Raw genomic sequence first — 42,189 nt, 5'->3', positions numbered from 1 at the left:
CACCACGCGCCATGCCCATGGCTTATCAAGGCCAGACCACACCGCGCAGACGAATCCACAACCCTCTCGTGATCGGAACCCCGAACAGGCCCTAGTCGAGTAACTCACTAGTACGTGCATGGGGAGGCGCAGGGCGGATATCAGGGGTACGGCGCCGCGAACGCCCCCATCCGCCTCGCCGTTCAGCACGCCGGAGATCACTGAGGTGTGCGCGACGGCAGGCGGAAGAGGGTGTGCAGCGCGCGCAGGGCGTCACGGTCGCCGGTCGCCGAGGCGGCGTGGCTGTCGAGCGCCCCGGCGAGCGTGACCACGCCTGCGGCGATGTCGCGGAAGGTCTGATCGTCCGTGGTGATGGTCACGTCGGGGTACTGGGCCGGCCCGTGGACCGTCTCCAGGGTGCCGTCATGGACGCGGGCGTGGAAGGTCTCGTCGCCCACGCGGAACTCGTAGATCGCGCGTAGTCCGGCGGCGGCCTCGGCCTGGAAACACGCCCGCAGGCCGAGCACGGCCCAGCCGGGATGGAAGGACTCCTCGTCGCGGGGCTCCTCCATCGCCCACTTCAGGCCCCAGCGGGCCAGGTCCAGCACCACCGGGGCGAGGTCCTCGCCGGCCTGGGTCAGCGCGTAGGCCGGCGTGCGGGCCGGCGGCGGAAGCGTGACCTTGCGCACCAGCCCGTGGCGTTCCAGGCTCTTCATCCTGGCCGACAGCAGACCGGTGCCGAGGCCGCGCAGGTTGTTCTGCAGGTCGCCGAAGCGTTTGGGGCCGGTGAGCAGCTCGCGGATCAGGAGCAGCGTCCAGCGCTCGCCGACGATGTCGAGGGTACGCGCGGTCGCGCAATACTGGTTGTAGCTCCGCTCCACCTCAATATTCTAATGCTCGGGCTTCTTGTTTCCGTAGTCCCGCTGGTCGGCGAGCTGGAGGAGGAGCCGGGCGACCGCCTCGGGATCGGTGAGCATCACGTTGTGCGGCCCGTCCAGAGGGATCGACCGGTAGCCCAGCTCGTCCGCGAACCGGTCGAAGGGGTACGTCAGGGGCCGGCAGTAGATGCCGGTCCCGGGGATCTTGTCGACCGCCCCCGTCAACCGGGTCGGCTCCGTGAAGCTCCGCAACGACTGGGGCGTCAGCCGGTCGGCCAGCCAGGCGGCATCCGCCGGGTCGGTGATGCCGAACGCGCCCGGCGGAGGAGCCGGCACCGTAGCACCGCCTCCGTGAGCCTCGGCGGCGGTACGGATCGCCGTCACGAAGGAATCGGGCGCCAGGTCGAACAGGCTGGTTCCGTCGCCACCCACCCATCCGTCCATCAGGACGATCTGGCTGACCAGATGCGGCCGGAGGTCGGCGGCCTCCCGGACCACCAGGCCGGCGTAACTGTGCCCGACCAGGACCACGTCGGTCAGGGCCTCGAGAGCCGCGACGACCTCGTCGGCGTGCCGGTGCAGCCCGGCGTCGCCGTCGGGGGTGAGGGCGGGCGTGACGGTGTGCGCGCCGGCTTGACGCAGCAGGGGAGTGACGCGGTCCCAGGCCCATGCGCCATGCCAGGCGCCATGGACGAGCACGAAAACGGTCATGAGTATGTCTCCGTCACATTTCCTGAAAAAGTGCTTATTACTTCTTCTTTTTGAAGTGTAACGTGCGACATCGAGAAGCCGAAGGGGTGCGCCGGCTTCTCGGCCGGGTCAGCGGCCGGCGAGTTCGGCGAAGATGTCCACCACTTCAGGCCGGTCGAACGGGCCGACGTGGGGCGCCGCGACGCTCCGCACGTCGGTCAGGTTGTGCGGAGTGAGGCGGTCGGCCTCGTAGATGAAGCGGTCCTGCAGCGCCACGGGAATCAGCCGGTCGCGGGTGAAGCGCACGTACGTCCGGGGAATCCGGCCCCAGGTATGCGCTTCGCCTCGGGCCTCGGCCAGGGGAATCGTGGCGGACTCGTCCGGTTCGAGCAGGTTGAGCAGCCGGTTCACCTCCTCGTTGGTGAAGTCGCCGGCCAGGCACTGCTTGACGGCGTGGAACACCGACGGGTCGGCCGAGCGCCAGTTGAGCCGGCTCACCCCCAGGACCGCCGGATCGCCGACCTTCACCGCCTCCACCAGGGGGAGCAGGCTCTCGCTGTTCTCCGGCGTGGAGAGGTAGGCGACCATGTTCGGCAGGTCCACACAGCAGTACGCCGCGACATAGACCACCCGTTCAAGCAGGTCGGGGATGGCGTTGCCGACCCTGCTCACGGTGACGCCGCCCTGACTGATGCCGGCGAGGATGACCGGCCCGTGGCGGCGGGCGCGCCGCACCACCTCCACGACGCGCTCGACGTAGTCGTCGATGGTGATCTTGGCGAGCGGCGACGGCTCGGTCGCCAGCGCCTCGAGGTCCTGCGGGGCCTGGTACGCGCGGGGGATGAACGCTTCGTTGCCGTGTCCCGGGAGGTCGACGGCCACGCTGCGGTGCCCGCGCAGGGTGAGCTCCCTGATCAGCCCCGAGGCCCAGGCCGACGAGGAGTTGGTGCCGTGCACGAACACCAGGGTCGGCGGCCGCCGATCGGCGACGGTGCTCGCTGCTTCGTGGCTGGTCGTCATAGACGTTCTCTCCTTGTTTCTGTGTGCTGGTCGAGCTCTGGGATGGCGGCGGTCAACCGCCCGGTGGGCGCCACATCGGCCACAGGAGCGGGCTGTCGTCCACCCGGACGGGTTCGCCGAGATCCTCGAATCCGTGCCGCAAATAGAGGGCCCGGCTCCGGGCCGAACTCGCCTCCAGGTACGCGCCGAGCCCGTCGGCGTCCGCTCGCGCCAGCCGGTGCCGCAGCATCGCCGAGCCGAGCCCGCCGCCCTGCCGTCCGCTCACCACTCCCATGCACGGGAGGTAGAGGTGCGGTTGGTGATCGGGGTGCCGTGGGGCCAGCGCCTCCCCGAGCGTCCGCAAGCGCCCGCCGTGCTCACCGAAGACCGAGGCCGGGCCCGCTTCGGGTGCGCCCGGAGGCTCCTCGTGGGGCGACTGGCCCGCGGCCAACGTCAGCCACACCGACGCGCCCTCGCGACGGCCGGCCAGGTATGCCTCGCCCTGCGGGTGGGTGAGAAGGGGGCGGTAGAAGTGCGATTGGAGACGGCCTCGTGCACCCGCCTCGGGGAAGAGCCAGCAGGCGAGGGGATCGTTCATGAACGCCTCGGTGAGGACGTCCAGCACCGCCTGCCGATCTTCGGCATCCGCCCGCCGAACGGATGCGTACGTCGTATCGACTGTCATGCGTACAGTGTATCGGCACACTCGTCGATATACATGTTTCTGGGGAAAATAGCGGCACAAAGTGGACTAGTGCGATACAAGGTGAACTAGTACACTGCCGAATTCCGAACGACGGTCTTGAGGTGTCCGTGCGGCCTCGTTATACTCGTTTTCGAATATACGGAAACGAGGATCGATGGCAAAGCGGCGGAAGGTCGGGAATCTGATGGCGCTCGCCGTGCTCGCAGCGCTGACGCAGCGGCCGATGCATCCCTACGAGATGGCCTCGGTCCTGCGTGCCCACGGCAAGGACCAGGACATGAAGATCAAATGGGGGTCGTTCTACTCGGTCGTGCAGAGCTTGGCCAGGCATGAACTGATCGAGGCCGTCGAGAGCGGGCGGCAGGGCGGCCGGCCGGAACGGACGATCTACCGGATCACCGCGGCCGGCCGCACGGAACTGCAGGACTGGGAGCGTGAGCTGGTCTCCACACCGGAGCGTGAGCACTCCAGGTTCAAGGCCGCCCTGTCGGTGCTGGGCGTTCTCACCCCCGAGGAGGCGGTCAACCTGCTCCGGCGACGGCTGGAACTGCTGCAGGAGCAGATCGCCGATCAGCGTGAGACGCTCTCAGATCATCTCCAGAAAGCTCCGCGCCTGTTCCTGATCGAGGACGAGTACGAGCTGGCCCTGCGCGAGACGGAGCTGGCCTGGGTCCGTGATCTGCTCGGCGAGCTCACCACCGGTACGTTCCCCGACCTGGCCGCCTGGCGTGCATACCACGCCGACGCCACTCCATGAAACCCCTGGCGGGCTGCGCCAACAGCCCGCCAGGGACCTTCCCACCGAGACCTGCGGTCCCTTTGCGAGAAGGCAGCAACTCAAAGGATACGCGGGTCTCCCGTCCCAAGGAGAACCCCTTGAGCAACAAGATCAACGAGTTGACCGTGACGTCCGCCGACGGCACCACCATCGGCTACTACCAGGTGGGCCGCGGTCCCGGCCTGGTCATCTCCCACGGCGGCATGGGATCGGCCTACGGCCACATCCAGCTGGCCCAGGCTCTGGCCGACACGTGCACCGTCTACCTGCCCGACCGCCGCGGGCGAGGCATGAGCGGGCCCTACCGTCCCGGCCACGGCATCCAGCAGGATGTGGCGGACCTGGAGGCGGTCATCGCCGAGACCGGCGCCCGCTACCTGTTCGGCCTCAGCGTCGGCGGCACCATCGCCCTGCAGGCCGCGCTGACGATGCCCGATGTCATCGACAAGCTCGCCGTCTACGACCCCGGCGCGTTCGCCGCACCCACCGCCTGGCTGGCCAGGTTCGAGCGCGAACTCGCCGCAGGCAGGACGGCCGCCGCCCTGGTCACCGCCCTCAAGGGCGCCCAGATGGGGCCTGCCTTCATACGGGCCATGCCGCGCTGGCTGCTGACGTGGGGAAGCGAGCAGGGGATGCGAAGGGAGGAGCGCAACGGATCCGGCCGGTACGTGCCGATGCGCACCCTGGCGCCGACCCTCTTGCAGGATGTCGGGGCACTCATCGAGATGGAGGAACGGCTGGAAGACTTCCGCGCCATGCGCGCCGAGGTCCTCCTGCTCGGCGGCTCCAGGAGCGTCCCGTACCAGAAAGCGTCTCTGGCAGCGCTGGAGCGCGTGCTGCCACGAGTCAGGCGGGTGGAGTTCGCCGGCCTGGGCCACGGGGCGCCCTGGAATGCCGACCGCGGCGGCCGGCCCGAGCGGCTGGTGCAAGAGTTGCGGCGTTTCTTCGCCCCTTGACCGGCGGCCAGGGTCCGCTTCCACCGCAAGGGGCGTCTACAGGGTCCCGCCGACCAGCAGGGCGAGGTCGATGAGGCGGTTGGAGTAACCCCACTCGTTGTCGTACCAGCCGACGACCTTGACCTGCGAGCCGAGCACCCGGGTGAGCTGGGCGTCGAAGACGCAGGAGGCGGGGTCGGTGACGATGTCGGTGCTGACGATGGGCGCCTCGGTGTAGGTCAGCAGGCCCTTGTACGGGCCGGCGGCGGCCTCGGCGTACGCCTCCTTGACCTCCTGCACGGTGGTCGGGCGGCGCGTGGTGACGGTCAGGTCGGTGACCGAGCCGGTCGGGACGGGCACCCGCAGGGCGAAGGCGTCGAGCCGGCCCTGGAGCTCGGGCAGGACCAGGCCGATGGCCTTGGCGGCGCCACTGGAGGTGGGGACGATGTTGAGCGCCGCCGCGCGGGCACGGCGCAGGTCCTTGTGCGGGGCGTCCTGGAGGTTCTGGTCCTGGGTGTACGCGTGGACGGTCGTCATCATGCCGGAGTCGATGCCGACGGCGTCGTGCAGCACCTTGGCCAGCACTCCCAGGCAGTTGGTGGTGCAGGAGGCGTTGGAGATGATCGTGTGGCGCTCCGGGTCGTAGGCGTCGTCGTTCACGCCGAGCACGATCGTGACGTCCTCGCCGCTCGCGGGGGCGGCGATGATCACCTTCTTCGCGCCGCCGTCCACGTGGGCGCGGGCCTTGGCGGCGCTGGTGAAGATGCCGGTGGACTCGATCACCACGTCCACGCCCAGATCGCCCCACGGCAGGTCGGCGGGGTCGCGTTCGGCCAGCACCTTGACGGTGGCGTCGCCGGCGCGGATCGCTCCCGGCTCGGCGACGACCTCGCCGGGGAAGCGGCCCAGGATCGAGTCGTAGGCCAGCAGGTGGGCCATGGTCGCCACGTCGCCGAGGTCGTTGACCGCGACGATCTCCAGGTCGGCGCCCCGGGCGGCGGCAGCGCGGAAGACGTTGCGCCCGATGCGCCCGAACCCATTGATACCAACACGGACAGTCATATGAATCTCTCCTCTCGCCGGCCTACATCATAAGCATCTTATATAAATTTGCGATGTATATTTGGAGGGTGAACGACCTCCCCGATGACGACGACCTGGACGTGGACGCCTTCGCCACGGCCATCGAGAGCTTCAACCGCTTCTACATCCGGCTCCCCACGCTGGAGAAGCTGTCGTTCACGACGCTGTCGGTGCTGGACACCCTCGCCTTCGGCGGCGGCCCGATGCGGCTGACCGACCTGACCAGGACCGAGCAGGTCAGCCAGCCGGCCATCACGCAGCTGATCACCCGGCTCGAGCGCGACGGGCTGGTGGAGCGCGGCCCCGACCCGAGTGACGGGCGAGCGGTCCTCATCCACATCACCGAGGCGGGCCGCCGGATCGGCCGCTCCCGCCACGACGACCGGATGCGCCACCTGGCCCCGCTGGTCGCCCAGCTGACCCCTGAGCAGCGCCGGGCGATCGCCGGCGCGCTGCCCGCCCTCACCCGCCTGGCCGAGCTCGGGCGCGGCTCCGCCAAGAAGGCGGAGTCATAGGCCGGCCTCGGCGTACTGCGCGACGCCGTCGCCGAACGACCAGTCGATCGGCTGGTTCTCGCTGATCGTGACGAACACGTTCCGCGGCTCGGTGCCCGCGTACTCCTCGGCGAGCTCGGCGATCCTGCGGTAAAGGGCCTGCTTCTGCTCCGCCGTGCGGCCCGAGCGCATCGTGATGGCCACGAACACCAGGTCGTCGTCCCGGTGCACGCCGAGGTAGCCGGCGTCGTAGCGGATCATGCGGTGCGTGCCGTCGTGGCCGGTGAGCACCTGGAACCTGTCGTCCGGCGGGATGCCGATGGCGTCGACCAGGGCATCGTGCACGGCCCGGCCCAGGGCGTCCAACCGCTTCTCGTCCGCACGGAGCGCATCAATACGTACAAAGGGCATGATCTCGTCCTTTCTCGGGATTGTTTATTCACTCCCGGCCCTCAGCGGGCGTGGCCGGCGAGCAGGCCGAGCGCGCCGTCAACGGCCTGCGCGTACACCTCCGCGTCACCGGCGGCGCGGGCCAGCACGTAACCGCCCTGCAGTACGGCGACGAGTGCGGTGGCGGTGGCCGCCGGGTCGAGCGAGGCGTCCAGCTCGCCCTGCGACCGCGCGTCCGCGATGACGCCGGCCAGCCGGGTGCGCAGCCAGGCGAACGTCTCCTCCACCGGGCGGCGCAGCTCGGGGTCGGCCATCACGTCCGGGTCCTGCGTGAGGCGGCCCACCGGGCAGCCCCGCAGGGCCTCCCGCTCCCGGCGCAGGTAGGCGGTGATCCGCTGGAGCGGGCTCGCGGAGCCGGAGAACTCCGCCTCCGCGCGGGCGCGCAGGTCGTCGGCGCTGCGGGCGATCGCCGCCAGCGCCAGGTCGGGCTTGCCGCTGAAGTGGTGGTACATGCTGCCCTGGCCTGCCCCGGACCGCTGCTGGATGGCCTTCGGCGAGGTGCCCACGTATCCGCGCTCCCACAGCAGCTCTCGGGTGCTCTCGATCAGCCGTTCTCTCATGTCCACGGTCAAGAGCGTACATACTAGTAGGTACAGAAGCAAGCCGCTGACCTCCTCCCGCTCGGGCGGCAGGAGGTCAGCGCGCCCTGGTGAGGGCGTCGAGCAGTCCTGGGAAGGCCTCTTCCATGTCGGCGCGGCGCAGGGTGTTCATCCGCGAGGTCCCGACGTAGTACTGCCGGATGAGGCCCGCCTCGCGCAGCACGTTGAAGTGGTGGGTGGCGGTGGACTTGCTGACCGGTATGTCGAAATCGCCGCACTTGATGTCCTCGGCGGCGGCGTCGAGCTGCGTGACGATGCTCCGGCGCACCGGATCGACGAGGGCCTCCAGTACCTGCTGGAGGTCGAACTGTGACACCTCGGGGTGTGGCGGCGTGCGTCCCATGGGCCCAATAGTACGACAGTCGTCGAAGTTTGACATTCATCGTACTTATGCGCTTGAGTGAGTCGCGTTCAGAGCGAGCGAAGGATGGTTGGCATGGCGAGGACCGTGCGGTTCCACGAGATCGGTGGGCCCGAGGTGATGCGGCTGGAGGACGTGGAGACAGGCGAGCCGGGACCGGGGGAGGTGCGGCTCAGGGTGGACGCGATCGGGATCAACCGGGCAGAGGCCCTGTTCCGCAGCGGCCGGTACATCGAGCCGGTCAAGCAGCTGCCCGCGGGGCTCGGCTCGGAGGCCGCCGGTGTGATCGAGGCGGTCGGACCGGGAGTGACCGATTTCGAGGTGGGGCAGGCGGTCAGCGTCGTGCCGTCCTTCTCGTACAACGACTACGCCATGTACGCCGAGCGTGCGATCGCGCCGGCGTCCGCCCTCCTGCACCGCCCCGACGAGGTGGACGCCGTCTCCGGCGCCTCGGTGTGGATGCCCTACCTGACCGCGTACGGCGCGATGGTGGAGGTGGGCGGGATCCGGGCCGGAGACGTGGCGGTGGTGGACGCGGCCTCCAGCAGCGTCGGCCTGGCCGCGATCCACACGGCCGGCCGCGTGGGCGCCACACCGATCGCCGTCACCCGCACCCGCGCCAAGCGGCAGCGGCTGCTCGAGGAGGGCGCGGCCGAGGTGATCGTCTCCGATGAGGAGGACGTGGCGGGCCGGGTGCTGGCGCTGACCGGCGGCAGGGGCGCCGAGTACGTCTTCGACGCCGTCGCCGGTCCCGGCGTGGTGGACCTGGCCAGGGCCGTGGCCGCCGACGGGACGCTGTTCCTGTGGGGTGCGCAGAGCGGGCAGCCGACGCCCTATCCGGGGTTCGACCTGGGCATGCCCGCGCTGAACATGCGCACGTACACGGTGCACGAGATCACCAGGGACGCGGAGCGGATGCGCCGCGCCGCGGCGTTCGTCGCGTCGGGCCTGCGGACCGGGGCCTTCCGGTCGGTGGTGGACCGCCTCTTCCCGCTGGAGGAGATCGTGCAGGCGCACCGGCACATGGAGTCCAACACCCAGTTCGGCAAGATCGTGGTCACCGTGGCCCACTGACGCGGGCGCGGCTCACGCTTGGTCAACTCGGGATTGCCCGCTACCTGGCTATCAGCACTTCGAGTGCCACCGGTTCGACGAAACGCCCGCTCGGATCGGCCGCCAGCAGAGCGTCGGCGATCTCCTGCTCGAAGGCGGGCCGCCGATCGCCGAGCAGCCGGCCTGGGGGAGCGGTCCTAGGAAACGGTGCTGCACTTCCTCGATGGCGTGCTGCCACGGCGCGACCGCTCGCGCCAGGCAGCCGTCATTGGCGATCACCACGCCGCCGCCGTCCTCCACCATGCCGGCCAGCGCTTTCAGCACCTGCTCACGATCCATCCAGTGGAACGAGCGCCCCATGGTCACCAGCCGGAACCGCCCCAGCGCGCCCGGCAGGTCCGCTGAACTGCCGCGCACCCACGTCACATTGCCGACCTCGCCCGCGCGTGCCTGCCGGGCGGCCTCGGCGAGCATGTCCGGCTCCGGATCGACGCCGACCGCCTCCGCGACATGCCCGGCGAGCGGAATGGCCAGCTGGCCGGTGCCGCAGCCCAGGTCGAGCAGGCGCCCGGAGCCGTCCCGACACCCCGCCACCCTACCCACTTGATCGCGTCGGCGCCTGGGCCGCCTTCGCCTGGAGCACGCCCGGTCCGCCCTCGTGATCGGAGCCTCCCGCGGCCCCGCCCATGATGAGGGCGTCGCCGAGCTCCGAACGCAGATACAGGACCGAGCGGCCGTGGCGTGCGCTGGTGAGCAGGCCGACGTCGCGCAGAGCCCGCAGATGCTGGTTGACGGCCGAGGTGGTGACGCCGAGGCGGCCGGCGAGCTCTGTCGACGACGCCGGCGTCTCCAGCGCCGTGAGCAGGCCCGCGCGCGTCGCGCCCAGGAGTTCGGTGAGCGCCGCGGGGGAACGGCGGGACTCCGCCTGCCAGAGCGTTCCGGCGCCGCGGGTGCCATACATGATCAGAGGTGGCTCTTCCGGCGAGATCGGGGCGGTCACGCCCCTGCTGAAGAGCGTCGGCATCAGGGTGAGCCCCTCCCCGCCGGTGGACCGGCGGTAGCCGGTGTTGCTGACCAGGCGGACGCGTACGACGCCCTCGTCCAGGTGGACCCGCTCGCTGAGGTCGGCGAACATCGCCGCCAGACCGTGCGCGGAGATGACCTGTCCGCGGTAGATGATGTCGGCCTGCAGGACGGTCCGCATCCGCGGCCACCACGGCGCGAAGCAGGTGCGCCAGTACGCCCGCAGCGCCTCCGTGATGCGCGCGCGAACGGTTGCCGGGTCGCCCCGCAACGGTGCGGGCAGCCGCCCGGGATGGAGGGCGCGCAGGTCGTCGAGCATGCGTTCCAGGGGTACGCGCGCGACGGCGGCGAGTTCGTCGTCGATGCGGGTGAGGGGAGCGTGCGGCCGGGGTGTCAGATAGTCGGGCGACCACAGCGCGTCGTTCGTGAGGGCGCGCAGCAGGGGCAGGTCGAGCCCGGACCGGACGTGCTCCGTGCGCCGCAGCCAGGGCAGGTGCACGGGATAGCGTCCGGGGTCCCGGAACGTGCGCAGCGACAGTGTGAGCTCGTTGAGCGGTGAGGCGGCGAAGCGCACGTCGGCGACGTCCATGCCCGCGAGCTCGTACGCGATGACCCCACCGCGCCGGACAGCGACCATGTAGCCATACGCTACATCATTGGTTTCCATGGCCCAGGTGCGAGAGAAACGGGGCGTGATCCGAACCTTCTTCCCCGAGGACCGTGTCGGCCGCTCGCTGACTCTCAGCACAATGGCGTTCGCGCTGTCCAGCGGCGTTTTCTACACCGTCAGCACGCTGTACTTCACGCTTGTCATCGGACTCGGTGCGACGAAGGTGGGCCTGGGGCTGGGCATCGCGGGCGGCGCCGGCGTGCTGGCCTCGTACGCGTCGGGCCGGCTCGCCGACCGGGTCGGCGCGCATCGCGTCCAGACGGTGGCGACGGCCCTCAACGGCCTGGCGATGCTCGCCTACCCGCTCGCTTCGGACGTCGTCGTGTTCACCCTGATCGCCTGCCTGGCCGCGTCGATGCGCTCGGCGAGCAGTACGTCGAAGCAGGCGATGCTGGCACGGTGGTACACCGGCCCGGAACGGGTGGTGGTCCGGGCGCGGATGCGCGTGGTCACGAACGTCTTCATCGGCCTGGGCACGCTGGCCGCCGCCGCGGCGCTCCTGACGGGCACCGCCGTGGCGTACCAGGCCGCGTTGATCGCCGCCGGAGTCCTGCTGCTGGCGGCCGCGGCGCCGCTGGCACGGCTCGCATCCCGGGTGCCGGAGCTGCCGGCCCGGATGGTCGCGCCGCCGGAAGGCGACGCGGCCGGCACCCCTGCGGGGGGACCGTCACCGCTCAAGGACCGCACGTATCTGGCGAGCGTGGCCTGCAACGCCGTGGTGGCCGTGCAGTTCGGCCTGCTGACCGTCGGCGTCCCGCTCTGGGTCGCCTCCACCGATGCCCCCACCGCCATCGTGTCCGTGCTGCTCGTCCTCAACACCGTGGTGGTGGCGGTATTTCAGGTGCGTGTCTCGCGTGGCGTCCACGACGTGCGTCGCGCGGGGATCGCCGTCCGGCGCGCGTCGTGGCTGCTTGCGCTCGCCTGCGGGCTGTACGCGCTGGCGGGCTACGGAAACCTGATCATCGCCTGTGTCCTGCTTCTCCTGGCGGGGCTCGCCCACGCCTTCGGCGAGATCCTGGGGGAGGCGGGCGGCTGGGGCATGGCCTTCGAACTGGCCGACCAGCGTAACGCGGGTGCCTACCAGGGCCTCAGCCAGACCGGCTACGCGATCGCCGCCATGGTCTCACCGGTGCTCGTCACCGCCACCGCCATCGAACACGAAACCGTGGGCTGGCTCGCGCTGGCCGCGCTGTTCGTCGCCGGCGGCACCGGCGCGGCGGCCGTCGCCCGAAGGCATCGCTCCAGCGCGACGTCCGTCCCGGACGCATCCGTACCGGCTGATGCGAGCCCGGAGGCCCGCTGAGACGGGATGCCGGATCCCCGGAGTCTCCGGGCTGCCTGGTCGCCGTGGCTCAGCCGCGCACTGCGGCCAGGCATTCGTCGTACAGGTCCATGATGTCGCCCTTGCCGTCGTTCTCGACCCACGTCATTGACGCGGCATCCAGGCACGCGAACGCCGTCGCGATCACCGCGCGGGCCTTCGGATCCGTCCCGCCGCCGTCCATGCGCGCCTTGATGAGCGGCAGCAGATCCTCCTGGAACCGCAGCCGCTTCTCGAGCCAACCGGCACGCAGCGAGGCGGTGCTGTGCAGCAGGCGGAAGCGCTCCAGGGCCTGTTCGCGGCTGTCGTGCAGGGCCAGTACGGCGGCAACCCCTGCGCGCAGGGCCACCCAGACGTCGGCTTCGGCGGGCTGTTCGCTGATCGTGTCCGTCAGGACCTGCCCGAACCGGTCCTGGTTGCCGCCGAGAAGGTCCTCCTTGGTGCCGAAGTAGCGGAAGAGGGTGCGCTGGGAGACGCCGGCCTCTCGGGCGATCTGGGCAATGGACGTCTGGTCGTAGCCCTGCTCGGTGAACAGGCGCAGCGCCGTCTCGAGGATCTCCTGGGAGGCCAGCTGCCGTGTCCGGGCCCACAGCGTGGTCGGTGCGCCCGCCGCTGTCTCGGCTTCCTGCTTCATGCCACCAGATTAGCCGAGCGCTGCCAGATCGACATTCACATCATATTTGGCAGTCGCTGCCAACTAGGCGTACGCTGCCAAGGGCGGTCGCGCAATACCGCCACCGCCCTGCGACCTCCCAGGAACCCGCAAAGGAGCATGCACACCATGTCCGCACCCGCAGCTTTGATCACCGGTGGAACCAGCGGCATCGGCAAGGCGACCGCCGAACTGCTCCACTCCCGCGGCTACCGCGTCATGGTCACCGGCGTCGGCAACGTCGCCAACGCCGCACTTCCGGAAGACGTCGTGACCGTCCGGGCCGACGCACGGTCCCTGCCGGACATCGACCATGCGATCGACCAGGCACGCCGGCAGTTCGGCTCCCTCGACCTGCTCTTCCTCAACGCCGGCATCTCCCGTCCCGGCTCGATCGAGTCAACCGACGAAGACGCCTTCGACGCCCTGTTCGACATCAACGTCAAGGGCAACTTCTTCACCCTGCAGAAGGCGCTCCCGCTGCTCAACGAGGGCGCCTCGGTCGTGTTCACCGTGGGCGCCGGCGAAGGGATCGGAGCAGCCATGACAGCCGCCAAGGGTGCTCTGGTGCCTCTCATGCGCTCACTCGCGCTCGAACTCGCCCCCCGCCGCATCCGCGTCAACGCCGTCAGCCCAGGACTGATCAACACCCCTGTTTACAGCAAGATGGGCGTCCCCCAGGAAATGATCGACTCCTGGGCTCGGGACGTCCCGCTCGGCCGCGTCGGCGCTGCCGTCGACATCGCCGAGGCCGTGGCCTTCCTCGCCTCGGACGCCGCCGGCTACATCACCGGCGACAACCTCGTCGTCTCTGGAGGCATCGGCGTTCACGCCCGCCCCTGACGAGCAGTGACCGAGGCACGAACCGGAGCCGCAGGCTCAGCGGCCAGGGCGTGTCCGCACAGCGGCGGCTCGTGCGCTGGTCAAAGTGCTCAATCGATGAGCACTTTGACCAGCAGAATGGACAGCGTCATCCCGATGAAAGAGGGGAAGCGCCATGATGATCCTCGAGGACGCCGCCGCGTGGCGGAGCTGGCTGGACGGCCACCACGACTCCATGACGGAGGCCTGGCTCGTACTGGCGAAGAAGGGCACGAGCCACCCGACCAGCCTCACCTACGAACAGGCCCTGCAGGAGGCGCTGTGCTACGGCTGGATCGACGGTCTGGCCCGCGCCCGCGACGAGTCGACGTACTGCCAGCGCTTCAGTCCGCGACGGCCGCGCAGCGCCTGGTCGAAGCCGAACGTCGCGCGGGTCGAGCGCCTGCGGCGCGAGGATCGCATGCACCCGGCAGGGCTCGCGGCGGTCGAGCGCGCCGAGGCCGGTGGCCGATTCCCCATCCCGGCGAACAGCTGACGCACCACCGCGCGAGCCGTGGCCGCCCGCGACCTGGGTCAGGCGACCTTGGAAGAGCTCGCCGTCCAGGTGTTGCAGGCGCCCGGCCTGCCCGCCTTGTAGCCCTGCTCGAGCCAGTAGAGGCGGTTGGCGGACTTGGCGTGGTACCTGTTCTTCCAGAACTCCCGAACCTGGATCACGGGCTTCCAGTCCTCGACCTTCCGCCCGAGCGCCTTCGCCGACACGCCCATGAAGCAGTCGATCTGCAGGTAGTACCGGCGGTTCTGCTCGTTCATGAGGGGTTCTGACGCGTCGTTCTCCAGGCCCCACCAGGCTTGCCCGATGCCGGTCTGCCCGGTCACGACCGCGCTCCACGTCCTGACGATGGACGTGAAGACCGTGAGATCCTGCTTGGCCTTGATCCAGTCGTCGGCCACGCGGACACGGATGGCCGTGGCGCAGATCTCGGAGAACGAGCCGGAGACGTCCATGCCGGTGGAGCACGACTCCTTGTCGTCCGCGTCCTTGAACGCCACCTTCACCGGGACGAAGTCCTTGATGGCCGGCTTCCACGCCGTGTTCAGGCAGCCGACGAGTTCGGTGATGTATTTCCTGGTCGACGCGCTGCTCGTGCCCTTGTTCAGCGCGCAGGCGACCTTGGGCAGCCTGGCCGCCTTGTAGAGCTCATTGTGGGTCAGCTCGGGGGCGCCCTTGACCGGCTCGGCGAGCGCCGTACCGGAGAGGAACGCCAGTCCGACGGCCGTCCCGGCTAATAAGCGAATGATCATAAGGCTGGATCCTAGGGGGTTGGAGCCCCAGACTCAGTCAACGGCGATCCAGCCCGGCTGCGGGGGTGACGCTCGTTCGGGGGACCGTCGGCTTCGGCGTCTACCAGATCCCGCCCGAGCAGGCCGAGCAGGCGGTCACCGAGGCACTCGGGGCGGGTTACCGGCTGCTCGACGCCGCGACCTCGCGCCGCTCAGGCAGACTGACGCTGCTCCCGCTGCCGGACCAGTTCTTCGACCGGGCTCGGCAGGGTCGTCTCGAAGTCGATCAGCTTCGCCCAGGTCGGGGTCACCACGATCCGGACCATGCCGTCGTGGTAGAGCGAACGCACCTCCGCCTCCCACGCGACCCGTTGCTCGGGCGTCATCTTGGCGGTGCTGGCCGTCTGGAACTCCTCCGGGATGCCGTCCACGTAGTCCAGCTCGGCCCGGCCCCGGACGAGCAAGATCTTGGGCGGGTGCACCTCGGTGTCGATGGTCAGCGCGACCATCGGGTTCTCGGTCAAGGCCCGGAGCTTCGGAGCGTTCTTCGGAGTGCACATGACGATCTCCGCGCCGTTCCAGGCAAAGACGATGGGGATGTTGCGGGGTGTGCCGTCCTTGGCGACATAGGCCAGGCGGGCCACGTCCCGGGCCAGCAGTTCCCGGCTGAGCGGGCGGTTCAGAACCTCGGTGACCTCGTACGATTCCACGGTCATTTTCTCCATGATCTTTTTCTTGATCCGCCCGGCTATCCCGTGGGCCTGCGTGATCGAGGGTGATTGCTGATGGCGGGAAGCACATGCGCCGTCTTCGGCTGGTGTGACCAGGGGGGCTTGCGAGCCGGATCCACCCTGGTCGGCCGCGACGGGCCGTTAGCCGAGGTGCTGGGCCAGGGCGACGACGATGCCGACGTTCCCCATCCGCTGGACGGTCATCCGGCTACCTCCTGGGTTCATGCGGCGCTCTACCACCGCCGATGGAATCTTGATCCCACCTTGTCTCCCTGAGCCGGCCGCCCGACAGATGCAGATGTCATCGTGCGGGCGATGAATTTCAAGCCCCGGCCGTCCCCTGCGACGATCGCCATAGGCTCCACCCCGGAACGGAGCCGAAGGAGTGACGCTCGCGTCGCTGCCTGCGGCGCGGAGGTCACGTCATCAGCCGCGAACCGCGGAGCGGCGCGGACGATATGCCGCAGCATGCGGTTGTGGTTGGCGCGGAAACGCGGCACCGGACGGTTGCCGTCCAGCTTGCCACGTTGCCCTGGTTGGGGTTCGTGCCAGATGAGGCGAGCGTGGCGCCGCCGGTGGCCACCGCCCGAACCAGCGCCACCGCGCTGACGTGGGAGAAGGTCGCGCACCTGCTGACCGATCAGTTACGCGCGGATCTGGATTCGGTGGGCCGCCGCTCGACCAGCCGGGCGCTGGAACGCCGCGAGCCACAACGCCTCTATGCGATCTTGCTGGCAGTGGTCACGCAATCGGCAATCGATCAGGTCGGCGAGGTGGTGATGCTGTTCGACCAGGCATTCTTGCCGGTGCTCGCGGAGCCGGCCATCCCGGACGGGAGCAGATCGGCGGGCTGCTGCGCAACACGATCGGGATGAGCAGGCTGCGCCAGTTCAGCCGCTACGCCGACCATTGCACCCTCAACATGGCTGGACCACCAGGGGCGACCCCCTTGACAAGTGCCTCATTGCTGAGCGGGATTCCGGCCAGTACAGGGCCTCGCCTTGCGCATGCTTCACAGCACTGGCCGAGGGCTGATCAGCTGTACCGGCCGGTGGTTCCGATCACTTAGAGCCGCTTTGCAGCTGGTGACATGGACCCGAGCGGAAAGGCCTTGATCTCGGTACGTCGGGCCCAGGCGATCAGCGCGCTCACCATGAGCAAGCCGATGGGCAGCCATGGCGGGGCGGCGATGAGGAAGATGTTGGTGAGGGTCGCGCCGGTCATCAGGGCGGTCACGCCGAGGGCGGCCGACCCGCACAGCCTGGGTACCAGGAGGCCGATGGCGGCGGCGATCTCCAGGACGCCCACGGTGTAGCGGAGCCACTGCCCGGCCCCGATCGTGGCGAACATCTCCACCATCGCCGGATCGCTCGAGACCTTGAGGATTCCGGCCGGGGCGAGCTGGACGGCCAGGATGGCTTGCGCCACCCATAGGGCGGCCGTTCTGACGTGTGTGCGCATGCGTGGCCGGGCAGGCGGGGAGGCGGTTGCGGATGGTGTGTGATTCATGAGTTCTCCTGTCGAGAGGGTCGGCGAAGATGTCCGTGGTGGGTGCGGCGGAACAGCACGTAACGACGCCGTCAGGGGATGTCGTAGGTCAGGTGGGTTGCCGTCGATGTCGGGGTCACGCTCCGTTGCACCAGCGTGCGCGGCGTCGTGCCGGTGAACAGCGGGGTCCCGGCGCCCAGTACGACGGGCGCGAGGTGCAGCGTCAGCGCGTCGACCAGCCCGGCGTCGATGGCCGAGGCGATGGTGGCGCCGCCGCCCATCAGGACGACATCGAGGTCTTGGCCGCACTGTGCCGACGCCGCTTCGGCGCGCTCGCGGGCAGCGGCGACGGCGTCGGCCAGGCCGGTGGTGATGAACGTCCAGTCGAGGTCGGTGAGTCGTACTGACTGCGGTGGCGAGTTCGTCACGACGATGAACGCCGGCTTGCCGACCTCGCGGGCGCCGTAGCCGGACTCGTCGTTCCAGCCTTCTGGCCCGTCGATCACGTCGAAGAGCCGCCGGCCGAGGATGACGGCGCCGGAGCGGGCGGTCGCCTCGCGCAGGATCCGGCGGTCGCCGGGGTCGTCGGAGAACGCCCAGGTGTGCAGGGCCTCGCCGCCGATGCCCAGGCCGTTGTCCGGGTCGGGATCGGGTCCGGTGACGAAGCCGTCGAGGGAGAGCGAGATGTCAGCGATGACGCGGGTCATGCCAGCTCCTTGGGGCCGGTCGAGGGACGGGTCGAGCCGGGGTCGCCGTCCGTGTCGTTCACGTGGCGGGGTTCCTGAGGGCGTGTGACGCGCAGTCGTGCGTCGGTGACGTTGTCGAAGCGCGCGTCTCCTCCCCGGATCAGGACGAAGTGCCGCCGTATGTCGGCGCGGTAGGCCAGCAGGGGGCCGGACGGCGCGAGGTCGTCGCCGGTGAGTTGTTTGCCTGGGGGGAGGCGGGCGTTGAGCATGGTCAGTGCCGCGGCGGGATCGTCGGCGGGGGCGGCGGTCGCCTCCAGGTAGAGCGCCTCGGCGCCGCCTATGGGCGCGCGGGAGTCGAAGACCGTGATGGCCACGTCCGGGCGTTCGGCGATGTTACGGGAGTGCCTGCTGTCCGGTGCCGACACCCAGAAGAGCCGGTCCTCCTCACCGGCGGCGAAGAAGACGGGTGTAGCCCACGGGCGTCCTTGGCGATCGGCGGTGGCGAGCACGAGGTAGCGGTTGTCGCCGAGCAGCCGGGGAACCAGATCCCACATGCTGCTCACCGCTCTCGGGTGGTGGTGGCCGCCAGGTGAAGCACGGCCGGGCCGTGGATCGTGGACGGTACGGTGAACTTGACCAGGCTGTCGTTCGGCACCGTGACTTCGTCGCCGGGCAGGGATGTCTGTTCGTCGATGGCGTACCAGTCGGCTGCGTAGCGACCGGCCGGCAGTTCGGCGGTGAACACGTCGCTGGTCCCGCCGGGCTGCAGGATGAGGTACTCCTTGCCGGGGTGTGCGAGCGCGTAGCCGGTGGAGGTGAGGTCGCCGCGAGGGGGCATGCTGTTGAGGTCGATCCTCTCGGCGTAGCACCGGGTATCGCCCATCGCCTGGCGGGCCGGTTCGAAGGCGTCGGGTGAGGACGGGACACCGTCGATGAGGCCGTAGTCCATCAAGACCGGGTTGTGGCCGCGCAGGAACGCCTTCCATACCCACAGGGCGTCGCCCTGGCCGGGGGCGAAGTGGTCGGTGTCGCTGAGCAGCACCTTGCGGCCGTCGGCGGGCGGCGGGTTGTCCAGCCACCGCGACGGCGAGCCGCCCGGGGCGGACGGGTGACCGCCCTCGCGGAAGATCTCGTCGTCGTAGCCAGGGGAGATCCAGTCGGCGGGCCCGTCGAACAGAGGCGCGTTGACCAGGGTCTGGTCGGCCACTGGGAACTGCATGGTCATGCCGATCGGGCGCGGATCGTATTCCTGCTGTCGCTGGTACTGCCGGACGAACTCGATCACCCAGTACTGCCAGCCGGTCGAGTCACCCCATTCGGTCTCCAGCGGTACGCCGAGCGCGTCGGCCATCTCCGGGCTGACGGCGCCGCCTCCGGATGACTCGTTGGAGACTTCGTACAGGACGTTGGGCAGGTCGTGCAGGGTGTCGACGACCTGCCGGAGGTAGGCCTCCTGCAGGGCCTGTACGGCGGGGTCGAGCGGCAGGACCTGGTGGTCGAGGATCGAGGTGATCCCGATGCCGTTGACGTTGTTGCCGGCGTGGAAGGGATGGCCCTCGACGTTGTCGGGCGCCGGGCTGAGGTGCAGCGCCCAGCCGTCGAACAGCATCACGGCCACGTACATGCCGCGCTCGCCGGCCGCGGTGACCCGCTCGCGCAGCCGCTGGAAATAGGCCGGGTCGAACTGGGACAGGTCGAACTTCGGATCGCCGTCCTTGGCCGTTCCCCGTCCTGTGCGCGGCCATGGCTGCGGGCTCATGTTCAGGTGGTACGCGCCGCCGGCGGCCTGCGACTGGAACTGTTCCCAGCGCCACAGCCGGATGAAGTTGTGCCCGCGGGCGGCGAGGAAGTCCAGGTAGGCGCTGTAGTCCATCTTCTCGGGCTCGGCCGGTGCGGTCGCGCCGGGCCCCATCCCGTCGTGGAAGTTGTTCCAGATGTGTGAGCCGGTGAGATACACCGCCCGGTTGTCCGAACGTGCGGTGAAGTAGCGCGGGTTATCCGCCGACACTTCCAGCGGGCCGGGCATCCGATCCAGGTATGCAGATATATCCGACATGATGTCTCCATTCGATTCAGTGATGGACCGGGTAGCGCAGGTGCGTGACGTTCTCACCCTCGATGACCGTCGGCGTGCCCAGCTCGACCGGCGCCATGGCGAGCCCGGCGAAGAGCTGGATGCCCTTTCCCAGCAGGACGGGCACGAGGTCCACCGCGAGCATGTCGACCAGTCCGAGGTCGAGACACTGCTGTGTGATGGTGGGCGTGGCGATCGCGATGTCGCGGCCACCGGCGAGATCCTTGGCCTGCCGTACCGCGCTGGCCACACCGTCGGTGACGAACGTGAACGAAGTGTCCTCGCGCGGCCAGGCGTCCGGCACGCTGTGGGTGACGACGAAGACGTGCGCGCCCATCGGGTGCCTGCCACCCCACGCGTTGGTCAGCTCGAACAGCCTGCGGCCACAGACCAGCGAGCCCAGCGCGCCGGGCGGGAACACCCCGGCACCGGCCCGCACCGCGTCGTACCAGGCGAACAGGTCGTCCACCTCGTCGTTCGGCCCGGCGACGAAACCGTCGAGAGACATGGTCATGCTGGCGATGACGGACCCCATCACGTCGCTCCCTGGTCGTCGAGTCCGGCTGTACGCGGCAAGCCTGCCTGCGGCGGCTGAGCGGAACATCGGCCAGGTGGCCGAGGCCAGGACTCTACGGTGGCCGATCCCAACGGTCCGATGGCAGACTGAGCCCTGCGATGACGTCCGCGACACCTCCTGACCATCCCGTCCAGCTCGCCACCTTCGTAGGCAGGCGGTCCGAGCTGGCGACGGTGCGCGCGCTGCTGGACACCGGGCGTCTGGTGACACTGACCGGCACCGGCGGCGTCGGCAAGACCCGGCTCGCCGCGGAGATCGCCGCCACCGAGGCCGCGCGCCGGCCGGACGGCGTCTGGTGGATCGAGCTGGCGGCCGTCAGCGACCAGGCGCGACTCGCCGAGCTGGTCGCGGCGAGGCTCGGCGTGCTCGTCGAGCCCACCCAGGGCCCCGTACGGTCCATGACGGCGCAGTTGCGCGGAGGCCGCGCGCTGCTCTGCCTGGACAACTGTGAGCACGTCATCGACGGCGCCGCCGAGCTGACCGGCGCGCTGCTGTCGTCGTGCCCGGAGCTGTCGGTGCTCACCACCAGCCGCGAGCCGCTGGCCGTGCCGGGCGAGGTGGTCTGGCGGGTGCCGTCGCTGGCGCCGGACGAGGCGTTGGAGCTGTTCGTCGAACGGGGCCGCCAGGTCCGGCAGCGGTTCGGTCTGGACCGGGCGAGCGAGGCCGCCGCGCGGGTGCTGTGCTCCAGGCTCGACGGCATCCCGCTGGCCATCGAGCTCGCGGCCGCGTGGCTGGGCTCCCTCACCCCGCAGCAGATCGAGCACGGCTTGGACGACCGGTTCGGCCTGCTCGTCCGCAGCCCCCGCGGTGTCGCCGCGCGCCAGCAGACTCTGGCGGCGTCCATCGCCTGGAGCCACGACCTGCTCGACGAGCCGGACCGGACGGTGTTCCGCCGCCTCGCGGTGTTTCCCTCCGGCTTCGACCTGGACGCCGCACGGGCGGTCTGTACGGGCGGAGTGATCGCCCGCGACGACGTGCTGGGCAGCATCGGCCGGCTGGTGGACAAGTCGCTCGTGGCCGTGGAAACCCGCGGCGGCGTGTCCCGCTTCCTGCTGCTGGAGACCATTCGCGACTACGCCGCCGACCGGTTGCGCGAGGCCGGGGAGGTCGTCCTCGTCCGCGACCGCCATCTCGGCCACTTCCTCGCCTTCGCCGCCGGCGGACCCGAGCGGGCCATCGATCTCGACGCCTGGCGCGCCCGACTGGAGGGTGAGTACGACAACCTGCGTGCCGCCTTGGAGTGGGGGCTGACCGCCGCCGATCCCGACAGGGGACGGCGCCTCGCCGCCGAGCTGTCGTGGTTGTGGCATCTGGACCGGCACGGACACGAGGGCATCGCCTTCCTGCGCCGCGCCATCGACCGTGTGCCGGCGGACCGATCGCTGCTGCAGGCGCGGCTGCTCACCGGGTTGGCGCTGGTCGCGGACACCACGAGCCCGCTGGACATGGAATACGACGCGGCACAGCAGGCCCTGGAACTGGCCACCGCGCACGGCGACGAGAGCCTGCGCAGCCAGTGCCTTTCGCTGGCAGCGGTCGGCCGGTTCTACACCGACTTCGCCGCCGCCTGGGACCTCACGGTCGAGGCGATCCGCTCCGCCGACCTCGCGGGCGACCAGTTGTTCAAACATGCTCAGCTGGCGCTGCAGGGCATGATCAGACACCTGCAGAACCGGCACGACGAGGCCCGCCCGCTGCTGGAGGCGGCACTCGACGGCCTGCGCCACCGTCACCGCGGGATAGCGTCGACCACCCTGGCGTACCTGTCGAGCGGAGCGCTCGCGAGCGGCCGGCCGGCCGAGGCCCGCCGCCTGGCCGAGCAGTCACTCGAACTCGCCGAACCGCTCGGCGACTACCTGCGCGTCGGCATGGCACGCGGCGCCTTGGCCGCGGCGTACACCGCGTCCGGGGACGTGAGCGCGGCGCTGGCGACGATGCGGCCACTGCTGCTGCTCATGGAGAACGCCGAAGCGGCCGTCTTCGTGCCCGGAGTGGGGTCGGCACTGGCACAAGTGCTGGTGGCCGGCGGCGATCTCGACGGGGCCCTGCGCTGGTTCGAACACGATGTGCGGCAGGCCGCGCACACCACGCCGACCTACCTCGCGGCGCAGGTGCACACCGGCTACGGAGAGGCCCTACGACGCGCCGGCCGATACGACGACGCCCGCGGCGAGCTCGACCGGGCGGCGGCCATCGCACGCAAGCTCGGCATGCCACGCGTCCTCGCGGACGTGCTGCACCAACAGGCCCATCTCACCGGCGACCCCGACCTACACCACGAGGCGCTGACCATTCGCGTCGCCCACGGACTGCGCACGTTCTGGATGGACAGCCTGGACGCGATCGCCGCGCATCTGCCCCCGCCGAACGCGGTGCGGACACTGGCCGCCAGCACCACGGCACGCGTGGCCCTGGCATATCCCCGCCCCGTGGCCGAACGACGTGAGTACGCCGAACTGCTCGACCGGCTCAGGCAGGAGCTCGGTGAAGAGTTCGCGGCGGCATGGGCGGCGGGCGCCGAGCTGTCCCTCGACGACGCGGTCGCCTACGTCCGCCGTAGCCGGGGTGCCCGCGACCGGCCGGCCGCCGGCTGGGACAGCCTCACCCCGACCGAGCTGAGTGTGGCACGGCTGGCCTCCGCCGGCCTCACCAACCCGCAGATCGGAGCACGACTTTTCATGAGCCGCAGCACCGTCAAGACCCACCTCTCCAACGTCTATGCCAAGCTTGGTGTCGCCAACCGCACCGAACTCGCCGCAGCAGCGTCATTCACCGACGATCGACAATCAGGAGGCGGCCGAAACACGCCAGAAAGGGCCACGAAGCTGAGCGTTGATCGTTAGCAGACGCACCACACATTCGTGGCCAGGTCCTTGCCCGCCGCGCGGTAAAGATTGACCCACGGTTGACCATGGGCACGGTCGCCGTAGGCGCCACCTGTAGTCCGCCGGTGCGCGGGCGACATGCGGAAGACCATTCTGTTGATGTGCTCTACGGTGCTGCACGTAACGCCCGGGAGCGCCGCGAAGGTATCCGTGTTTGGGGCAGGCGGCGATCGGCGATTGGCGCGACGATGGGTGGGTGGTCAACAGAGCAGCAAACGACCTGGGCGGATTCTTGCGCAGCCGGCGTGAACGCCTGACACCGGCCGCGGCGGGTATCGAGACCGGCGTCACTCGTCGGCGAGTCCCAGGACTGCGCAGGGAGGAGCTGGCCGAGCTTGCCGGCGTCAGTGTCGGCTACTACACGCGGCTTGAACAGGGTGTCAGTGGTAGCGCTTCTGACGCTGTCATTGACGCACTGGCTGCGGCGTTGCAGCTCTCTCCGGCTGAGCACGAGCACCTGCGGATCCTTGCCGCTCCCAGGCGACCGACTCGCCCTCGCGCTCGCATAAGCAGGCTGAGGCCCTCAGTACGTGAACTGCTCGCCGCCATCCCCGGAACACCGGCGATCGTGATCGATCACCGCGCCGACGTCCTCGGGTGGAACCGCCTCGGACACGCCCTGCTGGCCGGCCATGTCGACTTCAACGCTCCCGACATGCGGATTCGGCCGAACATCGCCCGAATGCTCTTCCTCGACCCGCACCACCGCGCGTTGTACTGCGACTGGCACGCCAAAGCGCAGGTCACAGTCGCGGCCCTGCATCAGGCGGTTGCGCGGCACCCGGCCGACCCGGTGCTCGAACAGCTCGTTGGCCAACTCGCCGTCGACAGCCGGGACTTCGCGCGAATGTGGGCGCGGCGCCCCGTCCGAACCTGCTCGTACTACCTGCGGGAACTCGACCATCCTGTCGTCGGGCGAATGACTCTGGCGAACGAGACGGTCACGCTACCTGACGATGACCAGCAAATGGGTCTGTTCTACGCGCGTCCCGGCACATCTGCCGCCGACGCGCTCACCTTGCTGGCGTCGGGCGACGTCCACGTCGACCTGACCTCACATTCGACCATCGAGGCCATGTACCGCGAGATCGGGGCGGTCGACAGCGTCGTCAGCGTCGCAGCGCACGGCGCGCTCGACGAGTTCACGACGCTGACATCAGAGGCGCTGTACGAGAACCTGCGAGCCAAGTTCTTCGGGCAAGCCGATCTGGTTCTCACCGGCCAGCATCACTGCGCCGACGGCGCCTCCTTCACCCTGACGTCCGGGATCTTCGCCGACCGAGCATGGCCGCACGTCACTGGCGGCGGCGTCATCAGCGGCGCCCTGCACAGCTTCGCCTTGTCGGCCGCGATCGAGCTACCACGGGGTATGCGGATCAACGTGGTCAGCCCCACGATGATCGGCGACTCCGTCGATGCCTTCGCCGAACACTTACCCGGCATGCGCCCAGTGCCGATGGACGAACTCGTCGGCCACTACCTGCACTGCGTCGAAGGCGACGACACCGGCCGCATCATCCGCGCGTATGGATGACCGCCCCGACGCCACGACGGCACACCGCAACCGGAAGGTCAAGCCAGTGCCGCGATCATGCACGATCGCGGTCGCCCAGGTCACCAGGTCGTCCAGGAGGGTCGTGCCGCTTCCCACCACACGAGATTGGCGGCCGCCTGCGCCACCGGCTCGATGATCTCCCACCCCTCGGCGATCAGCCCGTCGTCGAGCCGCCAGATGTCGACGACCGCGATCCCCGGCTCCGCGCCGGGAAGCCGGCGACGCGAGTGCATCACGACGTGATCACCGTCGGCCAGCACGTGATGGATCTCGACCTGCATGCCGGCGAGCGGGACGAGCGCGGAGCGTACGGCGGCGAGCCACTCGGCCTTGGTGGACGAGGTCGAATCCGGCCTGTGATGGACGAAGTCCTCGCTCAGCAACGGCGCCAGCGCTTCGACGTCGCCCGTCCCGACCAGCTCTGTCAGCGCGCGTTGGACGATGCTCTTGTTCTCTGCGGTCATGGAGCCAGTGTTTCCGCCGTCGCGACGGCTGTCGATGAACTCCCATTTCATGGCGTACGGCGCCATGACGAGTAGCATCGGCGATCATGTACACGGTGGGGGAGCTGCTGCGGCAGTGGCGGCATCGCCGGCGGCTCAGCCAACTCGATCTCGCGATCGCCGCCGACGTCTCAGCTCGGCACGTCAGCCTGGTGGAGACCGGCAAGACCAGACCGAGCGCGGACATGGTCCTCCGGCTCGCGGATCAGCTGGACGTGCCGCTGCGTGAGCGCAACCGGCTGCTGCTCGCCGCCGGCTTCGCCCCCCGCTACGCCGAGCGGCCGCTCGACGGGGACTCGCTGTCGGCGGCCTGGGGCGCGATCGAGAAAGTGCTCCGCGCGCACGAGCCGTTCCCGGCGCTGGTCATCGATCGCCGCTGGAACATCGTGATGACCAATCGCGCTCTCGACCCGTTCCTCGCCGACGTCGCCCCCGACCTGCTGAAGCCGCCCGTCAACATGGTGCGGCTGGGACTGGACCCGCGCGGGCTCGCGCCACGGATCGTCAATCTGGCCGAGGTACGGGCGGTGCTCCGTACCCGGATCACGCGTCAGCTCGCCACCGCCCCCGACCCCGAGCTGGCCGCGCTCTACGAGGAGCTGCTGGCGCCCTACGCCGAGGACGCGAGCCACCCGATCGAGTCCGAGGTCGTGATCCCGATGATCTTCTGCTTCGGCGGACGAGAAGTGCGGCTCTTCTCGACCACCACCACGTTCGGCACCCCGATGGACATCACGCTGGACGAGGTCGCGATCGAGTCGTACTACCCGGCGGACGCGGAGAGCGCCGCCTACTTCACGAAGCCCGTCGCTGACGCACCGCCCCGCGCTCGCGCAAGAGCGCGGGGCGACGGCAGCCGGCGGTGAACTCACCGGCGCCGCGGTCGTCCGGTGCGGGCGCCGCTACGGCAGGGCGGGCACGGCCGGCGCGGCGTTGGTCCAGCCGACCTCGAGCATGGTCTGGATGCTGGTCTCGTTGAGGGACAGCTTGCCACTGATCGTGGTCATCCGGCTCTCGGAGAGCAGAAGCATCGTGCCGGTGTCCACGATCATTTCGCTCTTCTCGTTGATCGTCAGTCCGTTCTTCTGAACGACCTGCGGGTGGTCGATCGACAGGGCCGCGCCGGCTCTGCCCCTGCTGTCCTTGGACTCTCCCTGCGAATGGACAGCAGGCATCGTCAGCAAGGCCTGATAGGCCGCGGCGCGGACGTTCTTGGGTGCCGGAAGCTGATAGAGCATCCCCGGCAGCGCCCCGGTGATGTACTGGTCCACGTCGTTCTGCTTGACCCGTGAGACGCGCGCGGCCTCCGTGAGCCAGGACTTCAACGCGTTCGGGTCCGCGGGCAGCCGCTGGACCTCGTCGTACGTCAGCTTCTGCCCGGCCAGGAAGAACTGGTCGTCGTTGCCACGTACGGGCCCGACATGGCCCTTGTCCGGCTCGGTCGACAGCTTCACGACTTGGCCGTCGGCCGTGCGGGTCCACTTGGCCGGCGAGCCATCGCGGCGCCACGCCTTCCGGTCCGCCGCGCTCTTCGGATACGCCCCCGGCTTCCGGTATCCGAACCAGGCCTTGCCGTCAGGTGCGGTCCAGTCCTCGCTGAGCGCCTGCTCCACCACCCAGTAGCGATTCGCGCCGCTGCCCATCTGGCGGGGACCGATGCGCTGGGTCAGCACCCTCGTATGCCAGTAGGCGCCTTCCGGCGGAGCCGACGCGGCGGCCGCGAGCCGCGTCTCCGGCGCCTTCACCAAGCTCGGCAGGCCTAGCAGCGCGGCGGTGCCCACGGCGGCCAGGCCGGCCCCTACGGCGATCAGCGGCCGGACCGGTGCGGTCGCGAGCTTCATGTGTTTCCTCCAGGAGGTCCGAAGTGACGCCCCCAAATACGCCTGGCCGCCTCACAAGGTTGCCTGCGGCACTCGGGCAACTGTTGCAGGATCCAAGGCGTATTAGAAGGCGTGAAACGGGACAGACAGACGTGAGCGGCGCGGAGCACGACTTCGGCGCGTTCGTGGCCGCACGGGCCACGACCCTGCTGCGGGTCGCCTACCTCGCCTGCGGGAACGAGGCGGAGGCAGAGGACCTGCTGCAGACGGCGCTGGAGCGTACCTATAGGAACTGGGACAGGGTGCGGCACGACAGCCCTGAGCCCTATGTGCGCCGCGTCATCATCAACACCGCCATCAGCCGGGCCCGCCGCCGGGCGATCCTGAGCATCATCCCGATGCGCATCCTGCCGGAGAGGCCGGCGCGCTCGACCGACGTCGATCTGCGCCATCTGCTCATGGACGCGCTGCGCGACCTGCCTCCCCGGCAGCGCGCGGTGGTCGTCCTGCGCTACTGGGAGGACCTCAGCGAGGCGCAGACCGCGGAGGTGCTCGGCTGCACGGTCGGCACGGTGAAGAGTCAGACGTCGAAGGCGATGGCCAAGCTGCGTACAGCGCTCGGCGAGGCATCCGTGGAAGGAGTGATCGGCAATGCCCACGCTTGAGGAACGGCTCCGCCAGGTCATGGCGGACGAGACCGCGCGGCTGCACGCCGCGCCCGACCTGGTGGACCGGGTCGTCCGGTCCACGCGGCGGAAGAGGACGCGGGGCAGGGTCGCGGCCCTGGCCACGTCGGTGGCCGTCATCGCGGCAGGCCCCCTCTACCTGACGGCGGCCCCGGGCGCCATGCAGACGCCCACCGCCTCGGAGACGCCGGCCGTCTCCGAGACGCCGGATCCGCCGGCCATCGACGACATCCCGCCCGTTCGGTCCGATCCCCCGAACCTCGGGGACCTGGGCGACGGGAAGGTGTTCAAGCACGTCAAGGTGGGTTACCTGCCCGAGGGCCTGAAGTGGTCCAACTGGTCGGTGGACTACGGCGAGAGCTACTCGACCTCGTGGAACTTCGACGGCGACGAGCACGGCTCCTACTGCGTGCAGATCTTCGTGTACGAGGGTCAGGCCGTCCAGCAGGTCGACGACCGCGTCCAGGCGTACCGCGACGAGGGGGAGGGCGAAGAGGTGACCGTCGGCGACCGGACCGGCTACTCGGTCATCGCAGACGTCGGCGAGGACGGCATGGCGGGCACCCCCACGCTCTTCCTCAACATGGGGGAGCAGCGGCGGGCCGAGATCATGTTCAGCCCCGTGTACGTGAAGAAGTTCCCCAACGCCAAGGCCGTCGAACGCGAGCTCACCAAGATCGCCGAAGGGCTCACCGCCGACAACTAGGACCTCCCCCGTTCACTCTGTGACATATCCATCACAGTGGGTAACAACACTGCGGGCGTCCAGTGCTGTCACGCGAGCAGTAGGTCGGGTCGGCTGGGCGCCGGGGGCCGCCCAGGCGACCCGACCTACGAGGGGAGATCTGATGAAGGGGTACGACGTCGAGGGGCCGGCGCTCGAACTCGGGGCCCTGGTGCGTGCGGACGGCAGCGCCGACCCCTCGGAGCAGATCCGGATCGCCCTGAGCATGCTGAACCGGCACGGACTGGTGGCGGGGGCCACCGGAACGGGCAAGACGAAGACCCTGCAGCTCATGGCGGAGCAGCTCGCGGCCCAGGGCGTTCCGGTCTTCCTCGCCGACATCAAGGGCGACCTGTCGGGGCTGGCCTCGCCGGGTACGGCCGCCGATCGCGTCACCCGGCGGGCCGCCGAGGTCGGCCAGGCCTGGCAGCCCACGGCCTGTCCGGTGGAGTTCCTCTCCCTGGGCGGTCTGGGGGCCGGGGTTCCGATCCGCGCCACCATGACCGCCTTCGGGCCGACCCTGCTCGCCAAGGTCCTCGGGCTCAACGAGACGCAGGAGTCGTCGCTCGGGCTGATCTTCTACTTCGCCGACAAGAACGGAATGCCGCTCCTGGACCTCAAGGACCTGATCGCGGTCATCCGGTATCTGACCGCCACGCCTGAGGCGCTGAGCGACATCGGCGGGCTGTCGGCGGCGACGGCGGGGGTCATCCTCCGCACGTTGACCAACTTCGAGGCGCAGGGGGCGGAGGCGTTCTTCGGCGAGCCGGAGTTCGACGTGCGCGACCTGCTCCGGGTGACCCCGGACGGCCAGGGGACGATCTCCATCCTCGAGCTGCCCGCCGTGCAGGACCGGCCGCAGCTCTTCTCCACCTTCCTGATGTGGCTGCTCGCCGATCTCTTCCACGTGCTGCCCGAGGTGGGGGACGTCGACAAGCCGAAGCTCGTGTTCTTCTTCGACGAGGCGCATCTGCTGTTCGACGACGCCTCCAAGCCGTTCCTGCAGTCGATCGCCCAGACCGTACGGCTGATCCGGTCGAAGGGAGTGGGCGTGTTCTTCGTCACCCAGACGCCGAAGGACGTGCCGGCCGACGTGCTGGCCCAGCTCGGCGCGCGCGTGCAGCACGCCCTGCGCGCCTTCACCCCGCAGGACGCCAAGGCGCTCAAGGCCACCGTGTCGACCTTCCCCGCGTCCGCGTACGACCTGGAACGGCTGCTGACCGAACTCGGCACCGGCGAGGCCGTCGTCACGGTGCTGTCGGAGACGGGCGCGCCGACCCCGGTGGCCTGGACGCGCCTGCGCGCGCCGCAGACGCTCATGGCGCCGTCGAGCCCGGAGGTGATCCAGGGCGTCATCGCCGCCTCGCCGCTTCAGCGGAAGTACGGCACGGCGGTCGACCGCGAGTCGGCGTACGAGATCCTCTCCACGAAACTCTCCACCCAGCAGCCCGCCGAGGCTCCCGCCGGCCCCGCTCCGCAAGCGCCGCGCGAGCCGGAAAGGCCCAGGGAGCGAGAGGCAGAACCGAGGCAGTCCGTGCTGGAGAGCGTGCTGGAGTCCAAGGAGTTCCGCTCCATGGCGCGGTCGGCGGCATCCGCTCTGGGCCGGGAGATCACCAGATCCATCTTCGGCACCGCCCGCCGCGGACGACGCTGAACCCGGCCGGAGCTGTAGGCGCGGCCCGGCGCCGGTCCGGGCCTCCATGGTGCCCGGAGAAAGAGGACGCAACCTGTCCGCTTCGCCTGAGACTGTTGTCGCGTGCCAGTCAACGACAGCAACCCGAACGCCGTGATCGCCGCCACCGCGTCCCCTCGACGCGCTCGTGGCCGGCGCTCCCCCCTGACCACCACCGTCCGCGGGCCCAGCGTCCGGCCCTCTCACGCGGGTCGCCCACGCCGGCGATCGGCCGAACGGGCGCACTGGGGCATGAGCCGATGACCGTTCTCAGCACCCGGGCGCTCAACCGCGCGACGCTCGCCCGGCAGCTGCTGCTCGATCGCGCCGACGTACCCGTCCTCGACGCCGTCGCGCACCTGTGCGGCCTGCAGGCGCAGGAACCGCAGGAACCGTTCGTCGGGCTCTGGTCGCGGCTGCGCGCGTTCGACCCGGCGGTGCTCTCGGACCTGCTGATCCGGCGGAGCGTGGTGCGCACCCACCTCATGCGCCGCACCGTTCACCTCCTCGCCGCCGACGACGTCCTCGCCTGGCGGGCCCGCCATGACACCATGCTGCGCCAGCGCGTCCTCGGGACCTATCGCCGCGAGCTCGCCGGGATAGATCTCGACGAGCTCGCCGCGGCAGGCCGGGCGGTGATGGCCGATGACCTGCCGCGCTCGATGACCGAGCTCGCGCGGGCGCTGGCCGGGCGCTGGCCGACGCCGGGAGCACGGGCACTGGGGGAGATGCTGATCGCCGCCCTCCTCCCTGTGGTGCAGTTGCCCCCGCGCGGGCTCTGGCGCACCAGGGCGGGCGTGCGCAACGTCCTGCTCTCCTCCTGGTTGGGCCGCGAGATCGACCCCCCGTCCCAGAACGGCTCCGATCCGGTCGGTGAAACGCTGGTACGGCGCTATCTGGCCGCGTTCGGCCCCGCCGCCACGGCCGACCTGCGCGCCTGGTGCGGCCTCGCCGGGCTGCCGGCCGCGGTGGCCGCGGTACGCGAGGAGCTGGTCACCTTTCGCGACGAGCGAGGCCGGGAACTGCTGGACCTGCCCGACGCCCCGCGCCCCGACCCTGACACGCCCGCCCCGGTGCGGTTCCTGCCGGCGTTCGACAACGCGCTCCTCGGCTACCAGGACCGCAGCCGGATCGTCGACGACGCCCACCGCGGACTGTCGGTCGCCGGAGCTCGCGTCGTACTGGTCGACGGCCGGGTCGCCGCGACCTGGAGCGTCGAGAGCGGCACCGTGATCGTCAGCCCGCTGCGCCCCTTCTCTCGAGACGACAGCGCCACCGTGGCCGAGGAAGGGCGGGCGCTGGCGTCATTCCTCTCCGACAACGACAGCGACCGCGTACAGATCGCCGCGTCTCCCCACTGAGTGACAATCCGGCGGCTGCTCTGCCACCGATCAGCCGGATCCGCGCGCGACGGCACCCTCTGATGTGGGAGGAAGGACGGTCCGGGGCAGCAGGGCCATCAAGGCCACCAGGACGGCGGCGGCCGGTATCCCCCAGAACAGGACGTCCGGGATGGCCGCGGCGGTCGCCGCCGGGCTCGTGGCGTGGCCCTCGAGTTCGCGGGCCAGGAGGTTCCCGAAGGCCGCCACGCCGAGCGAGAGGCCCAGGCCGCGGACGGACACCGCGGCGGAGGTGGTGGCGGCCAGATCTGCGGGGGAGGCCGCGTTCTGCGCGACGACCACCAGGTTCTGCATCAGCAGACCGAAGCCGGCCCCGAGCACTGCCATCTCCGCGCCGAGCAGAACGTAGGCGGTGTCGGGGGTGAGCCGGCTCAGCAGCGTGAATCCCAGCACCGCGGTCGCCGCGCCGGCGAGCAGATAGGGCTTGAACCGGCCGCCGGCGCCGACGCGGGCGCCGGTCAGGGAGGAGACCGCCATGAACGTCAGGACGTAGGGGTTGAGCGCCAGGCCCGCCTGGGTGGCCCCCATGCCGTACGCGTCCTGCAGATAGGTGGGCAGGTAGACGATCGACCCGCCGAGGAGCGCGCCGAGCAGCGCGGTGGCGGGGAGCGTGACGCGCAGGGCGCGCTCGGCGAACAGCCGCGGCGGCAGCAGCGGGTTGCTCGCACGCCGTTCCCACCACACGAACAAGGCCGCCAGCACCGCCAGGGCCCCGCCCAGGCCGAGGATCACGCCGGAGTTCCACGCGTAGGTGCGGCCGCCCCATTCGGCCACCAGGAGCAGGCTCACCGTGGCGCCCGCGAGCAGCACGGCTCTCACGAGGTCCACCTTGCCATCCCCGCCCGACCTGGGCAGCCGCAACGCGAACGCGGTGAACGCGATGCTGAGCAGCCCGAGAGGCAGGTTGATGTAGAAGATCCAGCGCCAGCCCCAGGCGTCGGTGATCGCGCCGCCGGCGAGCGGCCCGCCCACGCTGGCCAGCGCGAAGACGCCTCCGGTGAAGCCCTGGACCCTGCTGCGCAGACGGGGCGGGTACAGCTCCGACAGGGCGATCGTGGGCAGCACGAACAGCGCGCCGGCGCCGATGCCCTGCAGGGTCCTGGCGGCGATCAGCTGGGGCGTCGTCTGGGCCAGGCCGCACAGCGCGGAGCCCAGGACGAAGACGGCGACGGCGGTGACGAATACCGGGCGCCGGCCGAACCTGTCGCTGACGCGGCCGTAAAGCGCGCCGGTGGTGGTCGAGGCGAGCACGTAAGAGGTGATGATCCAGCCGATGGCGTCCATGCCGCCCAGGTCCTCGGCGATGTCGGGCAGGGCGATGGCCACCACCGTCTGGTCCAGGACCGACAGCAGCATGCCGATCAACAGGCCGGCCGTGGCGAGCGGTACGCTGCCGCCCTTCGGTGGAGCGGCCGAGGCCGTCTGCGCGAGGTCTGCGGACATCAGGCCCGGCCCCCTTCCTGGGCGATCGGGTGGGTGGGCTTCGCGAGCATGTCTGCCTCCATAAGCGGTCGTTGCTTGACGCGGAGGCAAGTCTGCAAGTTAATGTGAACATGAAGTCAAGCGATTCCATGCTGATCGGTGAGCTCGCCGAGCGGTTCGATCTCGCACCGCACGTACTCCGCCACTGGGAGGCCATGGGCCTGCTGACTCCGGCCACCAGGGTGAACGGCCGCCGCCGCTACACCGGCGACCACGTCATCCGCGTCCTGACGATCATCCGCGCCAAGGCGGCGGGCATGAGTCTGGAGCAGATCCGGGAGATGCTCGGTGTCTCCGGGCAGGCCGAACGCCGGGCGCTCCTCGAGCGCCACCACGCCGAGCTGGAGCACCGGCTCCGGGAGATAGCGGCCTCCAAGGCGCTGATCGAGCACCTCATGCAGTGCACGGCGGACGACTTCACCCAGTGCCCCAGCTATCGGCGCATCGTGGCGGACATGGCCGGAGCCCGCGACCATCGCGAGGCCGGCTGCGTGATCTGAACGGCCCCACAACTCGATCATCCGGACCCTGGCCCCTACGCGGGGCGGACGCCGCTGACGGCGAGGTCGAGCAGCCGGTCGGCTTGGTCGGCGGCGTCGGGTTCGTGCTCGGTGGCCAGGGAGATGGCGTTGACGAGCTTGAGCAGCTCGCTGATCGAGATGCCGGGGCGTACGGCGCCCGCCTGGCAGGCACGGTCCAGCAGTTCACGCCCGGCGTTCACGATCAGGTCGTGACACGTGTCGCCCAGCGCGGGGTCGCCGTCCTGGGCGCCCTGGATCAGTGAGGCGGCCAGGCCCCGGTTGGACGAGGCGTGCCTGGCGACGGCGCGAAGCCAGGTGACCAGGGCTTGACCTGGCTCAGGGTCGGTCGCCAGGTCGTGCGCGGTGGCGCACAGGGCTTCGACCTTGTCGCGGAAGACCGCCTCCAGCAGCCTCTGCCGCGAGGGGAAATGCCGGTGCAGGGTGGCCGAGCCGACGCCGGCGCGCCGGGCGATCTCCTCCAGGGACGCGTCGGCCCCCTGCTCGGCGATGGCCGCGGTGGCGGCGGCGAGGATCCGGTCGTAGTTGCGGCGGGCGTCCGCGCGCCTGGGCCGGGCGGGCGGAATCGGCGTACGGCTGTCGTGCGGCATGCGGTCTCCGACGGACTTGCGAAAACGGGGTGGCCCTCCATATCGTACTGAACCGTAACCGGAGGGCCACCCCACTTATCGGACGGCCGCTCCATGCCCGACTCTCTGGAGACCCAGCGTGAACACCACAGAAGACAAGACCATCGTCGTTGTGGGAGCGACCGGCCAGCAGGGCCGTGCCGTGACCGAGCGACTGCTCGCAGCCGGCCGGCCGGTACGAGCGGTGACCCGCGATCCGGGCGCCGCCCCCGCCCGGGCCCTGGCGCGGGCCGGAGCGCAGCTCGTGCAGGCCGAGATGGACGACGTCGCCTCGCTGATCGCCGCGGCCGAAGGCGCCTACGGCATGTTCAGCGTCCAGCCGACCGTCGGCTCCCCGGGCACCCCGGCGGGCTTCTCCGCCGAGGACGAGGTCCGCTGGGGGTGCAACGTCGCCGACGCCGCGCATGCCGCGAAGGTACGGCACCTGGTCTACGCCTCGGTCGCCGGCGCGGGGCGCCACAACACCGAGAAGCTGCCGCAGAACGTGGTCAGCAAGTGGCGGATCGAACAGCACATCACCCGGCTGGGGCTGCCCGCGACGTTCCTGCGCCCGGTCTCCTTCATGGAGAACTACACCGGCGCCTACCACCTGCACGACGGCGCCGTGGCCACCGCGTTCGCCGCCGACGTGCCGCAGCAGATCATGGCCGTCGACGACGTCGGCCACTTCGCCGCCCTGGCCTTCGCCCGGCCGCAGGAGTGGATCGGCCGCGCGGTGGACCTGGCCGGGGACGAGCTGACCCCCGTACAGATCGCCGCCGCCATCTCCGAGGCCGTCGGACGGCAGCTGCCGTACGTCCGGATCCCGATCGAGGTGATCGCCGAGGCCGGCGAGGAGTTCGCCTTCGCCTACAGCTGGCTCAACGGGCCGGGCTGGCGGGCCGACGTCTCCTTCACCCGCGCGCTCCATCCCGGGCTGATGGACCTGCGCACCTGGTTGGCCCGGACCGGCGCGGCCCGGATCACCGCCTTCCTGGCCGCCCAGGACACCGCCGGGCAGGCCCGATGAGCAGCCGGAACATTGACCTCGGGCAGGTCCGATGAGCAGCCACAACATCGACCTCGGGCAGGTCGGCATCTGGGCGGGCGAGCTGGACCGCTACCCGGCCGCCGTCGTCCGCGAGGCGGTCGCGGCCGTCGAAGACCTCGGCTATCCGGCCCTGTGGTTCCCCGAGACGACCGGCCGCGAAGCCATGGCGCAGGCCGCCTGGCTGCTGTCGGCCACCCGGCGAGCCGTCATCGCCACCGGCACCGCCGCCATCTACGCCCGGGACGCGGTCAGCACCGCCGCCGCACAGCGCACCCTGGACGAGGCGTTCCCAGGGCGTTTCCTGCTGGGGCTCGGGGTGAGCCACCCCGCCCTGGTCACCGACGTACGCGGGCACCGCTTCGGCCCGCCGCCGGCGACCATGCGCGCCTACCTGGACGCGATGGACGCCGCCCCCTTCGGGCCGCCCTCGTTCCGTCAGGCACCGCCGCGGCTGCTGGCCGCGCTGGGTCCGAAGATGCTCACCCTCGCCGGCGAACGAGCCTCGGGCGCCCATCCGCTCGGCATGCCGGTCGAGCACACCCGCCAGGCCAGAGAACTGCTCGGACCGCAGGCAACGCTGGCGGTGACCCAGCTCGTCGTCCTGGACCCGTCCCGCTCGCGCTCGGCCGACCTGGCCCGCGCGCACGCGGCGGCGGCTCTGCCCAACCGGCTCGCGCCGCTGCGTGCCCTGGGCTACGACCACCCGGAGTCCCTCGACGACCGGCTGGTCGAGGCGCTGGTGGCCACGGGCGGCACCGACGACATCGCCCGCCGGGTCCGCGACCACCTCGACGCCGGCGCGGACCACGTCAGCCTCCACGTGCTCACCTCGACCCCCGACCATCCACCCTTGCAGCAGTGGAGCCGGCTCGCCGCGCACCTGCAGTGAACGGCCCCGCCCGTCACTCTGCGGCGGCTCCGACGTTGCTGACCGGTTTGGATGCCACCGCCATCAGGTGAGCGCTGACCCCCAGCATGGCCGGCTCGGACTCGGTCAGCCGGATGACCCGCATGAGCTGCTCGGGCTCTCGCAGCAGGTCCTCGAGGTTGCCCAGCGGCCCCGCGAACCCCTCCACGGCCAAGAGGCGTTCGTGGACGAAGCCGGCCCGTTCCACTTCCGGTCCCACTTCCTCTGGCCGGTGGAAATATGCCCAGAACACCTCGTCGGGCCTGTCCAAGGTGCTGCTCTGCCCCGTACGCAGATTCAGCTCGAACGTGTCCCATTGATCATTCAGAAGGCCCCGCGCGGTCGCGTCAATGATCCACGCGTAGCGGCTGATGACCTCGGCCAGTAACCGGCCTCCGGGCCGCAGCACCCGGAGGGCCTCGCGCAGCGCCGACTGCCGGTCGGCGGCGTCGGCGAGGTGATAGAGCGGGCCCATCAGCAGCACCGCGTCAAAGCACGCGTCGGGTAGCGGAAGGCTGCGAGCATCTCCGAGATGGCAGGAGAAGCCGGCATCGGCGGCGCGGGCGGAGGCTTGTTCGATGTGCTTCGGCACCGGATCAACCAGCACCACGTCATAGCCGAGCCCGGCCAGATGTGACGCGTGCGTGCCGGGCCCGCCGCCGATGTCGGCGATCTGTCCGGTTTCTGGCAGGAACCGGGCGAAGATGTCCCAGGTGCGGCGGCGGGTGAGCTCGCCACGGGCGGTAGCCCAGAGCCGACCGGCTTCGTCCTTCATCGCGTAGTGCCGGAGCACCCTTTCGACGTCCCCTGTCACGGCAGAAAGCCCCTCACGTCCGCCAAGATGGCCAAGGCGCAGCAGTGCCACGATGACCAGCGCGCCGATCCCGCAGCCGATCAGGACACCGCTCGCCATTGCCGGACCTCGGGGGCCACGTGGACAGGCAGCATCCGTCCGCCGCAGCCAACCTAGCAAAGGCTCCTTGGCCTGAGCCTCGAGGGTGATGGCGGGCAGGGCAGCGCGGGCCGAGAGCCTCTGACTGGGTCGAATCGATTCGATCTCGCCATGCGTACGAGGGGTCGGGTCAGGCGCGCGGCCGGGCGGGGCCCGTCGTGCTCCGCAGCGAGATGGGCGGCGCCACCAGGAGGTGGCGGTGCGGCGTGTCCGGGTCGGCGATGCGCTGGATGAGCAGCTCGACGGCGGCGGCGCCCAGTTCGTCGGCGGGGACGTCGGCGGCGGTGAGCGGCGGGTGCAGGTTCTCGGCCCAGTGCTGGGCGGCGACACCGGCGATGGAGAAGTCGCGGGGCACGGACAGGCCCGCCTCGGCCAGCGCGCGGTACATGCCGGCGACGGCGGCCTCGTTGATGGTGGCGAGGGCGGTCAGCTCCGGGTGCCGGGCGAGGAGCTGGCCGAGGCAGGACTGCCCGGCCTGGGCGTCGTCGGCGCAGCAGACGTGCACGCCGTGCAGGCCGCGCTCGGCGATGGCGCGGTCGAAGCCCGCCTGCGCGCGGTGGCCGGGGCCGTAGCCGGCGGCGACCAGCTCGGCGTTGCGGTTGACCAGTGCCAGGTGCCGGTGGCCGAGGTCGGCGAGGTGGTGCACGCACTTGGCGATGAGCGTCTCGTAGTCGATGTCCACCCAGGACATGTCCTCCGGGTGGCCGGTACGGCCGATGCCGACGAACGGCAGGCCGCTCTGCAGCAGCCGGGCGACCCGGTCGTCCTCCAGCCGGATCTCCATGAGGACGACGCCGTCCACGCGCCGGCCGGTGACGACGCGCTCGAAGGAGCGGTCGTGCTCGCCGCCCGAGGGCGACAGCAGGACGTCGAGGTCGGCGCGGGCGGCGGCGTCGACCACGCTGGCCACGAAGCCGAGCTGCATGTCGGTCAGGCGTCGGCCGGCCGGCGGTATGACCAGCCCGATCGTGCGGGTGCGGCCCTCCTTCAGCGCCCGGGCGGACGCGTTGGGCCGGTAGCCGAGCTCGTCGATGACCGCCTGGATGCGGCTCTTGGTCGACTCCGACACCGGGCGCTTGCCGGTGAGCGCGTACGAGACGGTGCTGCGCGACACGCCCGCCCGCTTGGCGATCTCTCCGATGTTCACCCGTGCTCCTCCGATCCGCCGGTCGCCGACCATCGTAGGTCGAATCGGTTTCCGAGGTGGACGCCGCCCGATCCGTGAGAAGGATGCCCCGCCCGGCGCACGTCCTCTGCAACATCTCGGCATCCCTTGTCGCATCTGTCATTGACTCCGGTGGCAGAGCGGGCCTATGTTCGGGCGAACCGATTCGACGAACCGATTCGACATCGTTCGGAAACAGCCGCGTAACGCCTGTCAGCGGAGGTCAGCTCAATGAGATCAGCGGCAAGGAGCCGGCGTACGGCCGGCGCGAGTCTGGCGGTTCTGGCCGCCGTGGGCGGGCTGGTCGCCTGCTCGTCATCGCCCGGAAGCGGTAACGGCAGCGGCGGCGGCTCGACGAGCGCGAGCCAGGCCGCCGGGGGCGGGACGTACACGATCTGGGACCCCTACCCGCAGTACGACAGGAGCTCCGAGTGGGTGAAGCTGCTGGAGAAGTGCGGCACCGACGCCGGGGTGAAGGTCGAGCGCACCGGCTACGACACCAGCGACCTGACGAACAAGGCGCTGCTGGCGGCCCAGCAGGGCAACTCGCCGGACGTGCTGATCGTGGACAACCCGGTCGTCTCCACCCTGGCCGAGGCCGGGGTGCTCACCACCACCGAGGAGAACAAGCTCGACGTCTCCGCGATCGCGCCGAACCTGCTGGCGGCCGGCCAGAGCGGCGGCAAGACGTACGGCGTCCCGATCGGCGCCAACACCCTCGCCCTCTACTACAACAAGGAGGTCCTGAAGAAGGCCGGGGTGGACGTCGCCTCGGTCAAGGACTGGGCCTCGCTGACCGCGGCGCTGGAGAAGGTGAAGGCGGCGGGCAAGAAGGGCATCACCTTCTCGGCGATCGGCACCGAGGAGGGCAGCTTCCAGTTCCTGCCCTGGTTCTGGGGCTCCGGCGCGAACCTCACCAAGCTCGACTCGCCCGAGGGCGTCTCCGCCGTGGCGCTGTGGGCCGACTGGCTGAAGAAGGGGTACGCCCCCAACTCCGTCATCAACAACACCCAGACGACGAGCTGGCAGGAGTTCGCCGGCGGCGACTACGCCTTCGCCGAGAACGGCACCTGGCAGCTCGCCAACGCCAAGAAGGCCGGCTTCGCGTACGGCATCATCCCGATCCCCGGCAAGTCCGGCGGCACCGCGCCCGCCCCGACGGGCGGTGAGTTCGTCAGCGTCCCCGTGCAGTCCGACACCGGCCGCTACGCCACCTCCCAGAAGCTCGTGACCTGCCTGACCAGCACCGACAACTCGCTGACCACGACCACCACCCTCTCTTACATCGCCCCCACGGAGGCGGTGCAGGCCAAGCAGGTGGCGGCCACACCTGACCTGAAGGTGTGGGTGGACGCGGTCAAGGCGGCCAAGGGCCGCACCAGCGACGACCTGGGCACCAAGTACCCGAAGATCTCCGAGCCGATGTGGGGCGCGGTGCAGGCGGCGCTGAGCGGGTCCAAGCCGCCGCAGGAGGCGATGGCGGCGGCCCAGTCCGCGGCGGCGAGCGCGATCCAGTAGCAGCATGAGCCGAGTCATCCAGGAACCCGTGCGTACCGCCCGGACGACGGCACGGCGTCGCCGGGCGGCACGCTCGCGGTCAGGCCAGTGGGCGGCCTGGGCGTTTCTCGCCCCGGTCGTGCTCTATCTGCTGGTCTTCTACGCCTATCCGCTCTATCGCAACGTCGAGCTGAGCCTGCGCAACTACACGGTGCGCTCGTTCGTGCAGGGTGACGCCCCGTTCGCCGGGTTCGCCAACTACGCCAAGGTGTTCGCGGACGCGACGTTCGGGCCCGCGCTGTGGCACACGGTGGTGTTCACGCTGGTGTCGCTGGCCTTCCAGTTCGTCATCGGGCTGGCGCTGGCGCTGTTCTTCCTGAAGAACTTCCGGCTGTCGGCCACGCTCAGGGGGCTGTTCCTGGTGCCGTGGCTGCTGCCGCTGATCGTGTCCGGCTCGACGTGGTCGTGGATGCTGAACAGCGACTCCGGCGTGGTCAACGCCGTGCTGGGCTGGTTCGGGATCGGGCCGGTCAACTGGCTCACCTCGCCGGACTGGTCGCTGTGGTCCGTCATCATCGCCAACATCTGGATCGGCATCCCGTTCAACCTCGTGGTGCTCTACTCCGGGCTGCAGGCGATCCCGCCGGCCATCTACGAGGCCGCGGCGCTGGACGGCGCGGGCGGCTGGCAGCGGTTCTGGAAGGTGACCTTCCCGCTGCTGCGGCCGGTGTCGGCGATCACGCTGCTGCTCGGCCTGGTCTACACGCTGAAGGTGTTCGACATCATCTGGATCATGACCAAGGGCGGGCCGAGCGGCGCCTCGACCACGTTCGCGACCTGGTCCTACCGGCTCGGGTTCGGCAATCTGGTGCCCTCCTTCGGGCCCGGCGCCGCCGTGGGCAACCTGCTCATCGTGACGGCGCTCGTCTTCGGGCTGGTCTACATCCGCGCGCAGCGAAGGCAGGCCCCCCTATGAGGCGCGTCAAGACCGCGGTCGGGCTGCTGCTCACCGCCGTGATGCTGTTCCCGGTCTACTGGATGATCAACGTGTCCTTCACCCGTGACCAGGACATGCGCAAGAGCCCGCCGAACTGGTTCCCGGTCGACGGGACCCTGGACGGCTACCGGGCGGTGCTGGATCAGCAGCTGCCGTACCTGGGGGTGAGCCTGGTCGTCGGGGTCGGCACGGTGGCGCTGACCCTGCTGCTCGCGGCGCCGGCGGCGTACTCGCTGGCCAAGCTGCGCCCGCGCGGGGGCGGGGCGCTGAGCTTCGTGCTGCTCATCGCGCAGATGATCCCGGGGATCATCATGGCGATGGGGTTCTACGCCATCTTCCTGTCGACCGGCGTGCTCAACACCGTTCCCGGGCTGATCGTGGCCGACTCCACCCTCGCCGTGCCGTTCGCGGTGCTCATCCTGACCACGTTCATGTCCGGCATCCCCGAGGAGCTGCTGCAGGCCGCCCGCACCGACGGCGCGGGAGTCGTGCGTACGTTCGTCTCGATCGTGCTGCCGGTCAGCCGCAACTCGCTCATCACGGTGTCGCTCTTCGCGTTCCTGTGGGCGTGGTCGGACTTCATCTTCGCCTCCACGCTCGACCAGGGCGGCGACCACCAGCCGATCACTCTCGGCATCTACCACTACATCGGCAACAACAACCAGGAGTGGAACGCCATCATGGCCACCGCCGTGATCGCCTCCGTCCCGGCCGCCATCCTGCTCGTCATCGCCCAGCGCTACGTCGCCGCGGGTGTCACCGCGGGCGCCGTCAAAGACTGAGAAGGGACCTTCGCTTCATGACCGTCGCCGCTGCGGGCCCGGTGTTCTCCCTGCGGGAAATCCCGTTCAGCCACCGCGGATCCTGGTTCGGCTTCTCGCCCGTGGTGGCGGAGAAGACGTACGCCCAGGACGTCCATCTGGTCTCCCACCAGACCGGCATGCACCCGATCCTGCGCCTGATCCCCACCGCAGAGACCGCCGTCACCGCGACTCCGCACCAGCTCACCTGGGCCGGCGAGGACGGCCGGATCGAGCTGGCCTACGAGAGCCCCGACACCGTACGCGTCAGGGGCAGCGGCCTCGGGCTCCGCCTGCTGGCCGCCGACCCCGTGCTGACGCCGTTCAGCGGCCCGTACTTCTACCAGGACCCCTCGGACGGCTCCTACGTCTTCACCGTCTACCAGACCGGCCGCCGCTACCGGGTCACCCTCCTCGGCGGGCAGGCCGAGCACCTCGGCACGCAGGCGCTCGGCACCGCCGAACGCGGTCTCGTCCTCGGCGGCGCATGGGAGATCGCCATCGAGGAGTACGAGACCGCCCGCGCCCCCTACACGAGCACGGACACCTTCGAGCAGGTGGCCAAGGCCGCGCGGGCCGAGTTCGACGCGTTCGCCGCGGCGGTCGCGCCCTGGCG

Annotated in this window: 46 protein-coding genes (1 of these 46 only partly in view); 22 read left to right on the top strand and 24 right to left on the bottom strand. The window is 70.1% G+C overall.

What is annotated here, in order from left to right; genetic code table 11:
- Window positions 1-197: 197 nt before the first annotated feature.
- From AB0H84_RS32020 to AB0H84_RS32005, 4 genes are all read right to left on the bottom strand, one after another.
- Entirely contained in the window at window positions 198-860 is a 663-nt protein-coding gene (locus tag AB0H84_RS32020; protein ID WP_357612374.1) for a winged helix-turn-helix transcriptional regulator, read from the bottom strand.
- Window positions 861-869: 9 nt separating this feature from the next.
- Window positions 870-1,568, bottom strand: a complete 699-nt coding sequence (locus tag AB0H84_RS32015) for an alpha/beta hydrolase family protein (RefSeq protein WP_357612372.1) — start codon at window positions 1,566-1,568, stop codon at window positions 870-872.
- A 108-nt stretch (window positions 1,569-1,676) separates the two neighbouring features.
- Window positions 1,677-2,567, bottom strand: coding sequence for an alpha/beta hydrolase (locus AB0H84_RS32010; RefSeq protein ID WP_357612369.1), 891 nt, complete (start codon window positions 2,565-2,567; stop codon window positions 1,677-1,679).
- 52 nt (window positions 2,568-2,619) lie between these two features.
- The gene (locus AB0H84_RS32005; RefSeq protein ID WP_357612366.1) at window positions 2,620-3,231 is read right to left on the bottom strand and encodes a GNAT family N-acetyltransferase; all 612 of its coding nucleotides are present in this window, start codon (window positions 3,229-3,231) and stop codon (window positions 2,620-2,622) included.
- Between the two features lie 175 nt (window positions 3,232-3,406).
- On the opposite strand from AB0H84_RS32005, the gene AB0H84_RS32000 reads away from it, so the two are divergent.
- Together AB0H84_RS32000 and AB0H84_RS31995 are read left to right on the top strand one after the other, a co-directional pair.
- The gene (locus AB0H84_RS32000; protein WP_357612363.1) at window positions 3,407-4,009 is read left to right on the top strand and encodes a PadR family transcriptional regulator; all 603 of its coding nucleotides are present in this window, start codon (window positions 3,407-3,409) and stop codon (window positions 4,007-4,009) included.
- Between the two features lie 119 nt (window positions 4,010-4,128).
- Window positions 4,129-4,986, top strand: a complete 858-nt coding sequence (locus AB0H84_RS31995) for an alpha/beta hydrolase (protein ID WP_357612360.1) — start codon at window positions 4,129-4,131, stop codon at window positions 4,984-4,986.
- Window positions 4,987-5,022: 36 nt separating this feature from the next.
- Here AB0H84_RS31995 and gap read toward each other — a convergent pair whose 3' ends face one another.
- On the bottom strand, window positions 5,023-6,027 hold the full coding sequence (gap, locus tag AB0H84_RS31990) for a type I glyceraldehyde-3-phosphate dehydrogenase (protein ID WP_357612358.1): 1,005 nt from the start codon (window positions 6,025-6,027) through the stop codon (window positions 5,023-5,025).
- Window positions 6,028-6,095: 68 nt separating this feature from the next.
- Between gap and AB0H84_RS31985 the strand changes: the two genes are divergently transcribed.
- On the top strand, window positions 6,096-6,563 hold the full coding sequence (locus AB0H84_RS31985) for a MarR family transcriptional regulator (protein WP_357612355.1): 468 nt from the start codon (window positions 6,096-6,098) through the stop codon (window positions 6,561-6,563).
- Here the strand turns inward: AB0H84_RS31985 and AB0H84_RS31980 are convergent.
- The 3 genes from AB0H84_RS31980 to AB0H84_RS31970 all read right to left on the bottom strand — a co-directional run bounded on the left by AB0H84_RS31980 (window position 6,558) and on the right by AB0H84_RS31970 (window position 7,934).
- Window positions 6,558-6,953, bottom strand: coding sequence for a tautomerase family protein (locus AB0H84_RS31980; protein WP_357612352.1), 396 nt, complete (start codon window positions 6,951-6,953; stop codon window positions 6,558-6,560). The genes AB0H84_RS31985 and AB0H84_RS31980 overlap by 6 nt on opposite strands.
- A gap of 41 nt (window positions 6,954-6,994) precedes the next feature.
- Window positions 6,995-7,552, bottom strand: coding sequence for a TetR/AcrR family transcriptional regulator (locus AB0H84_RS31975; RefSeq protein WP_357612398.1), 558 nt, complete (start codon window positions 7,550-7,552; stop codon window positions 6,995-6,997).
- Between the two features lie 76 nt (window positions 7,553-7,628).
- A complete protein-coding gene (locus tag AB0H84_RS31970) occupies window positions 7,629-7,934 on the bottom strand; it encodes a helix-turn-helix transcriptional regulator (RefSeq protein ID WP_357612349.1) in 306 nt (101 codons plus the stop codon).
- Window positions 7,935-8,027: 93 nt separating this feature from the next.
- On the opposite strand from AB0H84_RS31970, the gene AB0H84_RS31965 reads away from it, so the two are divergent.
- Window positions 8,028-9,026 carry a zinc-dependent alcohol dehydrogenase family protein gene (locus AB0H84_RS31965; protein ID WP_357612347.1) on the top strand — a complete coding sequence of 333 codons (999 nt, stop codon included), beginning with the start codon at window positions 8,028-8,030 and terminating at the stop codon, window positions 9,024-9,026.
- A gap of 51 nt (window positions 9,027-9,077) precedes the next feature.
- Here AB0H84_RS31965 and AB0H84_RS31960 read toward each other — a convergent pair whose 3' ends face one another.
- The gene (locus AB0H84_RS31960) at window positions 9,078-9,599 is read right to left on the bottom strand and encodes a class I SAM-dependent methyltransferase (RefSeq protein WP_357612344.1); all 522 of its coding nucleotides are present in this window, start codon (window positions 9,597-9,599) and stop codon (window positions 9,078-9,080) included.
- Window position 9,600: 1 nt separating this feature from the next.
- The gene (locus AB0H84_RS31955; protein WP_357612341.1) at window positions 9,601-10,665 is read right to left on the bottom strand and encodes a DUF5937 family protein; all 1,065 of its coding nucleotides are present in this window, start codon (window positions 10,663-10,665) and stop codon (window positions 9,601-9,603) included.
- Window positions 10,666-10,720: 55 nt separating this feature from the next.
- Here AB0H84_RS31955 and AB0H84_RS31950 point away from each other — a divergent pair, with 55 nt between their 5' ends.
- Window positions 10,721-12,001, top strand: coding sequence for an MFS transporter (locus tag AB0H84_RS31950; RefSeq protein WP_357612338.1), 1,281 nt, complete (start codon window positions 10,721-10,723; stop codon window positions 11,999-12,001).
- A gap of 49 nt (window positions 12,002-12,050) precedes the next feature.
- On the opposite strand, the gene AB0H84_RS31945 is transcribed toward AB0H84_RS31950, so the two are convergent.
- On the bottom strand, window positions 12,051-12,653 hold the full coding sequence (locus tag AB0H84_RS31945) for a helix-turn-helix domain-containing protein (protein WP_357612335.1): 603 nt from the start codon (window positions 12,651-12,653) through the stop codon (window positions 12,051-12,053).
- Window positions 12,654-12,800: 147 nt separating this feature from the next.
- On the opposite strand from AB0H84_RS31945, the gene AB0H84_RS31940 reads away from it, so the two are divergent.
- Window positions 12,801-13,514 carry an SDR family oxidoreductase gene (locus AB0H84_RS31940; protein ID WP_357612332.1) on the top strand — a complete coding sequence of 238 codons (714 nt, stop codon included), beginning with the start codon at window positions 12,801-12,803 and terminating at the stop codon, window positions 13,512-13,514.
- Between the two features lie 154 nt (window positions 13,515-13,668).
- Window positions 13,669-14,028 (top strand): hypothetical protein, encoded by a 360-nt coding sequence (locus tag AB0H84_RS31935; RefSeq protein WP_357612329.1) that lies wholly within the window; start codon window positions 13,669-13,671, stop codon window positions 14,026-14,028.
- Window positions 14,029-14,066: 38 nt separating this feature from the next.
- Here the strand turns inward: AB0H84_RS31935 and AB0H84_RS31930 are convergent, their stop codons facing one another.
- Both AB0H84_RS31930 and AB0H84_RS31925 read right to left on the bottom strand, forming a co-directional pair.
- Window positions 14,067-14,795, bottom strand: coding sequence for a hypothetical protein (locus tag AB0H84_RS31930; protein WP_357612326.1), 729 nt, complete (start codon window positions 14,793-14,795; stop codon window positions 14,067-14,069).
- A gap of 191 nt (window positions 14,796-14,986) precedes the next feature.
- The gene (locus tag AB0H84_RS31925) at window positions 14,987-15,490 is read right to left on the bottom strand and encodes a pyridoxamine 5'-phosphate oxidase family protein (RefSeq protein WP_357612323.1); all 504 of its coding nucleotides are present in this window, start codon (window positions 15,488-15,490) and stop codon (window positions 14,987-14,989) included.
- 491 nt (window positions 15,491-15,981) lie between these two features.
- Between AB0H84_RS31925 and AB0H84_RS31920 the strand changes: the two genes are divergently transcribed.
- Window positions 15,982-16,380, top strand: coding sequence for a hypothetical protein (locus AB0H84_RS31920; RefSeq protein WP_357612320.1), 399 nt, complete (start codon window positions 15,982-15,984; stop codon window positions 16,378-16,380).
- A gap of 190 nt (window positions 16,381-16,570) precedes the next feature.
- On the opposite strand, the gene AB0H84_RS31915 is transcribed toward AB0H84_RS31920, so the two are convergent.
- From AB0H84_RS31915 to AB0H84_RS31895, 5 genes are all read right to left on the bottom strand, one after another.
- Window positions 16,571-16,966, bottom strand: coding sequence for a DoxX family protein (locus AB0H84_RS31915; RefSeq protein ID WP_357612317.1), 396 nt, complete (start codon window positions 16,964-16,966; stop codon window positions 16,571-16,573).
- Window positions 16,967-17,085: 119 nt separating this feature from the next.
- Entirely contained in the window at window positions 17,086-17,700 is a 615-nt protein-coding gene (locus AB0H84_RS31910; RefSeq protein ID WP_357612315.1) for a dihydrofolate reductase family protein, read from the bottom strand.
- Entirely contained in the window at window positions 17,697-18,233 is a 537-nt protein-coding gene (locus AB0H84_RS31905; protein WP_357612312.1) for a pyridoxamine 5'-phosphate oxidase family protein, read from the bottom strand. The genes AB0H84_RS31910 and AB0H84_RS31905 overlap by 4 nt, the downstream gene beginning before the upstream one ends.
- Window positions 18,234-18,238: 5 nt before the next feature.
- Complete coding sequence (locus AB0H84_RS31900; protein ID WP_357612310.1) at window positions 18,239-19,735, bottom strand: hypothetical protein; 1,497 nt, start codon at window positions 19,733-19,735, stop codon at window positions 18,239-18,241.
- Window positions 19,736-19,751: 16 nt separating this feature from the next.
- Window positions 19,752-20,288, bottom strand: a complete 537-nt coding sequence (locus AB0H84_RS31895) for a deaminase (protein WP_357612307.1) — start codon at window positions 20,286-20,288, stop codon at window positions 19,752-19,754.
- 140 nt (window positions 20,289-20,428) lie between these two features.
- Here AB0H84_RS31895 and AB0H84_RS31890 point away from each other — a divergent pair, with 140 nt between their 5' ends.
- Window positions 20,429-23,173: a LuxR C-terminal-related transcriptional regulator gene (locus AB0H84_RS31890; protein WP_357612304.1), complete on the top strand. Its 2,745-nt coding sequence runs from the start codon at window positions 20,429-20,431 to the stop codon at window positions 23,171-23,173.
- 196 nt (window positions 23,174-23,369) lie between these two features.
- Complete coding sequence (locus AB0H84_RS31885; RefSeq protein WP_357612301.1) at window positions 23,370-24,749, top strand: SDR family oxidoreductase; 1,380 nt, start codon at window positions 23,370-23,372, stop codon at window positions 24,747-24,749.
- Between the two features lie 80 nt (window positions 24,750-24,829).
- Here AB0H84_RS31885 and AB0H84_RS31880 read toward each other — a convergent pair whose 3' ends face one another.
- Entirely contained in the window at window positions 24,830-25,234 is a 405-nt protein-coding gene (locus AB0H84_RS31880; protein WP_357612298.1) for a nuclear transport factor 2 family protein, read from the bottom strand.
- 86 nt (window positions 25,235-25,320) lie between these two features.
- On the opposite strand from AB0H84_RS31880, the gene AB0H84_RS31875 reads away from it, so the two are divergent.
- The gene (locus AB0H84_RS31875) at window positions 25,321-26,139 is read left to right on the top strand and encodes a helix-turn-helix transcriptional regulator (protein WP_357612296.1); all 819 of its coding nucleotides are present in this window, start codon (window positions 25,321-25,323) and stop codon (window positions 26,137-26,139) included.
- Window positions 26,140-26,175: 36 nt separating this feature from the next.
- Here AB0H84_RS31875 and AB0H84_RS31870 read toward each other — a convergent pair whose 3' ends face one another.
- On the bottom strand, window positions 26,176-27,114 hold the full coding sequence (locus AB0H84_RS31870) for a hypothetical protein (RefSeq protein WP_357612293.1): 939 nt from the start codon (window positions 27,112-27,114) through the stop codon (window positions 26,176-26,178).
- A 131-nt stretch (window positions 27,115-27,245) separates the two neighbouring features.
- Between AB0H84_RS31870 and AB0H84_RS31865 the strand changes: the two genes are divergently transcribed.
- From AB0H84_RS31865 to AB0H84_RS31850, 4 genes are all read left to right on the top strand, one after another.
- Complete coding sequence (locus AB0H84_RS31865; RefSeq protein ID WP_357612290.1) at window positions 27,246-27,758, top strand: SigE family RNA polymerase sigma factor; 513 nt, start codon at window positions 27,246-27,248, stop codon at window positions 27,756-27,758.
- The gene (locus tag AB0H84_RS31860) at window positions 27,745-28,485 is read left to right on the top strand and encodes a hypothetical protein (RefSeq protein WP_357612287.1); all 741 of its coding nucleotides are present in this window, start codon (window positions 27,745-27,747) and stop codon (window positions 28,483-28,485) included. Before AB0H84_RS31865 ends, AB0H84_RS31860 begins: the two co-directional genes overlap by 14 nt.
- Before the next feature lie 142 nt (window positions 28,486-28,627).
- Window positions 28,628-30,157, top strand: coding sequence for a helicase HerA-like domain-containing protein (locus tag AB0H84_RS31855; protein WP_357612284.1), 1,530 nt, complete (start codon window positions 28,628-28,630; stop codon window positions 30,155-30,157).
- Between the two features lie 278 nt (window positions 30,158-30,435).
- Window positions 30,436-31,536, top strand: coding sequence for a winged helix DNA-binding domain-containing protein (locus tag AB0H84_RS31850; RefSeq protein WP_357612281.1), 1,101 nt, complete (start codon window positions 30,436-30,438; stop codon window positions 31,534-31,536).
- 30 nt (window positions 31,537-31,566) lie between these two features.
- On the opposite strand, the gene AB0H84_RS31845 is transcribed toward AB0H84_RS31850, so the two are convergent.
- A complete protein-coding gene (locus AB0H84_RS31845) occupies window positions 31,567-33,018 on the bottom strand; it encodes an MDR family MFS transporter (RefSeq protein WP_357612278.1) in 1,452 nt (483 codons plus the stop codon).
- A gap of 110 nt (window positions 33,019-33,128) precedes the next feature.
- Here AB0H84_RS31845 and AB0H84_RS31840 point away from each other — a divergent pair, with 110 nt between their 5' ends.
- On the top strand, window positions 33,129-33,557 hold the full coding sequence (locus AB0H84_RS31840; protein ID WP_357612275.1) for a MerR family transcriptional regulator: 429 nt from the start codon (window positions 33,129-33,131) through the stop codon (window positions 33,555-33,557).
- A gap of 35 nt (window positions 33,558-33,592) precedes the next feature.
- Here AB0H84_RS31840 and AB0H84_RS31835 read toward each other — a convergent pair whose 3' ends face one another.
- The gene (locus AB0H84_RS31835) at window positions 33,593-34,186 is read right to left on the bottom strand and encodes a TetR/AcrR family transcriptional regulator (protein WP_357612273.1); all 594 of its coding nucleotides are present in this window, start codon (window positions 34,184-34,186) and stop codon (window positions 33,593-33,595) included.
- Between the two features lie 118 nt (window positions 34,187-34,304).
- Between AB0H84_RS31835 and AB0H84_RS31830 the strand changes: the two genes are divergently transcribed.
- Both AB0H84_RS31830 and AB0H84_RS31825 read left to right on the top strand, forming a co-directional pair.
- Window positions 34,305-35,234: an NmrA family NAD(P)-binding protein gene (locus AB0H84_RS31830; protein ID WP_357612270.1), complete on the top strand. Its 930-nt coding sequence runs from the start codon at window positions 34,305-34,307 to the stop codon at window positions 35,232-35,234.
- Between the two features lie 31 nt (window positions 35,235-35,265).
- Complete coding sequence (locus tag AB0H84_RS31825; protein WP_357612267.1) at window positions 35,266-36,144, top strand: TIGR03620 family F420-dependent LLM class oxidoreductase; 879 nt, start codon at window positions 35,266-35,268, stop codon at window positions 36,142-36,144.
- 13 nt (window positions 36,145-36,157) lie between these two features.
- Here the strand turns inward: AB0H84_RS31825 and AB0H84_RS31820 are convergent, their stop codons facing one another.
- Window positions 36,158-37,075, bottom strand: coding sequence for a class I SAM-dependent methyltransferase (locus AB0H84_RS31820; protein ID WP_357612264.1), 918 nt, complete (start codon window positions 37,073-37,075; stop codon window positions 36,158-36,160).
- Between the two features lie 169 nt (window positions 37,076-37,244).
- Window positions 37,245-38,261 carry a LacI family DNA-binding transcriptional regulator gene (locus AB0H84_RS31815; RefSeq protein WP_357612261.1) on the bottom strand — a complete coding sequence of 339 codons (1,017 nt, stop codon included), beginning with the start codon at window positions 38,259-38,261 and terminating at the stop codon, window positions 37,245-37,247.
- 249 nt (window positions 38,262-38,510) lie between these two features.
- On the opposite strand from AB0H84_RS31815, the gene AB0H84_RS31810 reads away from it, so the two are divergent.
- The 4 genes in view from AB0H84_RS31810 to AB0H84_RS31795 are tightly spaced (at most 17 nt apart) and all read left to right on the top strand, a layout consistent with a single transcriptional unit that may run on beyond the window.
- Window positions 38,511-39,797 carry an extracellular solute-binding protein gene (locus AB0H84_RS31810; RefSeq protein ID WP_357612258.1) on the top strand — a complete coding sequence of 429 codons (1,287 nt, stop codon included), beginning with the start codon at window positions 38,511-38,513 and terminating at the stop codon, window positions 39,795-39,797.
- 4 nt (window positions 39,798-39,801) lie between these two features.
- Complete coding sequence (locus tag AB0H84_RS31805; RefSeq protein ID WP_357612255.1) at window positions 39,802-40,752, top strand: sugar ABC transporter permease; 951 nt, start codon at window positions 39,802-39,804, stop codon at window positions 40,750-40,752.
- On the top strand, window positions 40,749-41,555 hold the full coding sequence (locus tag AB0H84_RS31800) for a carbohydrate ABC transporter permease (protein WP_357612252.1): 807 nt from the start codon (window positions 40,749-40,751) through the stop codon (window positions 41,553-41,555). The genes AB0H84_RS31805 and AB0H84_RS31800 overlap by 4 nt, the downstream gene beginning before the upstream one ends.
- Before the next feature lie 17 nt (window positions 41,556-41,572).
- On the top strand, window positions 41,573-42,189 hold the start of the coding sequence (locus AB0H84_RS31795) for a hypothetical protein (protein WP_357612249.1). 1,057 nt of this gene lie beyond the right edge of the window; only the first 617 of its 1,674 coding nucleotides appear in the window; the start codon lies at window positions 41,573-41,575; the stop codon falls past the right edge of the window.

The organism is Nonomuraea sp. NPDC050786, from assembly GCF_040654115.1.
Lineage (GTDB): Bacteria > Actinomycetota > Actinomycetes > Streptosporangiales > Streptosporangiaceae > Nonomuraea.
Note: the sequence above shows the minus strand (reverse complement) of the source record. Positions and strands in the feature narration are given on the sequence as shown.

Coding starts and splice junctions, on each gene's coding strand:
- gap (WP_357612358.1), bottom strand. CDS start 6,027: ATGACTGTCCGTGTTGGTATCAATGGGTTCGGGCGCATCGGGCGCAAC.
- AB0H84_RS31870 (WP_357612293.1), bottom strand. CDS start 27,114: ATGAAGCTCGCGACCGCACCGGTCCGGCCGCTGATCGCCGTAGGGGCC.
- AB0H84_RS31850 (WP_357612281.1), top strand. CDS start 30,436: ATGACCGTTCTCAGCACCCGGGCGCTCAACCGCGCGACGCTCGCCCGG.
- AB0H84_RS31800 (WP_357612252.1), top strand. CDS start 40,749: ATGAGGCGCGTCAAGACCGCGGTCGGGCTGCTGCTCACCGCCGTGATG.
- AB0H84_RS31925 (WP_357612323.1), bottom strand. CDS start 15,490: ATGACCGTGGAATCGTACGAGGTCACCGAGGTTCTGAACCGCCCGCTC.
- AB0H84_RS31970 (WP_357612349.1), bottom strand. CDS start 7,934: ATGGGACGCACGCCGCCACACCCCGAGGTGTCACAGTTCGACCTCCAG.
- AB0H84_RS31855 (WP_357612284.1), top strand. CDS start 28,628: ATGAAGGGGTACGACGTCGAGGGGCCGGCGCTCGAACTCGGGGCCCTG.
- AB0H84_RS31930 (WP_357612326.1), bottom strand. CDS start 14,795: ATGATCATTCGCTTATTAGCCGGGACGGCCGTCGGACTGGCGTTCCTC.
- AB0H84_RS31835 (WP_357612273.1), bottom strand. CDS start 34,186: ATGCCGCACGACAGCCGTACGCCGATTCCGCCCGCCCGGCCCAGGCGC.
- AB0H84_RS31820 (WP_357612264.1), bottom strand. CDS start 37,075: ATGGCGAGCGGTGTCCTGATCGGCTGCGGGATCGGCGCGCTGGTCATC.
- AB0H84_RS31935 (WP_357612329.1), top strand. CDS start 13,669: ATGATGATCCTCGAGGACGCCGCCGCGTGGCGGAGCTGGCTGGACGGC.
- AB0H84_RS31890 (WP_357612304.1), top strand. CDS start 20,429: ATGACGTCCGCGACACCTCCTGACCATCCCGTCCAGCTCGCCACCTTC.
- AB0H84_RS32005 (WP_357612366.1), bottom strand. CDS start 3,231: ATGACAGTCGATACGACGTACGCATCCGTTCGGCGGGCGGATGCCGAA.
- AB0H84_RS31825 (WP_357612267.1), top strand. CDS start 35,266: ATGAGCAGCCACAACATCGACCTCGGGCAGGTCGGCATCTGGGCGGGC.
- AB0H84_RS32015 (WP_357612372.1), bottom strand. CDS start 1,568: ATGACCGTTTTCGTGCTCGTCCATGGCGCCTGGCATGGCGCATGGGCC.
- AB0H84_RS31895 (WP_357612307.1), bottom strand. CDS start 20,288: ATGGGGTCCGTCATCGCCAGCATGACCATGTCTCTCGACGGTTTCGTC.
- AB0H84_RS31805 (WP_357612255.1), top strand. CDS start 39,802: ATGAGCCGAGTCATCCAGGAACCCGTGCGTACCGCCCGGACGACGGCA.
- AB0H84_RS31965 (WP_357612347.1), top strand. CDS start 8,028: ATGGCGAGGACCGTGCGGTTCCACGAGATCGGTGGGCCCGAGGTGATG.
- AB0H84_RS31875 (WP_357612296.1), top strand. CDS start 25,321: ATGTACACGGTGGGGGAGCTGCTGCGGCAGTGGCGGCATCGCCGGCGG.
- AB0H84_RS31980 (WP_357612352.1), bottom strand. CDS start 6,953: ATGCCCTTTGTACGTATTGATGCGCTCCGTGCGGACGAGAAGCGGTTG.
- AB0H84_RS31955 (WP_357612341.1), bottom strand. CDS start 10,665: ATGGTCGCTGTCCGGCGCGGTGGGGTCATCGCGTACGAGCTCGCGGGC.
- AB0H84_RS31915 (WP_357612317.1), bottom strand. CDS start 16,966: ATGCGCACACACGTCAGAACGGCCGCCCTATGGGTGGCGCAAGCCATC.
- AB0H84_RS31860 (WP_357612287.1), top strand. CDS start 27,745: ATGCCCACGCTTGAGGAACGGCTCCGCCAGGTCATGGCGGACGAGACC.
- AB0H84_RS31905 (WP_357612312.1), bottom strand. CDS start 18,233: ATGTGGGATCTGGTTCCCCGGCTGCTCGGCGACAACCGCTACCTCGTG.
- AB0H84_RS31845 (WP_357612278.1), bottom strand. CDS start 33,018: ATGTCCGCAGACCTCGCGCAGACGGCCTCGGCCGCTCCACCGAAGGGC.
- AB0H84_RS31940 (WP_357612332.1), top strand. CDS start 12,801: ATGTCCGCACCCGCAGCTTTGATCACCGGTGGAACCAGCGGCATCGGC.
- AB0H84_RS31910 (WP_357612315.1), bottom strand. CDS start 17,700: ATGACCCGCGTCATCGCTGACATCTCGCTCTCCCTCGACGGCTTCGTC.
- AB0H84_RS31945 (WP_357612335.1), bottom strand. CDS start 12,653: ATGAAGCAGGAAGCCGAGACAGCGGCGGGCGCACCGACCACGCTGTGG.
- AB0H84_RS31900 (WP_357612310.1), bottom strand. CDS start 19,735: ATGTCGGATATATCTGCATACCTGGATCGGATGCCCGGCCCGCTGGAA.
- AB0H84_RS32010 (WP_357612369.1), bottom strand. CDS start 2,567: ATGACGACCAGCCACGAAGCAGCGAGCACCGTCGCCGATCGGCGGCCG.
- AB0H84_RS31880 (WP_357612298.1), bottom strand. CDS start 25,234: ATGACCGCAGAGAACAAGAGCATCGTCCAACGCGCGCTGACAGAGCTG.
- AB0H84_RS31840 (WP_357612275.1), top strand. CDS start 33,129: ATGAAGTCAAGCGATTCCATGCTGATCGGTGAGCTCGCCGAGCGGTTC.
- AB0H84_RS31810 (WP_357612258.1), top strand. CDS start 38,511: ATGAGATCAGCGGCAAGGAGCCGGCGTACGGCCGGCGCGAGTCTGGCG.
- AB0H84_RS32000 (WP_357612363.1), top strand. CDS start 3,407: ATGGCAAAGCGGCGGAAGGTCGGGAATCTGATGGCGCTCGCCGTGCTC.
- AB0H84_RS31975 (WP_357612398.1), bottom strand. CDS start 7,552: ATGAGAGAACGGCTGATCGAGAGCACCCGAGAGCTGCTGTGGGAGCGC.